This window comes from Bacillus sp. AFS012607 (assembly GCF_002558005.1).
GTDB lineage: Bacteria > Bacillota > Bacilli > Bacillales > Bacillaceae_G > Bacillus_A > Bacillus_A thuringiensis_S.
In genome coordinates, this window is sequence record NZ_NTVM01000006.1 from 461371 (window position 1) to 519041 (window position 57671).

Genomic DNA, 57671 nt, shown 5'->3' on the forward strand with positions numbered 1-57671 from the left:
ATAAGTGGAGAAGAAATTAATACGAAGGAAAGACTTGAAGGGATAAAAGACTAAAAATATTTTATTATAAATAGTGTATTTCTATTAGTAAAAGCTAATTAGAAAGCGCTATTTTTATATAATAAACTAATTAATATCCAAAAATCTTAATATTGTTTTATTCGACTTATTTTCAAATAGTCAAAACATAAAATTAATTAGACTTTTTTTTTATGTTTTATGATAGTATATTGATTGGTAAGACCTCTATTTTTAAGAGTAGGTCATATAAGTATATCTAATTTAATGGAATTTAACATTTGGAGGTACAACATGGGGAATGTTGAAAAAATGGCAAGTCTTCTAATAGAAGAACCGAAAAGAGAGCAGTTATTTCCTTTATTTGAAGAAGTGTTTGAAATTACAACTCAAACATTGAATGATTTTTCGGATAAAGGGTATTGGGATGATACATATAAAGCTTTATCATTTTTACAAGAAGATAAAGTGATTGCAAATGTTGCGGCATTTTCACTCCCATTATTAATTAATGGAGAAAAAATAAATGCGGCGGGTATTCAATCAGTAATGACACATCCTAATTTCCGTAGACAAGGGCTAATGAAACAATTAATGGGTAAAATGATAGAAGAAATCGATAAGAAATGTGAATGTACATTATTGTTTACGGAAAAACCTGAACTATATACAGCGTTTGGATTTAAAGTTGTGCAGGAATATTTGATGACTATACCATACGATAAAAACAATAATAACGATTCACTACTTAAAAAATTAGATTACTATAATGTAGAGAATAGACAGTTAATACATGAAACTATTGATAGTGGCCAAAGACTTTCAAATAATTTTTCAACTTTAAATTTCCGTCCTTCATTTTATTTGAATATGTATGACTCGGAATGGAATGAGAAATTGTATTATTCAGAGAAACTAGATGCTTTAATCGTTTATGAAGTAGACAATGAAAAGTTGAAATTATTTGGAGTATTTGCGCCAGTACTTCCGGTTTTAGATGAAATATGTGGAGAAATCAATGAAAGGTTTACGGAAATCGAATTTTATTTTTCTCCAGATCAATTAGGGATTGAGGATGTACAGTTTACAGAATTACAGTCTAGTAAGTATTTAATGGTTCGAAGTGATAAAGAGTTAGATTTTAAAGGTTATAAATTCCCAGTATTAGCGGAGTTTTAAATGTCTATATAAATGCTTTATATATCGTATATACCAGAACGTATTGAGCAACTCACTATAATGAATGTACCTGAATACTATAAGATTAATGACAATCATGCGTTTATTGTCCGTTCGAAAGCAGAAACTGATTTTTGGCTTAAAACACATTATGGTTTTGAAGTAATGAATGGTCATGTATTTTATAATGAGATGATGACAGACTTTCAAGCTGAAGTTCAGTTACGTATGAATCCAAATTCAAAATTCGATCAAGCAGGTCTTTTTGTTATGATTTCGGAGAACTGTTGGCTAAAAACATCTTTAGAATATATCCCTGAAGGGCCATCTCACTTAGGTGCTGTCGTAACGAATAATGGATATTCTGACTGGTCAACGCAAGATTATCCAACTGAAGAAGCTAAGCAACAAATTCGTTTTCGAATTATTCGAAAACGTGGTGATTATACAATATATGTGAAAAAGAGCCATCAATGGGAACAAATAAGAATCACTCATTTAATGGAGGATATAGGGAATGAGCCTATTAAAATAGGTTTTTACACGTGTAGTCCTTCTAAAAATAAGGGATTTGAGACTGAGTTTTTAAATTTTACAATTGAAGAAATATAGATGAAAAACCGTATTCTTTTCAGTAAGAATGCGGTTTTTGTATTTACATAATATAAAGCACATTTATTGACCAGAAAGTCATTAATGCTTATCATTTAATAATGTTAAATATTAATTTACATAATATAATAGAAGTAATGAAGAAATTACAAAATATATCGCTTAAATAAGGAGGGATATGAATTATTCAGTGGTAATTTCATGGGAAAAGGAGATTATGTATGAAATCATTTCGTAAGTTATTACAGTATTTAAAACCATACATGTTCTTCGCTATTATTGGACCGCTATTTATGGTACTTGAGGTTGCGATGGACTTAATTCAACCGACTATTATGCAACATATCATTGATGTTGGGATTGCAAATCGGGATTTAAATTATGTAATAAAAATGGGGCTTCTTATGATAGGGGCAGCAGCACTCGGTTTAGTTGGAGGGCTTGGGTGTATGATGTATTCTACAAAAGCAGCTGTTAATTTCGCTACAGACATAAGAAAAGATGTGTTTGCAAAAATAGAAACATTTTCTAGTAATAATCGTGATTCATTTGGAACAGGTAAATTATTAACGATTGTGACGAATGATATCACTTCTATTCAATCGGCAATGACGATGACATTACGTGTTCTCGTTCGTGGCCCACTGTTATTTATCGGAAGTATAATTATTGTTTTTGTAACAGCGCGAGAGTTATTTCCAATATTACTTGTAGTTGTTCCAATTTTATTACTTGCAATTATTTTAATTGCAAGTAAAGCAAGTGGTACATTTAAAAAGGTGCAAGAGGCATTAGATAAAGTGAATACAAAGTTACAAGAAAATTTATCTGGTGTGCGTGTTATAAAAGCGTATGTAAGACAAAAATATGAAATCGCTCAATTTGGAAATGTAAATACAAATTTAACGAAGATAAATATTCGAGCTGTGCAACTTATTTCTTTAATGATGCCAATCATTATGCTAGTTGTAAGTGGCGGGATTGTTGCAACATTATGGATTGGTGGAGAAAAAGTATTCAGTGGAACACTTCAAGTAGGAGCGATTTTGGCATTTATTAATTACTTGAATATCATTTTAATGTCACTTATGTCGATTAGCATGGTATTTATTCAAATTGCGCGAGCTTTTCCATCTGCGGATCGTGTAAAGCAAGTGTTAAATACTGAAGTTGATATTATAAGCGAAGCGAATGCGATTGAACCTGAGAAAATCGAGGGGAATATAGAATTTAAAAATGTTAGTTATAGCTATACGAAAAATAATGAATATGTTTTAAAAGATATTTCGTTTAGCATACAAAAAGGTGAAAAAGTAGGGATTATTGGATCGACTGGAAGTGGTAAATCAACCTTAGCGAAACTGTTACCACGTCTATATGATGTGGATCAAGGTGAAATATGTATAGATGGAATAGATGTTAAAACATATGATTTGCAAAAAATCCGTGCTTCAATAGGCTTTGTACCTCAGAAGGCGTTGTTGTTCTCAGGTAGTATAGAAGAGAATTTACGTTATGGTAAAGAAGATGCAACACACGATGAGCTGGAAGTAGCAACTGCATCAGCTTGTGCGACTGAGTTTATCAATAAGCTGGAAGAATCTTATCAATATAATTTAACACAAGGTGCAACAAATCTATCAGGTGGACAAAAACAACGTGTATCAATTGCAAGAGCACTTGTGAGAAAACCACCGATTCTAATATTAGATGATTCTACATCAGCAGTTGATGCGAAATCAGAGGCTACTATTCAAACAGCTTTAAAAACAAAATATAAAGGCACAACGACTTTATTAATTGCGTCCAAAATTTCTTCCATAATGGATGCGGATAAAATACTTGTATTAGATAATGGTGAATTAGTTGGTAATGGTACACATGAACAATTGTTAGAACAAAGTGAGGTTTATCAGGAAATTTATCTTTCCCAAGGTGGTAATTTGTATAAAGAAGGTGGGGAAGAACATGCGTAATTTTCAAGGACAATTTGCTAATAAAGGTAGAAGAAACACGCCAAAGATGGGAAAAGCTAAAAATGCTCAAGGAACTGTAATGCGGATATGGAATTATATGGGCTATCAAAAAGCTGCTCTTATGTTTGTTATATTTCTAGTAGTTGTTACTACATTACTTGGATTATTAGGTCCATATTTTATGGGAGTCATTATAGATCAATATATTGTACCGAAAGATTTAAGTGGTACAGCAAGAATGTGTATGTTACTTATCGCGATTTATGGTGTAACGGTACTTTTAACATGGTTACAAACGTTTGTCATGATTAACGTTGCATTAAAAACAATTCAAAAAATACGACAAGATATTTTTGAGAAAATCCAAACGCTTTCTTTACGGTTCTTTGATGTACGTTCTCAAGGTGATTTAATGAGCCGTGTGACAAATGATATAGATAATTTGAACCAAGCTTTGACACAAAGTGTTGTACAAATTATTTCATCAGCGTTAACTTTTATAGGTGTAACGATTGCGATGTTCGCCTTAAATTGGATTTTAGCAATTGTAACTTTAATTACAGTACCTATTATGTTTTACGTTACAAAAAAACTAGTTGCATATAGTGGTAAAAACTTTGCGAAGCGTCAAAAAGATTTAGGTGAATTAAATGGATTTATTGAGGAAGCAATTACAGGTGCGGATGTTACAACGTTGTACGGAAAAGAAAAAGAAACTGTACAAAATTTCAATAAAATTAATGAACAGCTAAGAGTTTCAGCTACGAAGGCTGATACATTTTCAGCTTTTATTTTTCCAAGTATGAACTTTATTAATAACTTAGGTATGGGGCTTGTCATTGGGACTGGATCAGTTATGGTCTTAAACGGAATGACAACAGTAGGTGTTATTGCGGCTTTTATTAATTATTCTCGTCAATTCTCAAGACCGTTAAGTCAATTTGCGACTTTAATGAATACAATTCAAGCAGCAGTTGCTGGTGGAGAACGTGTTTTTGAGATTATGGATGAGGTACCAGAAATTCAAAATAAAAAAGACGCATTTGTTGTACAAAATTTACAAGGGCATGTTGTACTTGAGAATGTTTCATTTGGCTACGCAGAAAATAAAACGATTTTAAAAGAAGTAAGTCTTAAAGCGCAGCCAGGAGAGACAATTGCTTTAGTTGGTCCGACTGGATCAGGGAAAACAACAATCATTAATTTGTTAACTCGTTTTTACGATATACAGCAAGGACAAATTCATATTGATGGAAAAGGTATAAAAGATTATGATATTAATTCTTTACGAAGTAAAATAGGAGTAGTTTTACAGGATACGTATTTATTTGCAGGCTCGATTATGGATAATATCCGTTATGGACGCTTAGATGCTAGTGATGAAGAAGTCATCACTGCAGCTAAGGCAGCATCTGCACATTCTTTTATTAAGCATTTGCCAAATCAATATGAAACAGAAATTGCTTCAGAAGGATCGAATTTAAGTCAAGGACAAAAACAACTTCTTGCGATTGCACGAGCAATTTTAGCAGATGCAGATATATTAATTCTCGACGAAGCGACATCTAATATTGACACAAGAACAGAATTACAAATACAAGCAGGACTAAATAATTTAATGAGAGGTCGCACAAGTTTTGTGATCGCTCATCGACTTAAAACAATTGAAAAGGCAGATCAAATCCTTGTTATAAAAGATGGAAATATTTTAGAAAGAGGGAATCATGAATCTCTCATGGAAGATAAAGGATTCTATTTTGATTTGTATACGAGTCAGTTTAAAATATAGTAAAAGCATTGATATGTTGCGGTTTCTCTTGAGAGGAGAAACCGCATTTTTTTATATTTGAAAATATTATTATTCTAATGGTCTTTCACTACATATTTTAACAGCATCCTCCTGCATTCCAGGCAAAACATGTGAATAGCGATTTAATGTTATGAACATATCTTTATGACTGAAGTGTTCTAGATGTATACCTTGTTTCAAAAGTAGCGGACCATGTGTATAACGTAAATCATAAAATCGAACTTTAAAAATTGGGATTTAAATAAAAAGAGCGCAGTATAGCGCTCTGAGACAAACTATATATTTAGAGAGAAATCAAGATAATATATGGATATTGTTTGAGAATGTTGTAGGTTTTAATTAAAAATAAAGCACACATATAAGTGTGCTTTTATGAACGCTTTAGATTTGTATGACTATATAGTCAACATACAATAAAATATGCTTGTTTAATATAAATGTGTGTCAAATCTATAAAAATATATTTTAGTGTGTATAAGGAACATTAAATGTTAGTTAGCCAAGTCTTTTGTTTTTATCCCGCTATTTGCCGGGCAGTAAGGCCCCCACCTCAAAATTCAGTGGAAGCAAAGAAGTTAGGTGAGGGCTGATTAAAGTTTCACTTTATTAACGAATTTGCGCAACTGTTAACGCTGCAGAACGAATATCTACTGTACCTATTACTTCAACGGGGACAATTTGAATTACATCACCAGGGTTTAAGTTAATTAGAATGACACCACTTGATACATCGACTTCACCAGTTCCGATAATATTAGAACGGACTGCGGTTCCGGATCCTGCAATAACATTAGTCGATGAATTTAATGTCAAGAAAAAGCGCGCTGCTTCCGGGGCTACCGGAACGTTATCAAGGCTAATTGTTAATGTATAGCTAATTTGATAAATACCAGCTATCTGAATTTTAATACCAGTTCCAGTACTAATTGTATCATTGATTACAGGGACAGTAATGTTAGGATTTGGGCCTGTACTAGGTAATAGTAGTGGTGTAAATAATGTTGCAAATTGAGGTGAAGTAGCATTGAAGGCAAAACCTAGGGCAGGTAGTGTACTAGGTGCTTGTGCTTCACAATTAAAATTAGCGAATTTACGAATTGATGAGCGCATATTTTCACTCCTTTCTTGTATTTAGATTGCGTGAGTATTAACTTCACGTTTTGGACAATCATAATACAATATATGAAAATTTATAGTAGATAGTGCACAAGCGTTACTATTACGGATAAAGCTATAAATAATATATGGAAAAAGCAGTTAGCTAAATTAGCTAACTGCTTAGTAGGTTCTCTAAGAGCAAATAGGAGAAGAATTATTGTGCCATATAAAAGGTCACTATAGATAAGTGCTCTTTTTGTGAGTGAGTATAAGTTCCTATCATTCTATCTAGTATATGCACTGTACTATATGTAGTTGCTACTAAAATTGATGTGAATTTTTAAAATTAGAGGTTTCTTTTAATGAAACCTCTAAAAAGATAAATCAAGTTACGTTATAGTAAATTCAATTGCAATAGGAGTGCCTCCATCTAGGACTGCTCCTCCTACAATAGTAGCAGCTGTAGTAGTCACACCAGTAATAGTATCACCTGTTTGAATAACACCATTAATATAAAGTGTTAAAAAGGCATAAGAAGCAGGGAATGTTGTTACAGCGCCAGTGTCATCAGTGAAGTCTGTGTTAGCAAAAGTTAAATCTGCTCCAGCAGCAGTTCCTGTTGCTGCTGTACTTACAAATCGTCTTCCAGCTATAAAAGGTTTAACGATAGGCATTTATATTCACCCCTTTTTGAGAATTAACTCAGACAAGTTTTTTGAAGGTTTTGTCCTGTATCGTATTCTATGCTGTGCTTCTACTAAGAGATACGGCTTGTATACTAGTAAATGAGTATAATTATTATGCGTTTTATAAGTTAGGTTCTTATCAGTAATTAAGTGATTAAGGTTGGATTTTGTATATGGTATGTTTAGGTTAAAAAAGAGCTCGTAATCAAATTATTATCTTAGTGTTGTAGGGAAACTGGCGGCCTCAGTGACAGATGGCAAAAATAATTTACGTGGTATTGTAATAAATTCAAGCGCAATTTGCTTTGGATAAATAAGTATTTGAGTTAAATCTAGAGCATGTATTAATAGTATCATGAAGCTTGTAAGAATTAAAAAACTACCCCAAAAGAAACTTTTTGAAGTGTTGCGGAAATCTTTTATTAAAGAAAAGAATGAAAAAAATGCGGTAACAATGAGAATTAAAAATTTATACTTATCAGCCATTGTGATCCTCCTAAAGAGCAGTAATTTATATTATACGGTATTTTTTCTTTATAATTATAAAAAGATTTTAAAATACCTATGTTGTAGACTTATTGTTTTCATTTTGCCTACAATCGTATAATACTAAAGCGAATAATGTTGAAGAACTTTATTAAGCTAGCGGCACACAACAAAATTAATATTATCTAGTGAGAAACATTCTAGTTTACTTCGTAGTCCCAATCCATAAATTGTGAAACTACGAAATAGATTATTAATAAAAACATTTTAAGATTATTATAATATTGATGTGATGTATACAGAAAAGAGGATAAAAAGCATCCAGAATGAGTTAATAGCTAGTGAATAACAATTGAAATAGCACTGAAAATCAATAAAACAGCCATAATGATGTTAAATAATTGATTATGTTTTAATAAAATTTTTTGGAACATGGAACCAAAAAGGCTCCAACTAAATGTACTCAGTAAACCAACTATACCTAGGAATAATGAGAAAAGTAGAAAAATTGAATATGAGTTGTAGTAAGGGAGTATAAAAGTAGAGACTACGGTGAGTCCAAATAATATTCCTTTTGGATTAACAAATTGAAGAAAAATACCCACTGTAAATAAGTTTTTATTATTTTTTTCATCGGGTTCTGCACTGCCTTTACTAGTGATTATTTTAAAGGCTAAATATAGCATATACGCGACACCTAAAATCTTTAAAGGCAATTCAATTATAGGTACAATATTAATTAATACAATATTAAAGAAACTACATAAAGAAGTGAGGATGAAAAAACCGAATGCTACTCCAAAGCAAAAGTTTATACTTCTCTTTAATCCGTGTTGATTTGCGTATGTCATAGCTAAGAAATTGTTAGGGCCAGGTGTGAAGCTGCTTATAAAAACAAATAACAAAAAAGAAAATATTGGCATTTTAAAACCCCCTAATTATTTTGTATGTTATAATGATCAAAAAGAACAATATAACGTGTACTTTTTATTATACATAACGGACGTTATATTGTATACAATGTAGGAGTGTTTTTTATGGAAGAAATTCAACTTATTCTGGCAAAAAATTTAAAATCAATACGTGAAAAAGAAAAATTAAGTTTAGAAAAGGTCTCTCAATTAACAGGTGTAAGTAAAACGATGATTGGACAAATTGAAAGAGGAGATTCAAGCCCGACACTAACAACAATATGGAAAATTGCTAATGGTTTGAAAGTATCCTTTACCTCTTTAATTAATAATCCACAGCCTGATACGAAAGTGATTTTACGAAATGATGTTCAAGCATTGTCTGAAGACAATGGGAGATATAAAGTGTATCCCTCATTTCCTTTCCAAGATGATAGAAACTTCGAAATCTATACGGTTGAAATTGAAACAGAAGGGAATTTAAGTTCAGAAGCACATAAAGAGGGTACTGAGGAATTTATAACGGTATTTGAAGGGGAATTGAAAATTGATATAAATGATTGTCAATATACGTTAAATAATGGAGACTCAATTCGCTTTAAGGCGGATAGACCGCATACTTATACTAATTCAGGAAGAACATTAACTCGGTTAAGTATGACTATTTATTATCCAGCTTTATAAGCTGGCAATAATATAAAGAGTAAAAGTAAATGTGTATTGTTAAAACCATCTATAAGAGATGGTTTTATTTTTTTGAATAAAAAAAGACACTCAATTGAGTGTCAATATAGTATTGCTCTCGCGTATAGGATTGGAGATGTTTCTCAAATACATATTGAGATGGTCTGTAAAGGAGAAACAATCTTCATCTTTAATGTAACATCGACTTGGGGGAAGTGTAAATTGATAATATATATACGGAAAATTTAGTATAGATGTTTTCTACTATGGATATAGTATAATTTGTTTTTATTACTTAATCACTATAGTAACATTTACTAAGTGAGTATTTAGATTTTTTATTATAAAAAAGAATGAATCATTTTTTAATCAATTCGTATAATTGTAAGAGAGGCACCTGTTGATCCGCCTCCAACTAAATTCACGACGGATAATATACCAAATAATTGTAGTGAAATTGTATTACCAGCATTTAAATTAGTAATTAAATTATTACTATAATTTGAAGTTGATAACGCGGGAGAAAAAATAGAGCCAGGAATTGGCGTAGAAGCGTTTAATAGTAGTCTTGTTCCAGCAAGTAGAGAGGTTGTCGTATTAACTTGATAGGTTAAATGATATCTTCCAGTTACAGGAATTGTAAATATATCGTTTGAGGCGTTAACTGTAAAATTACCGAGGCTTTGGTTATTAGAAAGAGGAATATTAGTGCCACCTAATATCACAGAGATGGGACCACCTAATGTATTATTAGCGAACATAGAGTTTGTTGTAACGATTAAACCAGTACTTCCGGTAGGCCCAGTACTTCCGGTAGGTCCAGTACTTCCGGTAGGCCCAGTAAGCCTGTAAGGGAAAATAATGTCAAGGGCCATTGACATTATTTCTTTTTTTCTAATTTCATTATTATCTTGAATATAAATCACCTCATCTTTTTAAATAAGAATGTTATAGATTTAGTACTTTTTAAATAGAATGATTTATTTATTATATTAATTAAAGCGGTTATAGCAACGGTAAAATGTTTAATATATGTAATAATTCTTTGGGAAGAAAAAGAGAATAGTTATAAAGTCATTCTTTAATAATAGGATCATAATGATGTGTATGAATTAAAAAACATGTGGAATGAGGTATTAAATTGAAACGCAATGACAATTTATCATTGAATAAGGGGATGATAGGGCCAGAAAATATTGGACCTACATTTCCGATTCTTCCACCAATTTATATTCCAACAGGAGAAACAGGTCCGACCGGAATAACGGGAGCAACCGGAGAAACGGGACCGACCGGAATAACGGGACCGACCGGAATAACGGGAGCAACCGGAGAAACGGGATCGACCGGAATAACGGGACCGATCGGAATAACGGGAGCAACCGGAGAAACGGGACCGATCGGAATAACGGGAGCAACCGGAGAAACGGGACCGACCGGAATAACAGGTTCAACGGGAATAACGGGACTGACCGGAGTAACCGGGCTAACCGGAGAAACGGGACCAATCGGAATAACGGGACCAACTGGAATAACAGGACCAACGGGAGTAACTGGAGCAACAGGTCCTACTGGGGGTATTGGCCCTATAACAACAACCAATTTGTTATATTACACTTTTGCAGATGGAGAGAAACTTATATATACAGATACTGACGGGATACCTCAATATGGTACAACAAATATTTTGTCTCCTAGTGAAGTTTCTTATATTAATTTGTTTGTTAACGGAATACTGCAGCCACAACCATTATATGAAGTGAGTACTGGTAAATTAACTTTATTGGATACGCAACCACCATCGCAAGGATCTTCAATTATATTACAATTTATCATTATTAATTAAAAGGACAGATCCTTAATGAAAAGGAATCTGTCCTTTTTGTTTCATATTTAAATAGTTAAAATTAAGTGAAGGTACATTCAATTTCTAGATGTTATAAATGGTTGAATGATAGGAAATTTACTTTCAATCCTTTTCATTGTGTATTGGAATAAAATATAGAATGAATTTTTCAATATATTATATGAGAGTTCTCTATGATACAAACGGCTTCATGTTTAAAAAGAGACCACAATTTTAGTAAAGAAATAATGTGAATTTATATGTAAAAAATGGCACCGTTAATTGTTGAGTATATTCAAATTAATATGTGTATTTGAACCTAAGAGATAAACGTGGAAAAATAAAATAAACTCTTAAGTTTAGGTATTTAATCTAAGCAGTCAATTATTAAAAACATATAATTAATATGTGAGTCATGAACATAATTAAATAGCGTTTGCAAGTTTAATTATATTTCATGTTTCCTATTTTAAGTCAATGTATAACACATACTCTTTTACAACTTTATGATCCTTATAATAGGAAAAACTCAAATATAAAACAAGTAAGGAGGACATAAATGACAAGTAATAATTGTTTTGGTCATAACAACTGCAATAATCCGATTGTTTTCACTCCAGATTGTTGTAAAAATCCACAGTCAGTTCCTATTACTAGGGAACAATTAAGTCAATTAATTACTTTACTAAACTCATTAGTATCAGCTATTTCAGCATTTTTTGCAAATCCAAGTGATGCAAACAGAGTAGCGTTATTCAATTTGTTTAATCAATTTTTAATTTTCTTAAATTCCTTATTACCTTCCCCAGAAGTTAATTTTTTGAAACAATTAACTCAAAGTATTTTAGTTTTATTACAATCTCCAGCTCCTAATTTAGGTCAATTGTCAACATTATTGCAACAATTTTATAGCGCACTTGCACAATTCTTCTTCGCTTTAGATCTTATCCCTGTATCCTGCGACTCAAATGTCGATCCTGCAACTTTACAAGTTCTTTTTAATTTATTAATTCAATTAATCAATGCTACTCCAGGTGCAACAGGTCCAACAGGCCCAACAGGTGCAACAGGTCCTGGAGGTGGAGTAACAGGTCCAACAGGCCCAACAGGTCCTGGAGGTGGAGCAACAGGTCCAACGGGAGCAACAGGAGCAACAGGAGCAACAGGCTTAACAGGAGCAACTGGTGCAACAGGTCCAACAGGCCCAACAGGTCCAACAGGAGCAACAGGCTTAACAGGAGCAACAGGCTTAACAGGAGCAACAGGTCCAACAGGCTTAACAGGAGCAACAGGTCCAACAGGTCCAACAGGAGCAACAGGAGCAACAGGCCCAACAGGAGCAACAGGTTTAACAGGAGCAACAGGTGCAACTGGTGGCGGAGCTATTATTCCATTTGCTTCAGGTACAACTCCATCTGCGTTAGTTAACGCGTTAATAGCTAATACAGGAACTCTTCTTGGATTTGGATTTAGTCAGCCTGGTGTAGCTTTAACTGGTGGAACAAGTATCACATTAGCATTAGGTGTAGGTGATTATGCATTTGTAGCACCGCGCGCAGGAACTATTACGTCATTAGCAGGTTTCTTTAGTGCAACAGCTGCATTAGCTCCACTATCACCAGTTCAAGTGCAGATACAAATATTAACTGCACCTGCAGCAAGCAATACGTTTACAGTACAAGGCGCACCTCTATTATTAACACCAGCATTTGCCGCAATAGCGATTGGTTCTACAGCATCAGGAATCATAGCTGAAGCTATTCCAGTAGCGGCTGGGGATAAAATACTGTTATATGTTTCATTAACAGCAGCAAGTCCAATAGCTGCAGTTGCTGGATTTGTAAGTGCAGGTATTAATATCGTTTAATTTGTTACAACGTTTAGTAGGAAATTAAACAGAGGTTTGTATATAGTCCTTCCTAAATTTAGGAAGGACTATATTTTTTGGGGGAATAGGTAATAAATCAATTGAATAATCACTCTTTGTTAAGTTCGTATAAAAAGTATAATTTATCCTTTCCTATTTAAGGAATAAGTTATGTAACATAAAAAAATTCCGGTCAGCAAAAAAAGATGAATTCTTTTACAAAAGAATTCATCCATAAAATAAACTATTTATTTTTATTACAGTTACATCCTTTTTTCTTTACATAGCCTTGCTGAGTTAAGTCTCTTTGCGATTGGGAATTGGAAGATTGGGAATTGGAAGATTGAGAGGATGCTGAAGAGCTACTATTTTTATTATAAGAGTAGTTTTTTCGATAGTTATAATTACTCATAGTACTATCACCTCCAATTTAATATATAAATATTATATGTATGTATACTATCAATTGTTACTATTATTAATAGGAAGAGAAGATACAATAAAAAATCTCCTCGGTATTTTCCTAGGAGATAAATGATGATTATTTTGAAAATTTACAAATTAATAACCCCAGTACAGAGGAAAGTAATAAGAATCTTGGCGATAGGGATTAGGCTGTTGAGTAAGGGGGTGGATTGGATAATTTTTCATTTCACGGTTTTGATTGCAGTTTGCCGGAGGACCAATTACAGTAGTTGATTGAATAGGAGAAATCGCTTGTTTCCATTGTTGTTCATTGAGGCAGTAAGTATGGGCCATCATATGAGCCGGAGTTAATCTTAAAATGTCAGAACCGAAAATAACTTCTGGCGCTGGGGCATTGAAAATAGCTAATAAATGAGTATTATCTGCTGTAGCAATTTCATAATGCCACCACGCTTGTGGAATGTTGGCAACTTGCCCCGGTTTTATCGGTAAGTTTAATATTTGATTCGTAAATGGATTAAGTAAAGAAACAACAGCAGACCCTGAAATACAATAAACAAGTTCAGCTGCATTTTGATGAATATGTGGTTCTACAACATTTCCTGTACTTAAATAAATATCTAATAAAGAAGTATTTTCTAAAGTATTTAATTGTTTAATGCCAAGTACATTTATATAATTTTGGGCATCTTTCTGAAAAAAATTACTTTTATTTACATCATAAGTAAAATTAGTTGAGGGGGAGGTATAGTCGATGTTGGCAGTCAATTGTATTACCCGCCTTTCTATAGGTAAGTTAGGTTACAAAATTAGGATATGTGTCTAGTCTTTGTTTTGTGCTGTTGTCGATAACTTAATAAATTCACTTATTCCATAAAGAATAAGGTATTAAGATTAAACTATATTCGTATTCCCATTCATACTTTGGATTGATGGAAAAAAGTAATGAAAATGTTAACTTAAAATTACATCAATCATTTATAAGGAGTGAATGTTCATGTCATTTAGTGAAATGATTAGAAATGAAGTACTCAGCTGGGCGGGTGTTTCTGAAAAAACGCATCGATTTGGTGGTATTGAAATAAATTATGGCAAGAAAGAACTTGGCCATCTTCATGGTGATAAATTAGCTGATTTACCATTTCCGAAGTTAAAGCGAGATGAATTAGTGAAGCAGGGATTGGTAAAACCACATCACGTATTACCTGAATCAGGATGGATCAGTTATTATATAAAGAGTGAAGAGGATATTCCATTTGCAATTGAGTTATTTCGTATGCAATATGACCGAATTAAAAAGTAATGAAATAAAGTAGGATAATAAAAATTTATTTTTATGTCACATCCCTCCTTAATCGTTCGTCTTGTATGTAGAACGATAAGGAGGGATTTTATTATGAATACATTTGATATAGCAATTGTTGGCGGTGGGCTTGCTGGATTAACAGCATCTATATATTTAGCGAAAGCTGGAAGGAAAGTGATTGTATTAGAAAAGTCGAGTCAATTCGGTGGCCGAGGGATGACTATAAATAAAAATGGAATCTGCATGAATCTTGGTGCACATGCTTTATATAGAGGCGGGGCAGCGTTTATAACTTTTAATGAGCTCGGTATGAATCTTCCAGGTGGAATACCATCTACAAAAGCACATGGAATATGGAAAGGGGATATATTCACCATCCCAACAGATTTTCGCTCAATTTTATCAACACCACTACTTTCGTGGTCTGCAAAAGTACAATTCTCACGTCTTATGATTCGTTTAGGAAATTTAGATGTAGGAGAAATTCCAAAAATGAGTCTAACTACATGGGCAGAAAATGAAATAAAAGATCCAATGGTTCGCAATATCTTTTATGCGCTATGCCGGACGACAACATATACGTTTGCTCCTACAATACAATTAGCATCATCTGTACTAAAGCAAATACAGCTTTCTATAAAAGAAGGAGTGCTTTATGTAGATGGTGGTTGGGAAACGATAATAACAAAATTAAGAGCTATAGCGAACGATGCTGGCGTGCAATTTTTGGCTAAAAAGCATGTTTTGGAAATAGAGCATTACGAAGATAAACAAAGAATACATTGTGTTGATGATGAGGTTTTTGAAGTAGGTACAGTCATCGTGACGACTCCGCCGAAAGAAGCTTGTAAAATAATAAAAGGTGCAGAAGGAACAAGTTTGCATAGGTGGAGTGAACAATCGGTACCGGTTACTGTTGCTGCATTAGATATTGGCTTGAGACAATTACCCAATCCTACACATCAATTTGTATTAGGATTAGATCAACCTATATTTTTCACAAATCAATCGAGAGCAGCTAAATTAAGTGAAGATGGATCAATTGCAGTGAGTCTAATTAAGTACCATAATCCTGTGCTAGCGATGAATCATATTCATGAAGATAAAGAACAGTTGGAAAGTACGATGGAGTTGTTACATCCAAATTGGAAAAGAGAAGTTGTTGCACAGCAATATTTACCGAAAATAACAGTAGTACATGATTTTCCTCATATTGACCGTGTTGAAAAACCGGGCCCAAATATACCTGAAATGCCAGGTATTTATGTTGCAGGAGATTGGGCAGGGCATGATGAAATATTAGCTGATGCTGCGGTAGCAAGCGGGAAACGTGCAGCGTTACACATTTTAAAGCAATATGAAAGTGAGGTAGTTCATCATGGAAACGGAGCAGTTATATGAAGCGTATCAACCATTATTATTTTCGTTAGCATACAGAATTCTTGGGAGCGTTATGGATGCTGAGGATATCGTTCAGGATGTATTTATCTCGCTAAATAATATAGAAGATCCTCAATCTATAGAAAATATGAAAGCATATTTATGTAAGATGGCGACAAATCGTTCAATTGATAAATTACGATCGGTAGCGCATAAACGTAACGTGTATGTAGGGATGTGGTTACCAGAGCCACTTGTAGAAGAGAGTGATGAGCCATCAAAGTCATTTATAATGAAAGAATCCCTTTCCACCGCATATTTATTACTTTTACAACAACTATCTGAGGTAGAAAGGATTGTTTTCATATTAAGAGAGGTTTTCAGTTATGAATACGAAGAAATAGCTTCAATTGTTGATAAGAGTAGTGTGAACTGCAGGAAGATCTTTCAACGTGCACGAAAAAGCATTTTGGAGAAACCGAAGCAATCAAAATTAAGCACGGAGAAAATGGCTTCTTATGTTGAAAAGTTTGTATCATCATTACAGTGTGGGGATGAGGAAGGTATGTTAGAAGTATTAAAAACAGATGCTATACTCAAAGCTGATGGTGGTGGTAAAGTTACGACTGCGATTAATCCGATTTATTCTGCGGATCGAATTATGCGCTTGTTCTTTGGGATTGCACAACGATTGACAGAAGAGTACACTGTTGATTTCAAAATGGTAAATGGTATGCCAGGAGTTATAGTTACAATAAATAATAAAGTAACGTATGTTCTTTCGTTTGCATTTGAGGATGAGAAAATTTCAAATATTTATATGATGGTTAATCCTGAAAAACTTATGCATTTAAATGTAAAAATATAAAAAAGCGCATTTCTTCAGAAATGCGTTTTTTATTATTTTTCTAACATTTCAAGAGGTACATCTTTTTCGCCAGCTACCTCAAATTTAATTTCCCCGTCTTCTTCATAAATACGTGTAATAATCGGTATAGTAATCATTAATTTTTTATGCTGCTTTCGTTTTCGAGCAGCATCTAAGCTAATCACGTTCATTTGTAAGCATCCTTTCTTCTGGAAATATATAAACAAAGAAAATGCGTCCGAAAAGGGCGCTTAATTGAATTTGAAATACCGATTCATTTAAATGGGGTTTATATAATTTAATAACTGCAATTTTAATATGAAATAATATGAATGGAATAATTGCACGTAGAAATTAACTTTACCAAAAAACGAAACAATATGCTATAAAAAATTATAAATCTTTGTCATATAACAGGAAAAAGGTTTTTGTTTCGCATATAATAAAAAGTAGACGGGCAGCAAGAGCTTTTTCATCATATTGCTTGGAAAGGCGATGAAAAGAATGGATACAGTAGATTCATTATTATTGCAACTTGAACAATATGGAGAAGAGCATGATCGAAATAAAAAAACAAGGGAAGAAAAATTACGGAATGTTTCTCGTGAGATGGGGCAATTTTTATCAATTTTAGTAAAAGGGTGTAATGCAAAAAACATCTTAGAAATTGGAACTTCTAATGGTTATTCTACATTGTGGTTAGCTAATGCGGTAGAAGAAACGAATGGAAATGTAACGACTGTAGAGCTTTCTTCAGAACGAGTTGGAGAGGCACTTGTCAATTTTGAAAAGGCAAACCTGTTACAAAGAATCGATATTCATAATCAAGAAGCCGGGGCATTTTTAGATTCGCAATTAAATCATTCATTTGATTTTATTTTCCTAGATTCAGAGCGTACGCAATACATGTGGTGGTTTGAGCATATAAAACGTATGTTACAACCAAAAGGTTTTCTTGTTGTTGATAATGCAACTTCTCATGCGAGTGAATTAGGTGAGTTTATAAAAATGATTGAAGAAGATGATACGTTTGAAACGGTGTTATTAGCGTTTCAAAAGGGAGCATTTGTAGCTCGCAAAAATAAATAAAAGTGAGCGTAATAGAATTATCACATTGAAAAAGGGTGAATGTCAAAAGATTGAGTGTAGCACGATTGAAAGAACGTAAATTATTTAGGAAATATATGAAGAATCCGCCTTCAGCATGTAGTTCTCTAGGTCTTAAGTCTGAGGAAAATTATGTTGATTACAGGTATACTTATAGTAAGAAACAGGGAATGACTGCATAAACAGACATTTCTAAAAAATCGATTTCAAGCAGGCAGAATGTATATGAAATACGATATAATTGATGAAATATAGTGCATATGAATTCGCACATATAAATAAAGGAGCGATTTTGTTGACTGAACTCGAGAAAAAAGAACCTGTATCCATTGTGAAAGATAATAATGTAGAAGTAGTAGTTGATACAGTTATAAAAGATGCAGAATTAGAGGAACTAAATAAAGAAGCTGATCTTTATGTACAAAAGTTAAATAGCGAGCAAAATACAGATTTATCAAAAGTATTGTCTCAGCTAGGAGATTTAGGGGATAAAGAGCAACAAGCAGCAGGACAAACGTTATCAGCTTTAAAACGCCCTGTAACAGCGATGATGAATGGGAAAAATGAAGAAATTCCAAATACATTGTTAGAATTACGAAAAGTGGTATCAGAGCTTGATCCCAATTCACTTAAAGCAAGTGGTATGAAGAAAATAATGTTTAAAGTATTCAAGAAAAATCCACTTGAAACATACGTGCATAAATACCAATCTATAGATAAACAAATCGAGGAAATTATTAGATCCCTCCTAATTGGTCGTGATAACCTACAAGAGGATACAGTTGGTCTTGAAATGTTAAAAGAACAATCGCACGATAAAATTCATGCTCTTGATAAACAAGTATACTTAGGGAAAAAGCTTGCTGGCATGCTTGAAGCTGAAAAACAAAACCCAGAGCGTCAAAGGGATATTCCGTTAATTAACGATGCATTAGAAAAGATACTTGTACGTACACGTAATATGCAGCAAGCGAAAAGTGTATTATTACAATCTATAGCTTCTGTAGACATCATTAAGAAAAACAATGAAAAATTAACAGAGGCAATACGTAATGCGATTACGATGACGCAAAACGTTGTAACAGTTTCAGCTGCTATTCAGCTAGCATTAACGAATCAACGTAAAACAATTGATGCGGTAAATGCGACGAATGAAGCAATTGAATCGATGGTGTTAAGTAATTCTCAAGCGTTAAAACAAAATACAGAAGAAACGACGAAATTGCTTGAGAATCCTGCTATTAGCATGGATAAATTACGCGAATCATTCCAAAATGTGTTCGCTGCAATTGAGGCATCTGAAAAATCGTCAGAACGTATTATTGAGTCAAGTAAGAAGTTTGTTATTGAACTAGACACATTTAATGATGAGATGAAGCAGAAACTCATTCAGCGTCCAAGGAAATAACGGATTATTAGAGGAGGTGAACAAATGAGTTTCATTCAAACAGTACTATTACTACTCGGTACATTGCTTTTAATAGCATTTACTGTCGTTGTTTTAGTCGTATATTTCGGACGGAAACTGTATTTTTCATGGACGAAGCCATATAAAAAAGCGCAAGATTCTTTAGATAAGTTATCAAACAAATCAATACCGTTTCTACAAGAATTTACACAACACCCACTGTTTTATCGCTGGATTCGCACCGAAGGAAAGAAAGAACAAAATATACTAAATACTCTATTCTGTGCATCAGGTCAACGTACGAGAGAACAAGTCTTCTCGATGTTACCGAAAGAAAAGCAGAAAAAAGTGCATGTAATGGCAAAAACTACGAAAAAGCTTACAAGTGAAGATATCGATGTGGCTGCGATGAAAGTGAAAGATTTCTTAAGACAAGAAACGCAGCAAACTGTAAAACCGACAGACTTATCATTTTATAAATTGTATTTTTATGACCGTTATCCAGACGCATTAAATACAATTCAAGCGTATAAACGCTCAATAAATCCTTCATTACAAAGAACGGTTGATGATATTACAATTTCAGTATTAAATGCACTTCCGTACTATCAAGAGCAACGCATGTTTGAACAACAACATAAACTTGAAACGTTCTTAATGAAAGATTTAACGGCCATGTTATCGTTGGTAGTACAATTACCACCTTCACAAAGACCAGAGAAGGAAGAAGAATTGAAAATCTACTTGGAAAATTTCAAAAAAGAAATGGAAGTAGTAGAGCGAGATATTCGCGACTCAATTGATCATGATTTAAATGTGAAGATGAGAGCAGCGACTGAGAAGTTTAAGAATAAATAACAAAAAGCGCCTTAAAAGCTAAGTATCACAGCTTTAAGGCGCTTTTTGTTATGAGATTTTATTTTGCTCTAACGGTAGTATGACTAGAAGCCACACTTTCATTATGCAATCGATCAACTGCAGTTACGACATACGTATACATTTCTCCAGAAATAACGGTTTTATCTACATAAATTTCTCCAAGTTTTGTTTTTCTTACAGTAGTAAGTAAATTTTTAGGATTTTGTATATCCACTTCATTTTGCCCATTCGCGCGGTAAATAGCGTAATAAGCAGAATCATTATCTCTATTATCAATGATACCGATTGCAATACCTTCATTTCTTGGAATGGCACCTTTTAATGTCGGTTGTTTTGGTGGATCATGATCAATCCAAGGCATAGGCGGGATTAATGCAGGATGTATATATATGTCTTTTGAGAGTCTATCTTTAACTCCAAGTGGATTGTTATTAATATCTTTTAAGCTAAAATGCATACTACCTTTTATTTCAGGATATAGCCGGTTTAATGTAATTTGTCTTGGATATTCTTCTGGATCAGACCAAGCAGAGACGGAGTTATTATTAATTTTATAGGCCGCTTGACCGATGTATAGGTGAATCGGTTTGTTATTTGTTTCTTTAACCCACCAATCTACTAATATGTCATATGCAGCTGGGGTGAAACCTATATTCCAATATATTTGCGGTGTAATGTAGTCAATATATCCTTTTTGTATCCACTCACGTGTGTCAGCATAAAGGTCATCATAGTTTCTTTGGCCTGCGGTTGTGTTAGAGCCAGTCGGATCGTCAGCTATATTTCGCCATACACCGAACGGACTAATGCCAAACTTTACGTATGATTTTTCTTGTTTTATAGCAGTATTTAAATCTTTTACAAGTTCATTTACATTGTTACGTCGCCAATCTTCTATATTTGTAAATTTACCGTTATTATATGTTTCGTATGTTTTCTGATCTGGAAATTCTTCACCGGCTACTTTATATGGGTAAAAATAATCATCCATATGCAGCGCATCAATATCGTAATTTTGTACGATTTCTAAAGCACCTTCTGTTATAAATTTTTTCACTTCTGGAATACCGGGATTGTAATATAACTTTCCGCCATAAGGTACAACCCAATTGGGGTGTTGCCTTGCAGGGTGATTATTTGATAATCGATTTATATCAGTGTGATTCATCGTTATTCGGTATGGATTAATCCATGCGTGGAATTCTATATTTCTTTTGTGTGCTTCTTCAATCATAAATGCAAGTGGATCGTATCCGGGGTCTTTTCCTTGTGTACCCGTAATGTATTCAGACCAAGGGCCGTAATTTGAGGGATAGAAAGCATCAGCTGTTGGTTTAATTTGTACAACAACTGCATTCATACCAGTGCTTTTTACATCGTCTAATAATCTTATAAATTCTTGTTTCTGCTTTTCAATAGGTAAGCCAGTTTTTGTGGGCCAATCAATATTCAGAACTGATGCGATCCATACAGCACGTAATTCATGTTTTTTGTACGTAGTATTTACTTCAGCATAAGTAGAGTGAGGGGAAATGAAAGAGAAAGGGATGAACAAGATGACGATACAACATATCATTAATAAACGTTTAACGATCATTTATACGCCTCCCTATCATATGATTATTTAAAATAATATCTGAGGTGAGGTTGGCCTTGCAATAGAGAAAATTACACATTGAAACATTAATTTAATAGGAAAAATATTTTTAATGAAATTTACTTTCATTATAACTAAATTCATTTACTACTTCATATGCTTGTTAGTAAAGTGAAACTTCCTTTCATTTGAAGGGTAATAAATTATAAGTATAGGAGGATTAATAAATGAAGGTTTTGTTTGTCTGTTCTGGAGGAATGTCCAGTGCAATTGTTGTAAACGCTTTAAAAAAAGAAGCGGAGAAAAATGGTTTGAACATGGAAGTGCATGCAATTGGAACGAATGAGGTAGAGGAAGAAGTAAAGAATGGCTGGGATGTCGTAATGGTGGCACCTCAAATAAGACACCGATTTGACTCTGTAAAAAAATTTGCAGAGGAGGAATCTATTCCGTGTGGCATCATTCCACCGCAAGCATACACGCCGCTTGGAGGCCCGACTTTATTAAAAACTGTAAATGAATTAATCAGTTAGGGGGAAGCGTTATGAATAAGTTTGTCACGTTTCTTGATAAAAACTTATCTGGCCCGATGGCAAGGCTTTCTGAGCAGAGGCATCTACAAGCAATCCGTGATGGAGTTATTTCGGCGTTACCATTTATTATAGTAGGAAGCTTCTTTTTAATAGTAGCATTTCCACCACTGCCGAAAGATAGTTTCATATCGGTTTGGGCATTAAAGAATCAAACAAGTATATTAATACCATATCGTTTAACTATGTTTATTATGTCCTTATATATAGCATTTGGAATAGGATATAATTTAGCGAAAAGTTATAAATTAGATGCTTTATCAGGAGCACAGCTTGCGGTATGTTCACTACTTTTAACATTAACGCCTGAGTTAATTGATAAAAAAGGATTTATGCTTCCAATGACAAACCTCGGAGGTCATGGATTATTTGTGACGATGATTGTCTCTATTTTATCAGTTGAGATTTTAAGATTTTGTAAGAAGAATAACGTAACGATAAAAATGCCAGAACAAGTACCACCGTCAGTATCACGTTCATTTGAAGCACTTATACCTGCAGCATTCGTTATTATTATTATGAGTCTTATTACAGTCGTTTTTAAAGTTGATTTACATTACGTTGTAGATAAACTAGCCGCACCGTTAGTAAAAGCTGGTGATAGTTACTTTGGCGTTATTATACCTGTATTTTTAATTACGTTTTTCTGGTCTTTCGGGATACACGGAGTATCAGTTGTAGGTACTGTGGCAAGGCCGCTTTGGGATGTGTATTTAGGAAAGAACGGTGAAGCTGTAGCAAGTGGAGCGAGTCATTTTCCGTTTATTGCACCAGAACCGTTTTATCAATGGTTTATTTGGATTGGTGGTTCGGGCGCAACGTTAGGGCTTGTGTTAGCTATGATCGTATTTGGTCGATCAAAATATTCGAAAGCATTATCGAGAACGTGTATTGTTCCGGGGATTTTTAATATAAATGAACCGGTTATATTCGGTTTGCCGATTGTATTAAATCCAATTTTAATTATTCCTTTCGTCATTACACCGTTAGTAACAGCTACTATAGCTTATGCTGCAACAGCGATGGGATTTGTAACACCAACGCATATTATGCCGCCATGGACATTACCTGCTCCAATTGGTGCTTATTTAGCAACAGGTGGAGATTGGCGTGCGATTGTATTAGTTTTTATAAATATAGCAATATCGTTCCTTATTTATTTACCATTCTTTAAAATGTACGACAAAAATATGCTTGAAATTGAAAAGAATGGTGACGGGGAATCTGTTAATCCTTAATCTGCATGCTATTATTTTGAGTGATAGACTTTTTGTCTATCACTTCTTTCACATTAAAACTAGAAAGGGGGAAATAGAATGAATATAAAATTTAGTTATAAAGGCGTATTTTTATTATTATGTGGAGTGATTTGTGCAAATTTACTTTTTGTCCCTTTATTAGGCATGCTAAATCTATCACAAATGCATAGTATCTGGCTCGTTACAAGTATTGCGGCAAGCGTTTTGCTTACGGTAGTTGTTTCTTTCATTGATGGATCGTTTGCATCGAAAGCTCAGTTGTTTTTTAGATTTATATTGTTTTCGATTGGTTGTACGTTCGTTACTTACATGATTGTTTTTTAGTAAATAGGAGGTCATGCACGTTATGTATATTGCAGGGGTAATGTCTGGTACTTCATTAGATGGAATAGATGTAGCGCTCGTTCATATAGAAGGAAGTGGTGTAGATTCTAAAATCGAACTCATCCATTTTACTACTGTTCCATTTTGTAATGATATGAAAAATGAGATCCAACAAGCGTTATCAATTGAAACTTCGAATGTCCAACTTATATGTAGTTTAAATTTTAAACTTGGTTTATGCTTCGCCAATGCTGTAAAGGAAGTTTGTAAAGAGGCCAATTTTCCTTTGAGACAATTAGATTTAATAGGCTCTCACGGACAAACGATTTATCATCAGCCAAAGCAAGAAGGAAATATTATTTCTTCAACATTGCAAATTGGGGAACCAGCAGTAATAGCATATGAAACGAACACGACAGTTATCTCGAATTTCCGAACGATGGACATGGCGGCAGGGGGACAAGGTGCACCACTTGTACCATATTCAGAGATTATTTTATATCGGCATCAAACTAAAAATAGACTACTACAAAATATTGGCGGGATTGGTAATGTTACAGTGGTTCCAAGTAAACGAAGTAATGAGAGTGTTATTGCTTTTGATACTGGACCAGGGAATATGATAATTGATGAAGTATGTCAAAGGTTATTTCAGTTGTCATATGATCAAAATGGTAAGATTGCAAAACAGGGAGTAGTTGTAGATGAAATTTTGACTTATTGTATGAACCATCCATTTTTGAACGTGAAACCACCAAAATCAACAGGTAGAGAACAGTTTGGAGAAGCGTTTGTGACTGAATTATTGAATCGATTTGAAAAGCATAGTAGAGAAAATATATTGGCAACTGTCACAATGTTTACAGCAAGTTCAATTGTTCATCATTATCAGGAATTTATTTTTCCGTATTATGAAATCGATGAAGTAATTTTAGGCGGGGGCGGAAGTTATAATCGTACACTTGTTGAAATGATACGATTTGGATTAAAGGAAGAAAAATGCAAAATATTTACTCAAGAAGATTTAGGCTATTCCTCAGCGGCGAAAGAAGCAATCGCCTTTGCGATTTTAGCAAACGAAACGTATCATCGTAATCCGAGTAATGTGCCGAGCGCAACAGGTGCAAAGCAATCTGTAGTTTTAGGGAATATAACATTCCCTCCAATTTGAAGAGAATGAGGCGAATATATGAAGTATATGATTGGAGTAGATGGCGGGGGAACGAAGACAGAAGCAATTGCATTTGATAAAGACGGTAACGAATTTGCAAGAGCTACAAGTGGATTTGGAAATATATTAATAGATTTTGAAGAAGCTCTTGTGCATATTATGGAAGTGATTGATCAATGCCAGAAAGGGTTATTAAAGGGGGATTGCGTTTGTATTTGTTTAGGATTAGCGGGTGTAAGTGGAGCAAATACAAATGAATTAACATTACGTCTAAAAAAGAAGTATGGAACACCAATTGAAGTATTCAATGACGCAATGATCGCACATGCAGCTACTTTAAAAGGGAATGACGGAATTTTAACAATTGGTGGTACAGGTGCGATTTGTCTTGGAAAGAAAGAAGAAGCGTATGAGTATAGCGGTGGATGGGGACATATTTTAGGTGATGAAGGAAGTGGATATTGGATTGCATTACAATCTTTAAAGAAAATGGCAATTCAATTTGATCAAGGAATCAGTCTTTGTCCATTGAGTTTGAATATTCAAAGGCAGTTTCAACTTTTGACACCGTCTCATATAAAAAGCTTAGTATATACTTCTTCTAAAGATAAAATTGCAGCAATCGCGCCATTAGTTATTCAGGAAGCGAGAAATGGAAATGATGATGCACATGAAATTATAATGCAAGCTGGAAAGGAATTAGCAAGGATTACAGTAAATGTTTATAACAAGTTAAACTTTAAGCACTCAACGCCAATTGCAGTAAGTGGCAGTATATTGCGTTTAGTTCCTGAAATATTTGCTGTATTTAAGAAATGCTGTGAAGAAAGTATGAAAGAAATTATATTTGTATCACAAGCAGAAATGGCAGTGAAAGGAACATATTATTTAATGAGGGATATATATTTTTAAAAATAGCGTATGAGAATTTTTGTATGATTTGTAAAAATATGATGTTAAAATGTATAAAGGAATGTATATTAAAACGTACAATATACGTAGTAATTGAATATTGTATATGTAATCCCATGTAGAAAGTGAATGATTACATGATTAATAGTATGCAGTTTTTATATTTGGTGGCTTCTTATTTAATTGGAAACATCTTGACCGCTTATATAGTAACAAAATTGAGACATAACGTTGATATTAGGGGTGAAGGAAGCGGAAATCCTGGTGCAAGAAATATGGGGCGCGTATATGGAAAAGGGTATTTCATCGCTACATTTTTAGGTGATGCAATTAAAGGAGCAATCGTTGTTACTGTTGCAAAATATCTTTTTGAAGATCCTACATTCGTAATGTTAACATTATTGGCCGTTATTATTGGACATATTTACCCAGTTTTATTTAAAGGTAAGGGCGGTAAAGGTATTTCAACATTTATTGGAGGATTAATCGCATTTGATTATTTGATAGCGCTTACCCTCATAGGCATTTTTATTGTATTTTATTTAATATTTAAAGGATTTACGAAGCCAGGACTAATTACGATTGCTTGTTTACCAATTTGTATGATTCTTTATTCTTATTCTATTGTTACGACTATTTTAAGTGGAATGATTATTGTACTTATTCTATATGTAAATCGAGAATAAAATGAATGTTTAATAAGTGGGGATAGTCTCCACTTATCATTTTTTATTAAATAGATAAAGGAGATAAGGCATGGGGTTAATTTATAAAGTTGCTGATCAAGATTGGGAATTTGAAAGTATACATAAATTAAATTATAAAACTTTTGTGGAAGAGATTCCACAACATGAAGAAACGAAAGACCAGTTTCGTATAGATAGGTTTCATGAAGAAAATACATATTTAATTTGTTTAGATGAGGATAGATTAGTAGGTATGGTCGCGGTGCGGGGAAAACGACCATTCTCGTTAGATTATAAAATTTCAAATTTAGATGTTTATTTGCAAGAGCATGGAGAAAAAGTGTATGAAATTCGTTTACTTTCAGTAGAACGTGAATATAGGAATGGAAGAGCGTTGTTAGGATTAATCCGTTTTCTACATCGTTATTTGCTTCTAAACGGATATGAATTAGCACTCATTTCTGCAACAACACGTGAACTAGCTTTATATGAGCAGATGGGATTCAAAGATTTCCATACGTTAGTTGGTACAGAAGCAGCAACCTACCAGCCAATGTATGTTACCCCTGCTATGTTTGAAGAATCGAGTGTTGGAAGTATTATGACGAAAGAATACACGTTTTTACCTGGTCCAGTAGACATTGAAGAGAACGTTCGAAAGGCATTTTGTACTAAGCCTATTTCGCATCGCTCTAAGTCATTTCAAGTGACAATGAACAATGTGAAAAAACGGTTACTTCACATGACAAAAGCAAAACATGTACAACTTATGTTAGGAACAGGGACGTTAGCCAATGATGCGATTGCTTTACAGTTACGTTCTTTAAAAGGGAAAGGACTAGTATTAACAAATGGAGAATTTGGAAATAGATTAGTTGGGCATGCAAAACGAGCACAGTTACATTTTGATACGTATAAAAAGGAAATGAGAGAGCCGTTTATTTATACAGAATTAGAAGAAATAATGACAACTGGAAATTATGAATGGCTTTGGTTTGTTCATCATGAAACATCTACTGGAATGTTAAACGATTTAAACGAGCTAAATACTCTTTGTAACGAGAATCAAATGAAACTATGTGTAGATTGCATAAGCTCAATTGGAGCAATACCAATAGACTTGAAGGATGTGTATTTTGCAAGTGGTGTTAGCGGTAAAGCGATTAAATCATATACAGGAATTTCTTTCGTTTTTCATAACCACATTGTAAAAATAAACGAGGCTGTGCCGGCCTATATGGACATTGGCATGTATGAAGAAAATGAAAGCATTCCATACTCACAATCATGGAATTTAATTTATGCATTGCAAGAAGCGTTGAAGAGATTTGAAGATGAAAAGGCATTTGTAAAAATTAAAGAGACATACGATTATGTTGAAGAAGTTATTACTGATATGGGTTTAAAGCTTGTTTCACCTAAAGAACATGCCGCGCCAATTATACTTACTATTGTATTGAGCGAAGATCATTCTTCTAAAGTAGTAGGCGATGCATTAGCATTACAAGGATACATCGTTCATTATGAGTCATCTTATTTACAAAAGAATAATTGGATCCAAATTGCATGTTTAAATCATTATAAAGAACGTGATATGAAGAGGATGTTGAATTGTTTGCAAATGTGTTTATTTCAGAGTGGGGTACAAATATAAAGACTTTTTCTTTTCGTATAAAGGAGCTACGACTTACGAAAACTTAGGAATAGAACATTGGAAGAGGTGTAAGTATGATAACTAGAAAACTACCATTACATATAGATAATATTAAAAAAGCTCACAAGATTCTAGATAGAAATGCTCGTAAAACGCCATTAGTAAAATCTTTTTACTTGACTAGTAAAACGGGCGGAGAAATTCATTTGAAATTAGAAAATATGCAATTAACGGGTTCTTTTAAATTTCGTGGCGCATTTAATAAAATGTCGCGGCTCACGGATCAAGAAAAAGAAAGAGGTGTAATTGCATGTTCAGCAGGTAATCATGCACAAGGAGTTGCATTATCTGCTCATTTACTCGGTATTAAGAGTAAAATTGTTATGCCAATTTCTGCACCGCAGGCTAAAGTCGAAGCAACTAGAGGATATGGATCTGAAGTAATTTTACATGGTGAAACATTTGATGATGCAAAGGCAAAATGTGAAGAAATTATAAGGGAAACAGGTGAGACATACTTACATCCATATGATGATGTAGAGGTAATGGCTGGTCAAGGTACAATTGGATTAGATATTCTTGATGATATGTGGGATGTAGATACTGTCATTGTACCAATAGGTGGAGGCGGAATTATTTCTGGTATTTCTGTAGCATTAAAATCTTTTAATCCATCGATTAATATAATTGGTGTCCAAGCAGATAATGTTCATGGAATGAAGGCATCTTACGATAAAGGAGCAATCGTAGAACATTATGAGGCGCCTACTATTGCAGATGGTTGCGCTGTTAAAATACCAGGGGAATTAACATTTGAAATTGTAAAAGAATTAGTAGATGATATTGTAACTGTATCAGAAAAAGAACTGGAAGTAGCGATGAAAGATTTATTACAACGTGGGAAAGCTGTTGTAGAAGGTGCAGGTGCATTAGCAACTGCTGCACTTCTTGCAGGAAAAGTTGATAGCTATATAAAAGGAAAAAAAGTAGTAGCGGTTATATCTGGTGGGAACGTGGACTTACAGCGCATATCAAGTGTATGTGAGCACTTTTTTGTCGCTAATGAAGTGAAATAGTTTTATGAAAGAAGAGCTAAGAGAAATAATTTTAGCTCTTACTTTTTGTCTACTGTTTATTGTAAGTAGCAATAAATTTGCTGTTTAATGAATTGTTTTATTTAAGCGCCAATTTTTACACATATCTTGAATGTTACAATAATTATTTCAATATTGTCGAAACGTAAGCAGAAATTTAATATAATAGTTTTAATGTACTAATGAGCGGTGAGGAGGGCAGGTCATGAATAAAGAAGAACAGGTCATGAACGGTTTCAGGGAATTATATAATAAGCTGGTTTGGCTTAATAAAGATAAGATGGAAGAAGGTCTTAAAGGTTTTAAGTCTTCTGAAGTCCACTGCATTGAATATATTGAAAATAATGTGGATTCTAATGTGACACAACTTGCAGAGGCTTTTTATGTGACTCGCGGTGCTATAAGTAGAATGACTAAGAAGCTCATACAAAAAGGCCTTATTGAAAGCTACCAAAAGTCGGAAAATAAGAAAGAAATTTATTTTAGGCTTACCGAAGAAGGGAAAGAAATTTATAAAATCCATGAAGATCTGCACAAAGAGTTTCAAGAGCGGGATAAAGCTGTATTTGAGCAAGTAACTGAAGAAGAATTCGACAGTATAATTAGTTTCGTGGAAAAGTATAGTAGACATTTGGATGCAGAAATAAAGAAACAAGGTATACATATTAAATCCTAATACATTTTAATAATGAAATGGCAGCCTTACTCTAATGAGAATAGGCTGCTTTTTTATTATGTTATTTTTGTTGACTAATCAACAAAACGGAGTTATCATTTTGTTGACACGACAACAAAATGTTTTAAGGAGAGAAGTTAAATGTCTATATTTAGATCACAAAATGAAAGGAAAACTGAAAAAAGCATAGATAAACATGCTTTACTATTCGGACTTATTTCTGTATTTCTTTGTGGTATAGGTTTCAGTATTATCATGCCTGTAGTCCCATTCTTAGTACAGCCATATACAAGTAATCCGGAAGAACAAGCATTAGTTGTTACACTACTAACTTCCGTATATGCGGCTTGCGTGTTTTTAGCTGCCCCAGTACTCGGAGCTTTAAGCGATAAGTATGGCCGTCGTCCATTACTTTTAATATGCTTATTTGGTTCTACAATTGGGTACTTAGTTTTTGGTATAGGAGGAGCTTTATGGGTACTATTTGCTGGACGCATAATAGAAGGAATAACAGGCGGGAGCATAAGTACTATCTTCGCATATTTTGCAGACATCATTCCAAAAGAGCAGAGAACGAAATACTTTGGATGGGTGAGTGCAGTTGTAGGTGCGGGAACTATCATTGGCCCCACTATTGGGGGATTACTTGCCAAGTTTGGTGATACTGTACCTATGTATTTTGGAGCAATCATAACGTTAATAAATGTTGTATATGGGATCAAATATATGCCTGAGAGTCTTGACAAAAATAATAGGTTAAAAGAGATTACTTTTGTAAGGTTGAATCCTTTTGCACAGCTAGCAAACATACTTTCCATGAAAAATTTAAAATGGTTACTTGTCTCAGCGTTTTTACTTTGGATACCTAACGGATCTTTACAAGCAATTTTCACGCAATTTACAATGGATACTTTCAGTTGGAAACCTGCACTAATCGGACTTATGTTTTCAATTTTGGGCTTTCAAGACATTGTTTCACAAAGTTTTATAATGCCAAAGCTTTTGATCCAGCTTAGTGATAAACAAATAGCAATTCTTGGGATGGTTTCGGAGATTATAGGATACAGTTTTATTGCGGCATCAGCTTTGTTTTCACTCTATCCACTACTTATCGTTGGAATGCTGATGTATGGTTTTGGGGATTCAATTTTCGGGCCTTCATTCAACGGGATGCTTTCAAAGTCTGGCGGTTCTAGTGAACAAGGAAGGATTCAAGGGGGAAGTCAATCTATTCAAGCTTTAGCAAGAATGATTGGTCCTATTATTGGAGGGCAAATCTATGTATCGCTTGGTCATGCTGCACCTGCTTTTATGGGTATGATCCTTATAGTCGCGGCAATAGCAGTTTTGTATAAGGGGACACATGCAACTGTATAACAGATAGATATAAGAACAAATAAAAGGGTGTCAGAACTTAGGAACACGTGCTGACACCCTTTTTGTTTACGGTTTGAGAGCTAAGAGAAATGCTTTTGTTTAGGGATTTATTCTGCAATGCTCTCATAGTGAAGAGTAATATTCAGTGAGGTTGAACTATCATTAATTACAGTTAGCTTTTTTTGAAAGTAAAAAGGTATGTAAATGACTAGTTAGTTTAATTATGCTTGTGCTGAAGTAAATAATGACTCCATTTTTACCTTGCTCTTCTCTCGAATTTCAGCATCTGCATGGCGCATAACATATTTATGCGCTACAGCGATTGCTAAAACATCATCTAATAAGCCAATCCCAATAATAGCAGCTATATCTGGAATGAAATCAATTGTTAATACGTAATAAGATAAAGCGGCTAATATTATGAATTTCGCTTTAGTAGGTAATTCTTTCTTTTTCATTGTGTAGAATAAGATAATACTTTCATATACGCTGGATTTACCGAGGTTTACAGAGCTTTTTTTGAACTTTTTCCAAAGTGTCTGTTTCTCCATATAAATACTCCTTTTACAAAAACATAGATTTTTTAAAAGGATAGACAAAGAAGTGAGAGATTAATCAATGTTATTGTTTTTCTTATTATATATTTCCATAAAAATAGGGGATTACCTGTTCAAAATAATATAATGTGGATTATGCCACGATTCACAGTGTTCCGTTACATAGTATATATATTGTAAAATGTATGTGTATGATTTAGTTATTATCATGCATTTTATAAGCGGTATGGGGGAAGAAAAATGAAAATAATAGAACTACCAATTGAATTCGAATTTAACGGGCAAAAACAATGTGTTTATCCAAGTTTAATTATAGTACATAATGAATTAACATTAGTCGATACAGGATATACAAGTTTTTTACCTTTAATTGAAAATGCAATATTAAAACATGGATATGAGATGAAAAACTTAAAAAATATAATTATTACTCATTATGATGATGATCATCTAGGGGCTTTATATGATTTCAAAGTGAAATATCCTCACATTAATATTATTGCTAGTGAAATTGAATCTAACTATATTAGTGGTGATATAAGATCAGAGAGGTTGGCTCAAGCTGAAAAAATGTTAGAACGTATGCCAAATGAAGAAAAAGAATTTGGTAAATGGTTTATTCAACAGTTAAAAAATATAAAACATATTTCCGTCGATGAAAAAGTACATGATGGTCAAATGATTTTGAATAATGAATGTCAAATAGTAGCGACGCCAGGACATACTTCGGGGCATATTTCATTATATTTTCCGAATTTAGACTGTGTAATTACAGGAGATGCAGCGGTTCAAGAGAATCGTGAGTTAGTAATAGCTAATCCGGATTTTTGCTTAGATATAGAAAGGGCGGAAAAGTCTTTAAATAGGATTAAAAGTCTTAAAGCAGCACAGTATTATTGCTACCATGGAGGAAAGCTGACTTTATAAAATAATGAAAACCGGTCTTTCCTAAATCAAAAAGATCGGTTTTTTAGTTCATATATTTTGCGATTTCAACCAAATCAGTAACAGTATATTTCGGTAAAATTGAAATGTATATGTACAAAAGAATATATATAATTTGAGCAAGGGTATAGGAGGGAGAAGATGGGTTCGTTATTTGATGTAATAGCAAATGTTATTTTGTTTTATCCTCGAAATGACATGAAATTGAAACACCATATTGCAAAATTAAGTGAATTAGAGTGGTTTCGAAATCTACATGAAGATCCGAAGTATACAAGTTTAATTTGGAGTAATAGAAAAATTAAAAAGTATATTTTGACTTCTGCAAATATGGAACCATTAATAAAATCCGAGAAAAAGCAAAAAGAATTTGTCCATCTAGTACAGGATGAATATAAAAAAAGAAGATAAGAATTTTTTTATTTTTCATATTTAGCGAAACAAATGGTACAATGAAAGCTAATGTGAAAAATAAGGAAAAGAAGTGGTCTATTTGAAAAACTTTTTAGAATTAGGAATTAGTGAAACTTTTAATCATACATTACGTGAAAATGGAATTACAGAAGCAACACCAATTCAAGAAAAGGCAATTCCAGTTATTCTGTCAGGTAAAGATATTATTGGGCAGGCGAAAACTGGAACGGGTAAAACGTTAGCATTTGTGTTACCCATTTTAGAAAAAATCAATCCAGAGTCTAGTGATGTTCAGGCTTTAATTGTTGCACCAACAAGGGAACTAGCTCTGCAAATTACAACTGAAATTAAAAAAATGCTTGTTCAAAGAGAAGATATTAATGTACTAGCGATTTATGGTGGGCAAGATGTAGCACAACAATTGAGAAAATTAAAAGGTAATACACATATTGTTGTTGCAACACCAGGACGATTATTAGATCATATACGACGCGAAACAATTGATTTAAGTAATCTTTCAACGATTGTACTAGATGAAGCGGATCAAATGCTTTATTTCGGTTTCTTATATGATATTGAAGATATTTTAGATGAGACACCTGGTAGTAAACAAACGATGTTATTCTCAGCAACGATGCCAAAAGATATTAAAAAATTGGCGAAGCGTTATATGGATGAGCCGCAAATGATTCAAGTACAAAGTGAAGAAGTAACGGTAGATACAATTGAGCAGCGTGTCATTGAGACGACAGATCGTGCAAAGCCAGATGCACTTCGTTTTGTTATGGATCGTGACCAGCCATTTTTAGCAGTTATTTTCTGTCGTACAAAGGTTAGAGCAAGTAAGCTTTATGATAATTTAAAAGGACTAGGTTATAATTGTGCTGAACTTCATGGTGATATACCTCAAGCGAAACGTGAAAGAGTTATGAAGAGTTTCCGCGAAGCTAAAATTCAGTACTTAATCGCAACGGATGTAGCAGCTCGTGGACTTGATGTAGATGGTGTAACGCACGTATTTAACTTTGATATCCCTGAAGATGTAGAAAGTTATATTCACCGCATTGGCCGAACAGGACGTGCAGGTGGATCAGGTCTTGCAATTACGTTCGTTGCAGCGAAAGATGAAAAACATTTAGAAGAAATTGAAAAAACGCTTGGTGCACCAATACAAAGAGAAATAATCGAACAACCGAAGATAAAACGTGTAGATGAAAATGGAAAACCGGTACCAAAGCCGGCTCCAAAGAAATCAGGTCAAAATCGTCAAAGAGATAGCCGCGAAGGTTCAAGAAGTGAATCAAGACGTGATTCGAGAAATAGCTCGAGAAGTGATTCAAGAAATGAAAATAACCGATCATTTAATAAGTCAAGTAATAAAAAAGGTAGTACAAAGCAAGGTCAGCAAAGACGTGGCCGTTAAAGTATGAAATGGTAATCTGGATGAAGAGATATATCGTTTGTTAATAGAGAAATCGCTATATAATAAAAAATCCTGATATAATTATTAATGCAGAAGGAGTCACAAAAATTTGTGGCTCTTTTTGTATTTAATAATAGGTTGGCGTGCATTTGCACCATAAGAGTAAAGTTTATAATTTCATTTACCGTATTTAAAATAATTTAAAGAATAAAGAAAAAATTAAAATGTGGAGCCTTTATTCGTCTGAAAGTTCAAAAAGATATATAATAATTTTCTGACCATTAATTCATGGAGGGGTATTAATGAAAACTGAAACGTTACACACACAAGAAGACATCTTAAAAATGCTTGATTCATTATTAAGACCTGCAGAACCATTTTGGAATGAGTTTTATGAGAATAGAGAAAAGGATGTTCCGTTTTTTGAAAATGTTCCAGATGAGAATCTAGTTTCGAATATACAAAAAGAGAGAGTTTCAAAAGGGAAGGTATTAGAACTTGGATGTGGTCCAGGTAGAAATGCCATTTATTTAGCGACTCAAGGATTTGATGTAACAGCAGTGGATTTATCTGTAGAAGGCATTAACTGGGCAAAAGAGAGGGCATTGGCAAAAGGGGTAGAAATTCATTTTATTTGTAATTCAATTTTTAATTTAGAGGTTCAAAACGAATTTGATTTTGTATATGATTCGGGCTGTTTGCATCACATTCCACCGCATAGAAGAATAAATTATGTGGATTTAATTAAAAACTCATTAAAATCGGGTGGTTATTTCGGATTAACATGTTTTGCAGCAGGCAATTTAGATGAGCGAAATGGATCAGAAATAACAGATTGGGACGTATATAGAGAATGGAGTCTACAAGGTGGTCTTGCATACTCGGAAGAAAAGTTAAGAGAGATATTTAAAGAATTTGAGGTAATTGAGATTAGAAGGATGAAACAAATGAAACAACCGAAAGAAATATTTGGAGAATCATTTCTTTGGACAGCATTATTTAAGAAGAAATAAGAAAGTAGATAATTGACAAACTCATCGTTTTTATAGACAATACACTTATAGGAATATACGTTCGGTTTTTTGGCCGACTTATGTTTTACATAAATATATAACAAGGGGCTGTCTCCATATGAGTAACACAAATCAAAAAATTACTACGTTTTTAATGTTTGAAGGCAAAGCTGAGGAAGCAATGAATTTTTATACGTCGCTATTTGATCAATCGGAAATTGTAAGTATTTCTCGCTACGATGAAAATGGACCTGGTAAAGAGGGAACTGTAATTCATGCAACTTTTACGCTAAATGGCCAAGAGTTTATGTGTATTGATAGTTATGTAAATCATAATTTTACATTCACTCCAGCTATGTCTCTTTATGTAACTTGTGAGACAGAAGAAGAAATTGAAACGGTCTTTCATAAACTAGCGCAGGATGGAGCAATTCTCATGCCTTTAGGTTCTTATCCGTTTAGTAAAAAGTTTGGCTGGTTAAATGATAAGTATGGTGTATCTTGGCAGTTAACTCTTGCTGAATAAAAAAGAAAAAGCGTAGCTTATTTGTTTAATGGATTTAGTTAAAAGCTTGAAAAATGAAATAACATAAAAAAGCGTTCCAACTGTCAACAGTTTTGGAATGCTTTTTTTGTGGAAATGAGTTGTTTAAAACTTACCAATTCTACGATTATTTTAAATGAATGATGGAATAGATGTATATTTTTGTTTCTTTTTAGAATTTTTAGTAATTATTAGTATTTATCTGTTAATATAAATGTAAACAACTATGTATGAACTATCAGGCAGGTTAATAGGAAAAGGAAAGTATAAATAGTTAATAAGCTTACACATTGAATGCCACTAGATCGTTTGGAGGACTAATCGCAATGGATACTACACAACAAAACAGTAATGCATGGGATAAGAAGGTTGAAGAAGGTTCTAGATACACGCAGCCTGTAAGTAGCGAGATTATTGAGAAAAGCAAATCAGGTGAATGGGAGATTACAGTCACTACGGAAAAGTCAGTTCCTAGAGAGTGGTTTCCAAAGTCATTAGATGGATTAAAGATACTTTGCTTAGCGTCAGGTGGTGGACAACAAGCACCTGTTCTAGCTGCTGCTGGAGCAGATGTAACAGTTACTGATATATCTAAGAAGCAATTGGAACAAGATGAAAAGGTAGCAAAACGGGATGGTTTGACTTTAAAAACCGTACAAGGAGATATGTCAGACCTTGGTGACTTTGAGGATGAATATTTTGATATTGTTGTAAATCCTGTCTCTAATTTGTTTGTAAAAGATGTTCATCTTGTATGGAATGAAGTTTCTAGGGTTTTAAAGAATAAAGGTATTCTTATTGCTGGATTTACAAATCCATTACTATGGATCTTTGATGATAACCAAGAACAAAAAGGTATTCTTGATGTTAAACATTCAATTCCTTCATCAACATTGGATTATTTACCAGAGGATGAAGTTCAAGATTACATCGATTCAAATCAAACAATAGAATATGCGCATACTTTAGAAGACCAAATCCAAGGCCAAATTGAAGCTGGTTTTGCTATGACAGGTTTTTATGAGGATGATTTTGGTGGGACAAGGATATTAGATAAGCATATTAAAACATTTATTGCGACAAAAGCTATAAAGTTAAAGATGGATTAAGAATTTTTGCTTGTCACACGGGGCGTTAGTCGAAGAACGCTCTTAAAATAGAAAAAGATGGTGCTTTCCATCCTTTTCCTTATGTATTTTGAGTGTCGAAATTATTCTCAAAACAAATTTTACACTACCAATTGTATAATTAGTTTTTTTATATTAAGAATTTTGCTGACCGAATCTTTTCCCGAGTTTAGCTAACAATTCAGGTTGATCGCTTTGGCTCATTATTACCTCAATAAAGATAAGTTGATTCTTATTAAAAGTTATATTTGTTAAGACTTCTGTTAACTCTGTTTCATTCTCCACTTTAAATGTTAGGCTTTTTTCTTCTGATCCGAATAGGTTCGGCAAGCTAGTATAATCCCACATCTGTATGTCATTATATGGTTGGTTTTGGCCGTGAATGGCACGTTCAACAGTGTATCCGTTGTTATTGATTAAAAATATAATCGGTTTTAAATTTTGACGTAGTATAGTTGATAACTCTTGGGCAGTTACTTGGTAAGAACCGTCACCAATAATTAAAATGTTGCGCCGTGATAAATTGGCGACCTGTGTACCAATTAGAGCGGGCAGTGTATATCCGATAGATCCCCATAACGGTTGTCCTACATATGCAGTGTTATTAGGTAGAGGGATAGCAGCACTACCAAAGAAAGGTGTTCCTTGCTCTACAATTAAGATGTCGTTTTCTTGTAAGAAATGGTACATTTGCTGCCAAAAACGTTTTTGTGTGACCATTTGTGATTTGGGATTGAACTCTTCAGTAAAAAGAGATGATTTTAAAATAAATGGCTTAACGTCAAGAGTATCTTTATTACGATGCTCAATTGAATCACTTAAATGTTGTAAAATATCCTGCATTACAACTGGACCGTATTTTTTATCTATAATTTTCACAGTGTAGGGATGGATTTCTATAACTTGTTCTTTTGTAAAACCTTGTGTGAAGCCGCCTGTAATAGTATCAGTTAACTTCACACCAATACTAATAATACAATCGACTTTAAATTTCATGTGGTACTACATCATCTAAAAAGGCAAGATTATAATCACCAGGAACCCCGAATGTATGTTCAATTCCTAATTCGTGTAGTCTATCCAATAAATATGTACTTACAGTATATTTTTTTCAAATGAATCATCTCCTAATTATGCAGTGAATGTTTCAATAGACTAAACAGGTTCTAATAAGTTGATTAAAATATTCATTACTAGATTGTGGTATAATTTACATACAGGGGGAAAGTAGATGACACAACATAAAGAAGAACAGATGAATGAGGCATTAGCATTATTTTATTTTGCATATAAAACATTTACTGAAAAGCCAGATGAAATTATAAAAGAATATGGCATTCAACGAGTACATCATCGAATTTTATTTTTTATCGCACGTTTTCCAGGGATAAGTGTAAATGAGTTATTATCATTATTAGAAATAAGTAAACAAGCTCTCCACGGGCCACTACGTCAACTTGTGGAAAAGGGCTTAATTGAGAGTAATGAAGCTACGCATGACCGCCGTGTGAAACAGTTGTCTTTAACAGAACAAGGTGCAGATTTAGAGAAAAAATTGAGCGATGTACAAAGACAACAAATGGGCGCTATTTTTTCAAAATTTGGTGAATCATGTGAAGACAATTGGCATCAAGTTATGAATGAAATGGCAAATAGTCGATCAGGTTTTGATGCTTGGATATCAAAACGGGAAATACCAGTCGATCAAAAATAATGAAAAACTTCTGTTTTTATAGTTTGAAAAAGAACAAATTTTATTCATACATTTGGCAACTATCGTTTGGTTATAGAGTGAATGGATAAAAAGATACATTACTAGATACTTTATACGTGTACGCAATGGAACAATAAAATTCACATTTCCGAAAGGGGAATTATAATGATAAAACTTGTACTTATTCGTCACGGACAAAGTTTATGGAATCTTGAAAATCGCTTTACTGGATGGACAGATGTTGATCTATCAGAGAATGGATTAAGTGAAGCGAGAGAAGCAGGAGCAATATTAAAGAAAAACAGATATACTTTTGATGTGGCTTATACATCTGTATTAAAACGCGCAATTCGGACGTTATGGATTGTACTTCATGAGATGGATCTTACTTGGGTCCCAATACATAAATCTTGGAAGCTAAATGAAAGACATTATGGTGCATTGCAGGGGTTGAATAAAGATGAAACTGCTCAAAAATATGGTGAGGAGCAAGTTCATATTTGGAGAAGAAGTGTTGATGTAAGACCACCGGCTCTTACTGAAGACAATCCTCGATATGAAGCGACCGATCCAAGATATAAAACACTCAAAAAAGGTGAATTTCCATTAACTGAATGTTTAGAGGATACGGAGAAGAGAGTACTTGCTTATTGGCACTCAGAAATTGCGCCGATATTAAAAAATGGTAATAAAGTAATTATTTCATCACACGGTAACACAATTCGCTCGCTAGTAAAATACTTAGACAACCTTTCGAGTGATGGTGTAGTTTCATTAAATATTCCAACTAGTATTCCGCTTGTTTATGAATTAGACGAAAACTTACGTCCGATTCGTCATTATTATTTAAGTATGGATGGAGAAGTACCTGAAGGGGAAATTCCGAAACATATTTCTTTTTAATACGAAAATTTGAAATGAATGCTTGTCTACATATACAATATAGACTCATGGTAAAGTAAAATTTTAATCAGTGGGGGTCTTACTGCCCACAAATAGCAGGATAAAAGACGTGGTACCTTCTAATATATATGCGATGTAGCTAAATTTAGAAGCTTGTCCATGTCTTTTGTCATAAAGAGAGCAGCTTGCGCATGTAATGATATCGTGAGTAGTTTTTGAATGGAGGGTGATGTGATTAATGATCTCTAACATTCGAATTGGCTTATTTGTTTTAGCGATTGTCTTTGTAGTCCTTGTTTTCTTTTATTGGAAAAATGAGGAGTTGTACGAGGAGAAAAAGCAACGTATTAGAAAGACTTGGTATGGTTTGTTTATCATATCTGTCACCGTGTATTTCATGATAAAAGGAATTGATTTAACCCTCTGGAAAAATCTTTTAATGTTTACTGCAATGGTTATTTTTGTTGATATTGCGTTCATTTTAACGCCTAATATTTCAGAAATATGGGGTGCGAAATTTAGCGATATTGGCAAGACAGTTCAATCAATAAAACGATCATTAATTGCATCTAAAGCGAGAGGAGAAATATACACCACAATTATTCAAAATGTTAATCCAGCAGTTTTCGGTACGATGGAATGGCATACGGAAGAAGAATATACAAAGAGCTTAAATGTATTTTTAGATTCATATGGGGAAAAAATTGGCGCGAAAATTGTTGTTTTTGAAGCGGCAAAGGAATTAAATACAAACTTTCGTGGTATTCGCTCGCAATTTAGTATTATCGTTCCGTTAGAACATATCGAGCAATTGAATGAGCAGAAAGCAGTGCAAGTAGAAAATGTCGGGATTATACCAGCAAAAATAGTAAGTGATGTTTTCATTGTTATTGATGGAAAGAAAAATAACCTGCAAGATCGGGATTTTGAAAATGTATATAATTTAACAATACATCATAGTTATTTTAGTAAATAAGGACAGAATCTTTTTCTGTCCTTTTCTTCTATACATAAATTAAAAACAAAATCCGACAAAGTTGAATAAAATTGGACAATCATTCCTACACTAGCATGTAGAGGTGATTGTAGTGGTAAAAGATTATGACAATGATTTTTTTAAAGAAGATAACGAAGATACAACAGATTTCTCTTTAATAAAAGGGGATGCGTTGCAGCAAGTAGAAGAATTAGAAGAAGAATTAAAAAGAAAATCATAAGTGTACACTCTTTCTACATTTGCTATATAATATAAATAAAAGGTTGTATCTTTTTGAAAAGGGGGAGAAGAGATGGCTGAAGTCAATGTACAAAAGTCTTCGTTTTTTAAAGAAAAAAAAGAAGAATCCAATACAGATTTCTCTCTTGTGAAAGGTGCATTAACGGAGAATATAAATCGGTTAGAGAAACTGATGAATAATAGTAGTTCAAAATATATACAAGTGAAAAGAACAAAAGAAAATGCATAGAGCATTTTCTTTTGTTCTTTATTTAATAGTAAACTTATCTTTTACTTTTTTAGGTAAATCTGTTTTCTGAATCTCTTCATAGGACTTTACTTCAATTGATGATATTTCATTTTTGCTATTATCATCTTGATCTACATAAAGGCGTAAAAACGCGTCTTCATTTAATTTATGGTCGTTTTCTTTTTTTGTACTTCTAAATGTAATTTGTTTTTTGACACCATCTTCATGATATGCGGGCAGCGTATAGTTTCGTAAGTTTCTACCATCTACTTTTTCGATAGCTCCTTCGCCTTTTATCTGCATGTAATATACATCTTTACCAATTTTATTTAGTGACGCTCTCTCACAGCCAATAGTAAAACTAAAAAATAATAAACATAGTGTAATAATTGCTGCAAACTTTTTCATTTTCTTTATCTCCTTTAATGTGTTTCTTTAAAAAGTATACGACTATTATTAAATGAGAAAAATCGATATAGCTTACAACGCCCTTATAATGTTGTATGAGTGTTGTAAATAAAATGAACAATAAAGTTAAAAGAAAGGTAAAATAATGAATCATGGTATAATGATAAAAGACTTACATACTATTTTTTCATTTTGAGAGGAGCTTGAAAAATGTATTCTACTTTAGAACAATTAACAAAGCACCCTGTATTTTATCATTTTGCAGAAATTTCAAAGATTCCTAGAGGATCAGGTAATGAAAAGGAAATTAGTGATTATTTAGTGGGCTTTGCAAAAGAGCGTAACTTAGAAGTCATTCAAGATGAAGCATTAAATGTCATTATTAAAAAAGAAGCAACAGCTGGTTATGAAAATGTACCAGCTATTATTATTCAAGGTCATATGGATATGGTTTGCGAAAAAAATCAAGCAACAGTACATGATTTTGAAAAAGATCCAATTGAATTACGAATCATTGGGGACATGTTATATGCAAATCAAACAACTTTAGGTGCGGATAATGGTATTGCAGTTGCGTATGCATTAGCTTTATTAGATTCAAAAGAAATTCCGCATCCAGCACTTGAAGTCGTTATCACTACTGAAGAAGAAACGACAATGGGCGGGGCTTTTGCTATTGATCCAAATCATTTTGAAGGAAAGATATTTATAAATATTGATTCTGAAGAAGATCATAAATTACTTGTAAGTAGTGCAGGTGGTGCGAAAGCTGTTGAAACAATTCCCGTAATTTGGGATGAAACACCAGCGAATATGGATGCATACCGTCTATATGTTGGCGGTCTAAAAGGCGGACATTCTGGTATGGAAATTGATAAACAACGCGGTAATGCGAACAAAGTATTAGGACGAGTGTTACGTGATTTATCAGCACATACGGAGTTTAACATAAGTGAAGTTCACGGCGGATTAAAAACGAATGCAATTCCGCGTGAAAGTGTAGCTACAATTTTAATTCGTACAGAAGATGTAGGGCAAGTAGAAGAAAAACTAGAATCATGGACACGTGTATTACAAGAAGAAATGCGTGCTGTTGATTCAGATGTTCATGTTACACTGACAAAATTGGATGAAACAGTTGAAAAAGTATTTGCTAAAGAGACACAAAAGCAGCTTATTTCATCATTATTCTTAATTCCGAATGGTATTCAAAGTATGAGCATGGATATTAAAGGTCTTGTAGAAAGCTCAACAAATTTAGGCGTTATTGAAACGTTGCAAGATGAAATTAAATTACGTAACGAAGTGCGAAGTTCTGTAAGTAGTTTAAAACAACATGTTGCAGAAGAAATCAAATATATTGCTGAATTAGTTGGTGCTACATTTGAAATAGAGTCAGAGTATCCAGAATGGCCATACAATCCAAACTCACAAATTCGTAATTTATTTGAAAAAGTACATCAAGAAAAATACAATAAAGAAATTGAAATCTTCGCTGTACATGCGGGGATTGAGTGTAGCGCATTCGTTCAAAAGATGCCTGAATTAGATGCAATTTCATTCGGACCAGACATCTTTAACGTCCACACTCCAGATGAACATATCAGTATCTCTTCTGTAGTGAATAACTGGGGATTCTTCGTTGATGTAATGAAGGTTACGAAAGAATTAGCTAAGTAATAACGACGAAATAAAAAGGAGCCTATAAAAATTTATAGGCTCCTTTTTTGTATTGGAATTTATCTCGCTATTTGCCGGGCAGTAAGACTCCCACCTCAAAATCCAGCGAGAGCAAAGAAGTTAGGTGGGGATCGGGCAGCCCGTAAAAGCCCGATTAGTTTAACTAATAATCAGTGAGGGATGAATAAAACCCCCACTGATTAAAGTTTTACTTTATGAGAAGTCATTTTTCGTTAGTATGTAATATTAAGCTTGAACAATTAATAAGGATGAATTGTTGATGTTTTTTAGTACTGATGAAGGGGTGGAGAAATGAAGGGAAGAAAGCATTTTATTGTTTGTATGGTTTTATTGTTCTTCACATTTAGTTTTATTGGTGTTCAGAAAATAATAGCAGAAGAAGTTGAATTTTCAGGGACAACAGCTCCATTGAATGTAAATGTTAGAGAGGCGAAAAGTTTGAATGCAAATATTGTAGATGTGATTCCCGGAAATACAAAAGTATCTTTTAAAGGATGGGAGTATGGTGAAGCGGTTAAAGATTACTGGACAGGAAATTTAGATAATCGTTGGTTTTACTATTTTAAAGATGGAAAAAAAGTATATGTAACGTCAGCGTATATTAATGGAAATCCTCCAAGTACACCAATAGACCGTAAATTATCTGTACCTAACATATTACAAGAAAGATCAAATTGGTGTTGGGCAGGCACTTCGGTTTCAGTTTTAAATTATTTTGGGAAAACTCCTTCACAAGATCAGTACGTTAGGTATGTTAAGGGTGGATCATATAATAATCCTGCAACTTCACGTGAAATACAATATGGATTATCGGGATATGGTGTTAGTTCAGCTATAAGTTCTGGAGCAAAATCGTATGATTGGTTCAAAAGTCAAATTAATAGTAATCAGCCGATGATTGTACTCATTATGTGGCAAAATGGAGCTAACATCGGACACTTTCTAGTACTTGATGGATTTTATAAAGGGACAAATGGAACAGATTATATAACGTACATGGACCCTTGGTATGGTGATCATTATAATCATAATTTCAGTACGTTCCATAACAATAATAATTTTTGGTGGAGTGAAACTGTTTATAATATCCATGCAAACTAATAATATTAAAAGCGGGGGTTCATAAATGGGAAATCTACTTAAGCTTGTGATACCGTGCATGTGTTTAATGACCGTTATTATTTTCGCTAGTAAAATTAGTTATGCATCAAAAAATAAAAGTGAATCAGTACAATCGATCGCATTAAAAGATTATCAATATAGTAAGGGAAGTTCTTCTGAAAATTTAAATTTTGAAAAAATAACAACATCTCCATTTTCGTTACCAATCTATGCAACAATTCCAGCACAGCAAATTTTAAATAGCTCTGAATTTAAGCAATTGCTATTACCAACAAATGAAAAGCTGTGGTTTATTATGAAGGGTGAGCAGCCAGAAGGACTAATTGTTGCGAATGATACTGAACCGATTCGAACGGGCGGAGAAAATAGAAGTAAAGATTTATATGGATTATATAAAGCAATAAAAAATAATACAAATGAAACAAAAGATATTAGTTATTTCGAATTTGAAGGGCAAGGAATATTGGTAGTAAATCAAAATAATGATCAAGAAATATACCTTAGCAAAGGTGCCGCTGCCATATTAAAACTTCCTGCTGGTCAAAAAGTATTGAGCAGTGAAGTAATACAGAAAATGAAAGAGAGAATTGTAACTAGTTTTGAAAAGTAGGAAGGGCTAATTCTTTTTTGTGTTTATACAAGGTTGAACAGATAACAGGATTAATGGTAGCATTAGGGCTGTTTAAAAGCTAATATTGAATATAAAAAGGTTAGAGAAGTTAATTCTCTAACCTTTTTATATTCTGCTATCTACTGTACAACCTTTTTGCATAGCTGAATTTCCTTATTAGAAAATAAGGGTGCATCTATAAAACCATAATGATAAACTAAAATACCTAATTCCACTCTAGAATTAATATGCCATTTTTCTTTAATATGATTAATTATCGTTGAAATTCTTCTAGGGGTAACATATATTTTTCTGGAAATTTCTGCATCTGTATATCCTTTTGCTACATAAATAGCCACTTCTAATTCTCTTTCGGTTAATATTCTTTTCATAAAATAAGCCCCTTCGAAATTGTTTATATAAAATCAAAAGAAACTATTAAAAGAAATAAAGGTCAAAAATCATATTTATTTCTTTTAATTTCGCTATTTGCGGGCAATAAGATTCTCACCTCAAAATTTAGCTGTGACAAAGAAATCGAACTACCTGTAAACGCCTGCTTGGAGTGGACTAATAATCAGTGGTGATGAATAAAACTCCCATTGGTTATTAGTGAACTTTATTGTAATAATTTCTCATATTGTGATACAAGTTTGTGAAAAACTATAAATCCATATAAATAGTAATTGTAACTATACTAATTTTACATTACATTAAAAGTTGGAAAATATTCTTATACTCATAAAGTGTTACATTTGAGGGAGGAAAGATGGAATTCTACAATCTTGGTATTATTATTAAAGAACTTAGAAAGAAAAAAAATATGTCACAATCTGAATTATGTCATGGAATATGTTCACAAAGCCAAATTAGTAAGATAGAAAAAGGGATTATTTATCCATCTAGCATATTGTTGTATCAACTATCTGAAAGACTTGGTATTGATCCAAATTATATATTTGCACTGACCAAAAATAAAAAAATAAAATATATTGAAAATGTAAAATGTGTAATGAGAGATTGTGTGAAACAAAAAAAATATAATGAGCTTTACGAAATAGTGAAAAAAGAGAAAAACGAAAATAATTTCCAATCAAAAGAAGATAAACAATTTCTATTATGGCATGAAGCGATTGCTATATATTATGTAAATGGAGCAACAATTAATGCTTTTGACATTTTAAATAGAGCACTAAAACAAACTTTAAGTAGTAGTAACTTTTTATCAGAAAAAGAAATAAGCATAATGAATTCAATTGCTATAATACATGCAGAAAATGAAGAGTATGAGAAAAGCATAAATATATTAAAACAAAGTTTAATTAATTTTAATAAGATAGAATTTCCTAGAGAAAAAGAAATCAAATTAAGACTCATTCATACGTTAACAAAATGTCTACACCTTGCAAATCAATATGAAGAAGCGATTAAGTATAGTGAAATAGGTATAAAATTAGCCATAAATATGAATACTTTATACTTATTAGGTGAATTGTTTTTTGAAAAAGGTGCAATTTTATTGAAAGTTCAGCACTCTAATGAAGTTGGTTTAACATACATAAAAAAGGCATTATTTATATTTGAACTAACAGAAAGAAAACAATATATAAAAATGATCAAGGATAAATATATTAAAAATGAAGAATAAACAAGAAACAATCCTAACATAAGCTATTTTTAATTGGTATTTATTCCTAAAAAAAGTACTGTAATACGAACTATTCCTTATTGTTGTTTATTGCTAAAATAAGTACCGTAATATTAGATAAAAATAAAGGGTGGCATTTTATGAAATCAAGAGGGATTACTCGTAAAGCAGATAGCATGGGGCGTATTGTTATTCCAATGGAAATAAGACGGAGTTTAGGAATTGTAGAAAAAGATTCTCTTGAAATGTTTATAGAAGAGGATCAGATTATTTTACGAAAATATCAATCTCCAAGAGCTTGTGCACTTACAGGTGATATTTCAGACAGCAATATTTCGTTAGCGAATGGGAAGATTATTGTAAGTCCAGAGGGGACGGAACTATTAATAAAGAAGTTACAGCAATATCTTTTAAAATAAAAGGTAAGTAAGGATTTTAAAATAGAATATTCTTGTAAAGAAAGTCCTCTATCATTTAGGGGGCTTTTTTATCCGCTATTTGCCGGGTAATAAGACCCCCACCTCAAAATTCAGCGGAAGCAAAGAAGTTAGGCGGGGGCCCTGTTGCCCGTAAAATCCCGATTGGTGAGGGCTGATTAAAGTTCCACTTTATTACAGTTAGTTCAATGAAATACAAATTACCTTAAAATAGTCTGACTATTTTTTATAAAAAAACTATTCGTTTACATTTTTTGGTTTCGTGTTATATTTTTATTGTTAATATTAGTGTATTGAAAATTCTGATTTCAATCTTAGGAAAATTCTAGGGAAAGGAATATTTGTGCTTGAATTGAAAATCCTATAAACATAGTTTGAAAGTAAAGTATGAAAAGAAATCTCCATTAAATATACTAATTTAATGGAGATTTACGGGGTTAATGTAACTAAAAAGAAATTTTGTTTACTCCACGTTTATGCTCTGTAATTTGGTAACTGTAATAGCTCTGACGAAAAGCAAAGGAGCAAAAAAGAAGTAGGTAGTTTATTTAATAGAAGATATGGTGAAAAAATAAAACAACGGAGGTTTTATAATGAATAAAGGAATACTGCAGATTACAGAAATCGAAGAAATTAGCATTCCTAATGTATTGAAGGATAAAATCAAGAATCTAATAGACCATGAATTAAAAACTCATAATCCTTATACTTGTGATCAAGAAATAGCTGCAAGCTTTTCAAGAGAGTGGTTTAATTGTTTGATTGATTATTCAAAGAAAACTTCGAATTCAGATATGAAAAAACTACTACATATGATAAAAGTAGCGAATTGTGGTGGAAACGTACCACCTACTCTTATTAAAAATATTCCATGTGATCCTATGGAAACCCTATTACCTGGGGAAAATCGCAAAGGTTTTAATTATGGTGAAGACGAAGACGATAGAATGAAAAAATATTTTTATGCAGAATGGGTCACATGGCTTTTTGCCACACTTTTTAATTATGATGCTTTAATTCACCCATCCGAACATGCAGGGAAAAATAGATTTCACCTCATTTCCCCTTTGAACAACGATGAAGTTTTGCGAAATGTCGGTGCAAGCACCGGTGGCGGGAACTTTTATCAACATAACGATGCCACAGTGTATACAGACATGAAAGACCAATCAGATATTGAAGCAAGATTGAAAATATTCAATACGAATTTAGAAATTGTATCAAATAGACTTAATAAATCCGTGGAACGAATAGTGTCTGAAATTACTTGTGGAAAATTTACTAGAGTTGATGCTCTTTTATTAAAAGGAGTGTTAAATTTAAAAACTCAAACTCATATTGGAACGCCAAAATTACTTCAAAAGCATCTTGAAGAAAATCACTTCAGTAAAGATGATATATTGGCGATAAGTAAAATGCCTATTGCTCATATCGCAGGAATGGCGGATGGTGAAATATCGGGATTTGTAGGGGAAATAAACCAAATCATATTTTTGGATGATAATGGTGATATTATTGCAACTTGTTTGAATGGAGCAGAAAATAGATTGATTTATGTGGGAAAAAGTGAAGAAGAAAAATTGAAATTTGACATGTTTTTAGAACTCTTACGAACAACGCCCACTTATAAGGTTCCACTTACATCTGAAGATTTATTAATTATTCCAAATTCATACTATGGTAAACAAACAAATGTAACTCATGGTAGGGAAAGGTTATCTGAGGAAGAATATAAAATTCCGATTGGAGATAATAAGTACGGAAGAAGAATTGTTTGCAGGCAGTACGTTTCCAGCCGATTACGTGATCAGAAAGAAAGTTTCTTTACAGATATTATTAACTAGTTTAAAGAGAGGAGGGACGATGGGGAGGTTTGGGGTATAATAGCTCAAGCCTTCCCATATTCTTTGTATGGATTTTACTATTGAATTACTCATATTACTATTTTTAGTAGCTGTATTAGCAGGGTGGATAGATACAATTGCTGGAGGCGGTGGTATGATAACTATCCCGATAATGTTATTAGTAGGTATGTCTCCTTCTGTAGCGATAGCAACTAATAAACTGCAAGGGAGTAGCGGAACTCTCATGGCGACAGTGTTTTTTATTAAGAAGAAAGAAATTAATCTTAAAGAAATGCGTTTGTCCATCTTAATGACCTTTTTTGGATCAGTTTTGGGTGGATGGCTTGTTTTACAGATACGGGCAGAATATCTAATCATGATATTACCTTTTTTACTTATTATTATTGGTCTTTATTTTCTATTATCTCCAAATATAGCAAACGAAGATCGACCGAGAAAAATAAGTATGTTGTTGTTTGCGTTAACAGTGGCTCCATTCCTTGGATTTTATGATGGTTTCTTCGGCCCAGGAACAGGTAGCTTGATTGCTTTAGCGTTCATTCTTTTATGTGGATATTGTGCTACACGGGCAACTGCAAATGCTAAGATTTTGAATTTTACTAGTAATTTCGCTGCTTTGTTGTATTTTATTATTTTTGGCCAAATCGATTGGACAATTGGATTGATTATGATGCTTGGTCAAATTATAGGGTCATATATTGGGGCGAAGATGGTGCTTACAAAAGGGACGTCATTAATACGACCAATAGTGGTTATTGTTTGCTTTGTCATGGCAATTAAGATTTTTTTACAAAATATGAACTAAATGTAATAAATATAGTATTTGTATCGAAGTTAGAGTGTTTTCATGTTGTTATTGCAGTATTACACTGTTTAAGATGTGTTCAAAATTACACAATTTGACTAGTGTAATGTATTGCGTTATGCTTTTTCTATTATAAAAGAAAGGCTTGAAGATAATGATTCGTCGTTTGAGAAAGCTAAAAAATGTAGCAGTCGTAGTAAGCTTCTAAGTAAATAGCAAAATATATAATACTTAGAAGCGAGGAATAAAGTTATGAAGCATCCATTATTTAATCATTGGTCAGAAACAAAATATATAAAAGATATAGTAACAAATCCACTCATTGAAGTAGGAGAGTACTCCTATTATTCAGGGTATTATGGTCATCAAAATTTTGAAGATGGTTGTGTAAGGTATTTGTGGGGGGATGCTAAGTCACAAGCACTGTTTAATCCAATTGAACAGATGGGATGGCATCTTGATAAACTCATTATTGGGAATTATGTTTGCATTGCAAGTGGAGTAGTCATTTTAATGGGTGGTAACCATAATCATCACTCAGAATGGATTACAGTATATCCATTCGCTGAGCAAATTGAACAATCATATGAAACTAAGGGCGATACAGTCATTAAAAGTGATGCTTGGATTGGAATGAATGCTATAATAATGCCTGGCGTTACTATTGGTGAAGGTGCAATTGTTGCTGCAGGATCTGTCGTAAGTAAAGATGTTCCGCCGTATACAATAGTTGGTGGAAATCCTGCTAAGGAAATAAAGAAACGATTCACTGATACAGAAATAAACATGTTAATGGAAATGCGTTGGTTTGATTGGGATAGGAAATTGATCGAGAAGGCAATTCCGCTGTTATCTAGTCCATCCATCGAACCATTATTTGCTTTTTATAAAAATGAAGTAAAAAATAAATAAATTAGTTAGTTAGAAAAACTACATTCAGTATTGGGTGTAGTTTTTTTATTACAAAAAACTAATGGTTTAGACTAAAGAAAATTTATCTCTAATATAAGTCTAGCAAATAGCTCAATTGAATAATTAAAATCACGATTGGTGAGGGTTAATAATTAGTGGGGATGAACAAAACCCCCACTGATTAAAGTTTCACTTTATTTTTTGTAAATGTGGAACAAATGTATTATGTAGATTGTCTATTAATTGTAATCCTAAAAAATATGAAAGTGCGAATCATTTTAAAAAATATAAGGGGATTAAAAATAAGGATATGCGTGGGAATACAAAGTATCAGGGCACCTAAAAGTGTCAGATGAGATGGTCTATATGAAAGCAATCCTAACGTTTAATATGTATATACAATTTGAGAACACTGTCTATTTTTTTTGAGATTATGTTAGAATAACGCTTTTTTGAGTACAAAGATATTGGAGGTAACAGAATTGAAAGGTATGTTTTGCAAGAGATTTATTGCAATAGTAACAGTGCTTACACTATTTTTTAGTATGTTCGTTACATTTGGAAGAGCAGCAGCGGAAACAGTTTCTGCTATAGACGTTGAAGCAGGATCAGCAATTTTAATAGAAGCAAATTCCGGAAAAATTTTATATCAAAAAAATGCAGATGAATCATTGGCAATTGCTAGTATGACAAAAATGATGAGCGAATACTTAGTTCATGAAGCGGTAGATAAAGGAAAACTTAAATGGGATCAAAAAGTTAAAATTTCTGAATATGCACATAAGATTTCGCAAGATCGTTCATTATCAAATGTTCCATTAGAAAATGGTGGCTCTTATACGGTAAAAGAGTTATATGAGGCAATGGCAATTTATTCTGCAAATGGTGCAACAATTGCTTTAGTTGAAGAGATTGCTGGTAAAGAGGGCAATTTTGTAAAAATGATGAACGATAAGTCGAAAGAGTTTGGAATGAAAGATTATAAATTTGTAAACTCTACAGGCTTAACAAATCAAGATTTAAAAGGATATCACCTAGAAGGGACAACTCTAGATGAGAAAAATAAAATGTCTGCAAGGGATTGTGCAATTTTAGCACAACGTCTTATTCAAGATTTTCCCCAAATATTGAATACAGCAAAAATTCCTAAAAAAACATTCCAAGAGGGTGGTAAATATCCAATTGATATGGCGAACTTTAACTGGATGTTAAAAGGTTTAATTAAGCAATATGAAGGTGTAGATGGTTTGAAAACAGGAACGACTCCAGAAGCGGGAGATTGTTTCACTGGTACAGTAGAAAGAAATGGTATGCGCCTAATTTCTGTAGTGATAAAAACAAAATCTCATACGGCACGCTTTGATGAAACAAAGAAATTATACGATTATGGATTTGCGAATTTTGAAGTGAAGAATGTCTACGGAAAAGATTCAGTAGTAAAAGGACATGAAACGGTACGAGTAGCAAATGCAAAAGAGAAAGATGTAGTAGTTCAAACGAAGCAAGCTGTTTCACTTCCAATGCGGAAGGGAAACAAAGACGGTTATAAAAAAGAATTTAAAGTATCAAATAAAGAACCTGAAGCGCCTATTAAAAAAGGTGTAACAATTAGTAAAATAATTATCTCGCCTAAAGATAATACCGATCCTGGGTTCTTATCAGGTAATTCATTACAAATAGACCTTGTAACAAAATCTGATGTGGAACAAGCAAATTGGTTTACACGTTTTATACGTAAAACTGGATCTTTTTTTAGTGGTATGTGGGATAGTGCGATTGATATAGTAAAAAGCTAATTTTATAGGATACAACTAAATATTAGTTTGAAACAAAAGGTTTCAAAGTATTATAGATTCTTATGTGGATAGTTTGGAATGAAAGATTGTATTACTTTTCAAATTTGGTCCTTCGGAACTTTTTGTATTTCTATTAAGCTAAAATAAATTTGTATCCATATACTCCAAAAACGCTATTCTTTTTGTAGAAATATACAGAAGGGATGGCGTTTATTATGAATCTTTCGATTTAAAGGATTCTGGTGCAAGGTTAGTTTAATAAAGTTACATGATGAAAAACCACCCATTAAAGTTTCACTTTATAAAAATTTAATAAAATCTTTTCTTTGTATTAAATATTTTGTTTTAAATTATGTATATAAAGAAATGGAGGTCAAATTAACTTTTTACTGCTTATATTAGGAATTTAAAGAAACGATGTGTACAGTTCTCTCACTATATTCGCATAGTGGCCTTTATGAAAAGCAAAATCTACAATTTACAAGGAGAACATTTTATGAGTAAGAGAATAAAAGAATTAGATTCCATACGAGGGTTAGCGGCACTTACTGTGGTATTTGGACATTTTTGTTTAATGCTACCATTGTTGCCTAATTCTATTAAATTTTCCCCGCTTAGGTTTTTATGGGCGGGTGGGGAAGCTGTTATCGTTTTTTATGTACTAAGTGGTTTTGTGTTATCGATGGCACTTTATCATTCAAAAACAAATTATTGGGGATATTTAATTAAGAGATTTGTAAGAATCTATATTCCTTATTATTTTTGGATAATTGTTTCCTTTGTTTTATTTATTTTATTTTCGTCGTATGAAGTGGTAGGACTACGGGATTGGTTCTATGATAGGTGGCAAGGGTCTATAACAAAATTAGATATTCTAAACCACTTTGTGCTTCTTAATAACTTTTTTACGGAAAATTATAATCCAGTTATTTGGTCATTGGCTCAAGAAATGCGTATATCTATTGTGTTTCCTTTGTTATTCCTTCTTTTTTATAAATTGAATTGGAAGAAAACGATACTATTTGCTTTGAGCTTTTCTTTAATTAGTGTTTTTCTTAATGTGTTGTATATTGGGAAAGCTGAAGGATTTTATAATGGTTATGCTGATACACTGCATTTTACATCTATGTTTATGGTTGGAATGTTACTTTTTAAGTATCAGGAAAAACTTATCTACTCATATAGGAATATGAAAAAATTTAAAAAAGGATTTCTTATTGCATTAGGGATTATTCTGTATTTATATTCCATTTTAATTTATGGTTTTTCCCGTAATGATACTACTTTCTTATTAAAAGATTGGGGTGTCGTAATGGGGGTTGGTATATTTATTATAATGGCTATGAGTAACCTAAAAGTAAAAGCATTTTTAAATAAGAGTGTATTTGTATATTTAGGAGAAATTTCATACAGTATCTATTTGTGTCATTTTCCAATCATGATGGTACTATTTAAACTTTTGTATACAAAGATACCTATCTTTTTCCTTCTTACTTTATGCATTGCAATGACACTACTTTTTTCTATAGTTTCATATCATTTAATCGAAAAGAAATGTATCAACTGGGCAAAACAAAGAACAACCAATTTTTTGAAAAAAGTATAATTCCTAGAGAAATTTTATTTCTTTAGTAAATATACGAATATGACCGATTCCTAAGTATACTTAGGAATCGGTCAATTTTGGATTCTAAATGTAAATATAATAAAGTGGAATATAATTGAAATCGAAAACCACTTAGAAATAACAATTACGGTGTGAGCTATTGTATAGTATAGATATGGTTAATAATAAAGGGGGAATACATATGTGGAAGCGATTTGTAGCAATTGGTGATAGTTTTACAGAGGGGATAGGGGATGAAGTTGAGGGAATTGCATTAAAAAGCTGGATAGATCATTTTGTTCAACTGTGTGAAAACGATATAAAATATGCTAATTTGGCAAAGCGTGGCTTAGTAACTAAAGAAATTCGCTCGCAGCAATTGGAAAAGGCGTTAACTTTTAATCCAGATTTGGTTAGTCTCATTGCAGGGGCAAACGATGTTTTAAAAGGACGTTGGAATCATGATGCATATAAGAACGATATGGAATTTATGATAGATTCATTAAGTAAAGCAGGGGCTGATATTATTATAGCAAACCTTCCTGATTTTACAGTTAGGCTTCCTTTTGCTTCTGAAAAAAAACAAGTAATAAAAGAACAATTATTAGAGGCAAATGAAGTTATACGTTCACTGAGCAGAGAATATAAGTTTCATCATGTTGATTTTTGGAATCATCATTTAGTTAATGACAATACGCTTTGGTCTAAGGATTTAATTCATCCAAACTCAAAAGGATATGTAAAAGTTGCTGATTTGATTTTTAGTAGTTTGTCTGTACAGAAGACAAAATAATAGTTTGCAATTTAACGAATATGATATTAATTGTGCTAAGCTATGTTTTTTAGTAAATGGAGAGAACTAGAAATTTAGCATACAAAGCGTATCTACGATATATTTCTACAGTAGTGCATAAATGTAGAATTACAAAGAAAGATCACTTATGAAAATAGGTGGTCTTTAAACGTTTTTATAACTAAATTTAAATATATACTGTAGTACTAACAATTTCGTACTACATAAAAATTAAGTTCTCTTATAGAAAAACTGATTTTATATTATCTTAAAATATAATAACATATTCAAATCATATTTTGGGTGTGTATCCTAATTGTGAATAATTTGTAATTTTTTTGAAGTGTAAATATCTAATAAATAAAATAGGTAGTAGGTGCAGAAGTATTAATACTATATTATTCAATTCTGTTATGAGTACATTAGTAATTGGTAGTATTATATTTTTATTATCAATTTTAGTTATTGGAATTAATTTGCATAGAAAATATGTAGGATAAGAAAAGATAAATATACTTTATTGTATATTTATCTTTTTGTTTAGTAGGATTTATAGTCTCTTTAAACTATTATGTTAATAAAATTAAGAAACTTAATTTTTGATATCCTTATGGCTAAAGCCATCTATAAACTGACAATATAACTAAATAATTGTTTGGTATGATTTGTGGGTTGGTTTTTTTATCCGAATTTTCTGATTCAAATATTTCAACTTTATGAATATAGTAGGTGAAATATTTGTGTGATAGTATTTGAGATAGAAAAAAGCCAACTTTAAAAAGGATGTGAATTGAATGTGCAAACAACTATAAATGGTTATATTAAGGTAATGTTTAGCTGTTTTTTAGTGTAAGGTAAAGGTCTATGTTGTAACAGTTGATATAAATACGAAGAAATAGGTGCGCCTAAATTTATCTGACTATTTAAAATAAACTAAACCTTGAGATTAGTCTAGGTTTTGACGAAGTTACATTCTAGGTGAAATCTTTATAATGATTAATTAGGTTTAATAAAGGGGTACCTTATACGCAAAAGCGTTTATATTAGTAACCTAAGGAGCTTGCTTTTATGAAAACTACTGATTCAAAAGGCCTATTAGGAAATAGGGTTTATTTACAAGTTTTCTCTGCTTATTCATTGCTTATGCTTGGTGTTTTTATTGATATGTTAGCGATTATGACTATAGTTGGGTTTGAATGGGAAGTAGATCCTACTATGATTGGATTGATCCCTGTTGCATATGCACTTCCTGGAATTATTTTTGGCTCATGGGCAGGTGTTATTGCAGATCGTTTTAGAAAAATTCCAATTATGATGTTCTGTAATCTAATGGTTGGTCTAATAACAATTGCTCTTTTATTTGTACAAGATATCCACTGGCTCTTAGTGGCATTAATGATTCGTTCCATTTTTATTGTTTTCTATTATCCTGCACAGCAAACACTAACAAGACAGATTGTATCCCCGGACTTACTTACTAAAGCAGTAAGTATCAACGGAATAGTAGAGCAGGGTACCAAGATAGTAGGTCCACTTATAGGGGGCATGTTGCTGAGCTGGTTTCAACCAGAGTTCTGCCTCATTATAAGAGCTATAAGTTGTTTATTAGCTACCTTAGTTCTCATACCCACAATAAAATTTAAAGAAACTATATCGAAAGAATTTGTTGAAAAGAAAAAACAAAGTACTTGGACCGCTTGGGTACAAGGGTGGGGTTATGTGTTATCTAATCGGATAATATTATCAACCATGATTTTCGTTACAATAGCCATGGCAGTATTACAATTAGTCGACTCACAATTCCCAACTTTATTTAAGAGCTTATTCCCACAGGATAAAAGTAAAATGGGATATATCATTTCTATTATTGGTCTTGGCGGAATACTTGGTGCACTACTAACTCAGAAATTAAAACAATTTCAATATGGCTGGGTAGTATGTGGAGGTATGGTTTTAATGGGAATTGGTTTTGGGG

59 protein-coding genes and 1 pseudogene (2 of these 60 only partly in view) are annotated in these 57671 nt (G+C 32.9%); 47 read left to right on the forward strand and 13 right to left on the reverse strand.

Annotation, left to right across the window (positions count from 1 at the left end; all coding sequences use genetic code 11):
* From CN409_RS07050 to CN409_RS07070, 5 genes are all read left to right on the forward strand, one after another.
* Positions 1-54 carry the final stretch of an MOSC domain-containing protein gene (locus CN409_RS07050; protein WP_001263005.1) on the forward strand. Its footprint begins 636 nt before the window's first position, so only the last 54 of its 690 coding nucleotides appear in the window; its start codon lies off the left edge, out of view; its stop codon occupies positions 52-54.
* 258 nt (positions 55-312) lie between these two features.
* Positions 313-1197 carry a GNAT family N-acetyltransferase gene (locus CN409_RS07055; RefSeq protein ID WP_000528682.1) on the forward strand — a complete coding sequence of 295 codons (885 nt, stop codon included), beginning with the start codon at positions 313-315 and terminating at the stop codon, positions 1195-1197.
* 12 nt (positions 1198-1209) lie between these two features.
* On the forward strand, positions 1210-1809 hold the full coding sequence (locus CN409_RS07060) for a DUF1349 domain-containing protein (protein WP_000965798.1): 600 nt from the start codon (positions 1210-1212) through the stop codon (positions 1807-1809).
* Between the two features lie 221 nt (positions 1810-2030).
* Complete coding sequence (locus CN409_RS07065; RefSeq protein ID WP_097981671.1) at positions 2031-3785, forward strand: ABC transporter ATP-binding protein; 1755 nt, start codon at positions 2031-2033, stop codon at positions 3783-3785.
* A complete protein-coding gene (locus CN409_RS07070; RefSeq protein WP_097981669.1) occupies positions 3778-5574 on the forward strand; it encodes an ABC transporter ATP-binding protein in 1797 nt (598 codons plus the stop codon). The genes CN409_RS07065 and CN409_RS07070 overlap by 8 nt, the downstream gene beginning before the upstream one ends.
* 627 nt (positions 5575-6201) lie before the next feature.
* Here the strand turns inward: CN409_RS07070 and exsF are convergent.
* The 4 genes from exsF to CN409_RS07095 form a co-directional block, all read right to left on the reverse strand.
* Positions 6202-6705, reverse strand: a complete 504-nt coding sequence (gene exsF / locus CN409_RS07080; RefSeq protein WP_001257874.1) for an exosporium protein ExsF — start codon at positions 6703-6705, stop codon at positions 6202-6204.
* A 377-nt stretch (positions 6706-7082) separates the two neighbouring features.
* On the reverse strand, positions 7083-7367 hold the full coding sequence (locus CN409_RS07085; RefSeq protein ID WP_001123247.1) for a DUF4183 domain-containing protein: 285 nt from the start codon (positions 7365-7367) through the stop codon (positions 7083-7085).
* A gap of 225 nt (positions 7368-7592) precedes the next feature.
* Positions 7593-7865, reverse strand: a complete 273-nt coding sequence (locus CN409_RS07090) for a hypothetical protein (RefSeq protein ID WP_000774122.1) — start codon at positions 7863-7865, stop codon at positions 7593-7595.
* A 338-nt stretch (positions 7866-8203) separates the two neighbouring features.
* Positions 8204-8788: a LysE family translocator gene (locus CN409_RS07095; RefSeq protein WP_001121279.1), complete on the reverse strand. Its 585-nt coding sequence runs from the start codon at positions 8786-8788 to the stop codon at positions 8204-8206.
* A 114-nt stretch (positions 8789-8902) separates the two neighbouring features.
* Here CN409_RS07095 and CN409_RS07100 point away from each other — a divergent pair, with 114 nt between their 5' ends.
* Complete coding sequence (locus CN409_RS07100) at positions 8903-9460, forward strand: helix-turn-helix domain-containing protein (protein WP_000391292.1); 558 nt, start codon at positions 8903-8905, stop codon at positions 9458-9460.
* A 365-nt stretch (positions 9461-9825) separates the two neighbouring features.
* On the opposite strand, the gene CN409_RS07105 is transcribed toward CN409_RS07100, so the two are convergent.
* Positions 9826-10386, reverse strand: a complete 561-nt coding sequence (locus CN409_RS07105; RefSeq protein ID WP_044783926.1) for a BclA C-terminal domain-containing protein — start codon at positions 10384-10386, stop codon at positions 9826-9828.
* A 215-nt stretch (positions 10387-10601) separates the two neighbouring features.
* Here CN409_RS07105 and CN409_RS07110 point away from each other — a divergent pair, with 215 nt between their 5' ends.
* A complete protein-coding gene (locus CN409_RS07110) occupies positions 10602-11306 on the forward strand; it encodes a DUF4183 domain-containing protein (RefSeq protein WP_097981668.1) in 705 nt (234 codons plus the stop codon).
* Between the two features lie 559 nt (positions 11307-11865).
* Positions 11866-13173 carry an exosporium glycoprotein BclB-related protein gene (locus CN409_RS07115; protein WP_097981666.1) on the forward strand — a complete coding sequence of 436 codons (1308 nt, stop codon included), beginning with the start codon at positions 11866-11868 and terminating at the stop codon, positions 13171-13173.
* 561 nt (positions 13174-13734) lie between these two features.
* Here the strand turns inward: CN409_RS07115 and CN409_RS07120 are convergent.
* Positions 13735-14367 carry a cupin domain-containing protein gene (locus CN409_RS07120; RefSeq protein ID WP_000126310.1) on the reverse strand — a complete coding sequence of 211 codons (633 nt, stop codon included), beginning with the start codon at positions 14365-14367 and terminating at the stop codon, positions 13735-13737.
* A gap of 229 nt (positions 14368-14596) precedes the next feature.
* Between CN409_RS07120 and CN409_RS07125 the strand changes: the two genes are divergently transcribed.
* From CN409_RS07125 to CN409_RS07135, 3 genes are all read left to right on the forward strand, one after another.
* Positions 14597-14902 carry a luciferase domain-containing protein gene (locus CN409_RS07125; protein ID WP_000010327.1) on the forward strand — a complete coding sequence of 102 codons (306 nt, stop codon included), beginning with the start codon at positions 14597-14599 and terminating at the stop codon, positions 14900-14902.
* 93 nt (positions 14903-14995) lie between these two features.
* Positions 14996-16306 (forward strand): phytoene desaturase family protein, encoded by a 1311-nt coding sequence (locus tag CN409_RS07130; RefSeq protein ID WP_001091191.1) that lies wholly within the window; start codon positions 14996-14998, stop codon positions 16304-16306.
* Positions 16284-17153 carry a sigma-70 family RNA polymerase sigma factor gene (locus tag CN409_RS07135; protein WP_000447150.1) on the forward strand — a complete coding sequence of 290 codons (870 nt, stop codon included), beginning with the start codon at positions 16284-16286 and terminating at the stop codon, positions 17151-17153. Before CN409_RS07130 ends, CN409_RS07135 begins: the two co-directional genes overlap by 23 nt.
* A 32-nt stretch (positions 17154-17185) precedes the next feature.
* On the opposite strand, the gene CN409_RS31700 is transcribed toward CN409_RS07135, so the two are convergent.
* Complete coding sequence (locus CN409_RS31700; protein ID WP_001100984.1) at positions 17186-17344, reverse strand: hypothetical protein; 159 nt, start codon at positions 17342-17344, stop codon at positions 17186-17188.
* 304 nt (positions 17345-17648) lie between these two features.
* Here CN409_RS31700 and CN409_RS07145 point away from each other — a divergent pair, with 304 nt between their 5' ends.
* From CN409_RS07145 to CN409_RS07155, 3 genes are all read left to right on the forward strand, one after another.
* The gene (locus CN409_RS07145) at positions 17649-18242 is read left to right on the forward strand and encodes an O-methyltransferase (protein ID WP_002082794.1); all 594 of its coding nucleotides are present in this window, start codon (positions 17649-17651) and stop codon (positions 18240-18242) included.
* A 313-nt stretch (positions 18243-18555) separates the two neighbouring features.
* On the forward strand, positions 18556-19668 hold the full coding sequence (locus CN409_RS07150) for a toxic anion resistance protein (RefSeq protein ID WP_000137396.1): 1113 nt from the start codon (positions 18556-18558) through the stop codon (positions 19666-19668).
* 24 nt (positions 19669-19692) lie between these two features.
* A complete protein-coding gene (locus CN409_RS07155; protein ID WP_000008362.1) occupies positions 19693-20526 on the forward strand; it encodes a DUF3974 domain-containing protein in 834 nt (277 codons plus the stop codon).
* A gap of 58 nt (positions 20527-20584) precedes the next feature.
* Here the strand turns inward: CN409_RS07155 and CN409_RS07160 are convergent, their stop codons facing one another.
* Positions 20585-22144 (reverse strand): glycoside hydrolase family 10-like protein, encoded by a 1560-nt coding sequence (locus CN409_RS07160; RefSeq protein ID WP_000636025.1) that lies wholly within the window; start codon positions 22142-22144, stop codon positions 20585-20587.
* A gap of 227 nt (positions 22145-22371) precedes the next feature.
* Here CN409_RS07160 and CN409_RS07165 point away from each other — a divergent pair, with 227 nt between their 5' ends.
* From CN409_RS07165 to CN409_RS07210, 10 genes are all read left to right on the forward strand, one after another.
* Complete coding sequence (locus CN409_RS07165) at positions 22372-22677, forward strand: PTS sugar transporter subunit IIB (protein WP_000865903.1); 306 nt, start codon at positions 22372-22374, stop codon at positions 22675-22677.
* An 11-nt stretch (positions 22678-22688) separates the two neighbouring features.
* Positions 22689-23972 (forward strand): PTS sugar transporter subunit IIC, encoded by a 1284-nt coding sequence (locus tag CN409_RS07170; protein WP_001032289.1) that lies wholly within the window; start codon positions 22689-22691, stop codon positions 23970-23972.
* A 78-nt stretch (positions 23973-24050) separates the two neighbouring features.
* Positions 24051-24317 (forward strand): hypothetical protein, encoded by a 267-nt coding sequence (locus tag CN409_RS07175; RefSeq protein WP_097981665.1) that lies wholly within the window; start codon positions 24051-24053, stop codon positions 24315-24317.
* Between the two features lie 22 nt (positions 24318-24339).
* On the forward strand, positions 24340-25488 hold the full coding sequence (anmK, locus tag CN409_RS07180; RefSeq protein WP_000274969.1) for an anhydro-N-acetylmuramic acid kinase AnmK: 1149 nt from the start codon (positions 24340-24342) through the stop codon (positions 25486-25488).
* Between the two features lie 18 nt (positions 25489-25506).
* Positions 25507-26400 carry a BadF/BadG/BcrA/BcrD ATPase family protein gene (locus CN409_RS07185; protein WP_000876579.1) on the forward strand — a complete coding sequence of 298 codons (894 nt, stop codon included), beginning with the start codon at positions 25507-25509 and terminating at the stop codon, positions 26398-26400.
* Between the two features lie 137 nt (positions 26401-26537).
* The gene (gene plsY / locus CN409_RS07190; RefSeq protein WP_000610879.1) at positions 26538-27086 is read left to right on the forward strand and encodes a glycerol-3-phosphate 1-O-acyltransferase PlsY; all 549 of its coding nucleotides are present in this window, start codon (positions 26538-26540) and stop codon (positions 27084-27086) included.
* 70 nt (positions 27087-27156) lie between these two features.
* The gene (locus CN409_RS07195; RefSeq protein ID WP_097981663.1) at positions 27157-28740 is read left to right on the forward strand and encodes an aminotransferase class V-fold PLP-dependent enzyme; all 1584 of its coding nucleotides are present in this window, start codon (positions 27157-27159) and stop codon (positions 28738-28740) included.
* A 74-nt stretch (positions 28741-28814) separates the two neighbouring features.
* Positions 28815-29816 (forward strand): bifunctional threonine ammonia-lyase/L-serine ammonia-lyase TdcB, encoded by a 1002-nt coding sequence (gene tdcB, locus CN409_RS07200; protein ID WP_000632966.1) that lies wholly within the window; start codon positions 28815-28817, stop codon positions 29814-29816.
* A gap of 223 nt (positions 29817-30039) precedes the next feature.
* On the forward strand, positions 30040-30510 hold the full coding sequence (locus CN409_RS07205; RefSeq protein WP_001030909.1) for a MarR family transcriptional regulator: 471 nt from the start codon (positions 30040-30042) through the stop codon (positions 30508-30510).
* A 141-nt stretch (positions 30511-30651) separates the two neighbouring features.
* Entirely contained in the window at positions 30652-31887 is a 1236-nt protein-coding gene (locus CN409_RS07210; protein WP_097981661.1) for an MFS transporter, read from the forward strand.
* A gap of 221 nt (positions 31888-32108) precedes the next feature.
* On the opposite strand, the gene CN409_RS07215 is transcribed toward CN409_RS07210, so the two are convergent.
* Positions 32109-32438, reverse strand: coding sequence for a YkvA family protein (locus CN409_RS07215; RefSeq protein ID WP_000415089.1), 330 nt, complete (start codon positions 32436-32438; stop codon positions 32109-32111).
* A 246-nt stretch (positions 32439-32684) separates the two neighbouring features.
* On the opposite strand from CN409_RS07215, the gene CN409_RS07220 reads away from it, so the two are divergent.
* The 6 genes from CN409_RS07220 to CN409_RS07245 all read left to right on the forward strand — a co-directional run bounded on the left by CN409_RS07220 (position 32685) and on the right by CN409_RS07245 (position 37892).
* Complete coding sequence (locus tag CN409_RS07220) at positions 32685-33371, forward strand: MBL fold metallo-hydrolase (protein WP_086391136.1); 687 nt, start codon at positions 32685-32687, stop codon at positions 33369-33371.
* Between the two features lie 159 nt (positions 33372-33530).
* Positions 33531-33800 carry a hypothetical protein gene (locus tag CN409_RS07225; RefSeq protein ID WP_000535041.1) on the forward strand — a complete coding sequence of 90 codons (270 nt, stop codon included), beginning with the start codon at positions 33531-33533 and terminating at the stop codon, positions 33798-33800.
* A gap of 73 nt (positions 33801-33873) precedes the next feature.
* Positions 33874-35226: a DEAD/DEAH box helicase gene (locus tag CN409_RS07230; protein ID WP_002082792.1), complete on the forward strand. Its 1353-nt coding sequence runs from the start codon at positions 33874-33876 to the stop codon at positions 35224-35226.
* Positions 35227-35528: 302 nt separating this feature from the next.
* Positions 35529-36239 carry a class I SAM-dependent methyltransferase gene (locus CN409_RS07235; protein WP_000846297.1) on the forward strand — a complete coding sequence of 237 codons (711 nt, stop codon included), beginning with the start codon at positions 35529-35531 and terminating at the stop codon, positions 36237-36239.
* Positions 36240-36357: 118 nt separating this feature from the next.
* Entirely contained in the window at positions 36358-36765 is a 408-nt protein-coding gene (locus tag CN409_RS07240; RefSeq protein ID WP_000072495.1) for a VOC family protein, read from the forward strand.
* A gap of 344 nt (positions 36766-37109) precedes the next feature.
* Positions 37110-37892: a class I SAM-dependent methyltransferase gene (locus tag CN409_RS07245; RefSeq protein ID WP_000381782.1), complete on the forward strand. Its 783-nt coding sequence runs from the start codon at positions 37110-37112 to the stop codon at positions 37890-37892.
* 153 nt (positions 37893-38045) lie between these two features.
* On the opposite strand, the pseudogene CN409_RS07250 reads toward CN409_RS07245, so the two are convergent.
* Positions 38046-38891: pseudogene (locus CN409_RS07250) on the reverse strand (thiamine pyrophosphate-dependent enzyme); the annotation flags it as partial.
* Positions 38892-38895: 4 nt separating this feature from the next.
* Positions 38896-38994 (reverse strand): hypothetical protein, encoded by a 99-nt coding sequence (locus CN409_RS32755; protein ID WP_097981660.1) that lies wholly within the window; start codon positions 38992-38994, stop codon positions 38896-38898.
* Positions 38995-39141: 147 nt separating this feature from the next.
* On the opposite strand from CN409_RS32755, the gene CN409_RS07260 reads away from it, so the two are divergent.
* The 5 genes from CN409_RS07260 (at position 39142) to spoIISB (ending at position 41993) form a co-directional block, all read left to right on the forward strand.
* Positions 39142-39624: a MarR family winged helix-turn-helix transcriptional regulator gene (locus CN409_RS07260; RefSeq protein ID WP_000191905.1), complete on the forward strand. Its 483-nt coding sequence runs from the start codon at positions 39142-39144 to the stop codon at positions 39622-39624.
* Positions 39625-39789: 165 nt separating this feature from the next.
* Entirely contained in the window at positions 39790-40527 is a 738-nt protein-coding gene (gene gpmA / locus CN409_RS07265; RefSeq protein ID WP_086391139.1) for a 2,3-diphosphoglycerate-dependent phosphoglycerate mutase, read from the forward strand.
* 238 nt (positions 40528-40765) lie between these two features.
* Positions 40766-41503 carry a type II toxin-antitoxin system SpoIISA family toxin gene (locus tag CN409_RS07275; protein ID WP_000624981.1) on the forward strand — a complete coding sequence of 246 codons (738 nt, stop codon included), beginning with the start codon at positions 40766-40768 and terminating at the stop codon, positions 41501-41503.
* A gap of 112 nt (positions 41504-41615) precedes the next feature.
* Positions 41616-41744, forward strand: coding sequence for a hypothetical protein (locus tag CN409_RS07280; protein WP_000237817.1), 129 nt, complete (start codon positions 41616-41618; stop codon positions 41742-41744).
* Positions 41745-41816: 72 nt separating this feature from the next.
* On the forward strand, positions 41817-41993 hold the full coding sequence (spoIISB, locus tag CN409_RS07285) for a stage II sporulation protein SB (protein WP_000852629.1): 177 nt from the start codon (positions 41817-41819) through the stop codon (positions 41991-41993).
* An 18-nt stretch (positions 41994-42011) separates the two neighbouring features.
* On the opposite strand, the gene CN409_RS07290 is transcribed toward spoIISB, so the two are convergent.
* Complete coding sequence (locus CN409_RS07290; protein ID WP_000712655.1) at positions 42012-42401, reverse strand: YxeA family protein; 390 nt, start codon at positions 42399-42401, stop codon at positions 42012-42014.
* Between the two features lie 210 nt (positions 42402-42611).
* Between CN409_RS07290 and pepD the strand changes: the two genes are divergently transcribed.
* From pepD to CN409_RS07305, 3 genes are all read left to right on the forward strand, one after another.
* On the forward strand, positions 42612-44081 hold the full coding sequence (gene pepD, locus CN409_RS07295; protein WP_000287541.1) for a beta-Ala-His dipeptidase: 1470 nt from the start codon (positions 42612-42614) through the stop codon (positions 44079-44081).
* 312 nt (positions 44082-44393) lie between these two features.
* A complete protein-coding gene (locus CN409_RS07300; protein WP_000678376.1) occupies positions 44394-45203 on the forward strand; it encodes a papain-like cysteine protease family protein in 810 nt (269 codons plus the stop codon).
* A 25-nt stretch (positions 45204-45228) separates the two neighbouring features.
* Entirely contained in the window at positions 45229-45834 is a 606-nt protein-coding gene (locus CN409_RS07305) for a hypothetical protein (protein WP_000527414.1), read from the forward strand.
* A gap of 140 nt (positions 45835-45974) precedes the next feature.
* On the opposite strand, the gene CN409_RS07310 is transcribed toward CN409_RS07305, so the two are convergent.
* Positions 45975-46226 carry a response regulator transcription factor gene (locus CN409_RS07310; protein WP_000821942.1) on the reverse strand — a complete coding sequence of 84 codons (252 nt, stop codon included), beginning with the start codon at positions 46224-46226 and terminating at the stop codon, positions 45975-45977.
* Between the two features lie 377 nt (positions 46227-46603).
* On the opposite strand from CN409_RS07310, the gene CN409_RS07315 reads away from it, so the two are divergent.
* The 9 genes from CN409_RS07315 to CN409_RS07355 form a co-directional block, all read left to right on the forward strand.
* Complete coding sequence (locus CN409_RS07315; protein ID WP_000397978.1) at positions 46604-47482, forward strand: helix-turn-helix domain-containing protein; 879 nt, start codon at positions 46604-46606, stop codon at positions 47480-47482.
* Between the two features lie 140 nt (positions 47483-47622).
* Positions 47623-47901: an AbrB/MazE/SpoVT family DNA-binding domain-containing protein gene (locus tag CN409_RS07320; RefSeq protein WP_000842214.1), complete on the forward strand. Its 279-nt coding sequence runs from the start codon at positions 47623-47625 to the stop codon at positions 47899-47901.
* A gap of 611 nt (positions 47902-48512) precedes the next feature.
* Positions 48513-49763: a hypothetical protein gene (locus CN409_RS07325; protein ID WP_097981658.1), complete on the forward strand. Its 1251-nt coding sequence runs from the start codon at positions 48513-48515 to the stop codon at positions 49761-49763.
* A 67-nt stretch (positions 49764-49830) separates the two neighbouring features.
* Positions 49831-50589, forward strand: a complete 759-nt coding sequence (locus CN409_RS07330) for a TSUP family transporter (protein WP_097981657.1) — start codon at positions 49831-49833, stop codon at positions 50587-50589.
* Positions 50590-50841: 252 nt separating this feature from the next.
* Positions 50842-51501 (forward strand): CatB-related O-acetyltransferase, encoded by a 660-nt coding sequence (locus tag CN409_RS07335; protein ID WP_000682536.1) that lies wholly within the window; start codon positions 50842-50844, stop codon positions 51499-51501.
* A gap of 482 nt (positions 51502-51983) precedes the next feature.
* Complete coding sequence (locus CN409_RS07340) at positions 51984-53297, forward strand: D-alanyl-D-alanine carboxypeptidase family protein (protein ID WP_000677658.1); 1314 nt, start codon at positions 51984-51986, stop codon at positions 53295-53297.
* Positions 53298-53754: 457 nt separating this feature from the next.
* A complete protein-coding gene (locus CN409_RS07345) occupies positions 53755-54903 on the forward strand; it encodes an acyltransferase family protein (protein ID WP_086391141.1) in 1149 nt (382 codons plus the stop codon).
* Positions 54904-55105: 202 nt separating this feature from the next.
* On the forward strand, positions 55106-55696 hold the full coding sequence (locus CN409_RS07350; RefSeq protein ID WP_000265867.1) for an SGNH/GDSL hydrolase family protein: 591 nt from the start codon (positions 55106-55108) through the stop codon (positions 55694-55696).
* 1068 nt (positions 55697-56764) lie between these two features.
* Positions 56765-57671 carry the 5' portion of an MFS transporter gene (locus CN409_RS07355; RefSeq protein WP_097981655.1) on the forward strand. Its footprint extends 347 nt past the window's final position, so the window shows 907 of its 1254 coding nt (coding positions 1-907); it begins with the start codon at positions 56765-56767; its stop codon lies beyond the right edge, outside the window.

Bases quoted from the DNA above. Each gene is read 5' to 3' on its own strand.
- CN409_RS07320 (WP_000842214.1), top strand. From the start codon at position 47,623: ATGAAATCAAGAGGGATTACTCGTAAAGCAGATAGCATGGGGCGTATT.
- gpmA (WP_086391139.1), top strand. From the start codon at position 39,790: ATGATAAAACTTGTACTTATTCGTCACGGACAAAGTTTATGGAATCTT.
- CN409_RS07350 (WP_000265867.1), top strand. From the start codon at position 55,106: ATGTGGAAGCGATTTGTAGCAATTGGTGATAGTTTTACAGAGGGGATA.
- CN409_RS07170 (WP_001032289.1), top strand. From the start codon at position 22,689: ATGAATAAGTTTGTCACGTTTCTTGATAAAAACTTATCTGGCCCGATG.
- CN409_RS07070 (WP_097981669.1), top strand. From the start codon at position 3,778: ATGCGTAATTTTCAAGGACAATTTGCTAATAAAGGTAGAAGAAACACG.
- CN409_RS07135 (WP_000447150.1), top strand. From the start codon at position 16,284: ATGGAAACGGAGCAGTTATATGAAGCGTATCAACCATTATTATTTTCG.
- CN409_RS31700 (WP_001100984.1), bottom strand. From the start codon at position 17,344: ATGAACGTGATTAGCTTAGATGCTGCTCGAAAACGAAAGCAGCATAAA.
- CN409_RS07055 (WP_000528682.1), top strand. From the start codon at position 313: ATGGGGAATGTTGAAAAAATGGCAAGTCTTCTAATAGAAGAACCGAAA.
- CN409_RS07290 (WP_000712655.1), bottom strand. From the start codon at position 42,401: ATGAAAAAGTTTGCAGCAATTATTACACTATGTTTATTATTTTTTAGT.
- CN409_RS07060 (WP_000965798.1), top strand. From the start codon at position 1,210: ATGCTTTATATATCGTATATACCAGAACGTATTGAGCAACTCACTATA.
- pepD (WP_000287541.1), top strand. From the start codon at position 42,612: ATGTATTCTACTTTAGAACAATTAACAAAGCACCCTGTATTTTATCAT.
- exsF (WP_001257874.1), bottom strand. From the start codon at position 6,705: ATGCGCTCATCAATTCGTAAATTCGCTAATTTTAATTGTGAAGCACAA.
- CN409_RS07215 (WP_000415089.1), bottom strand. From the start codon at position 32,438: ATGGAGAAACAGACACTTTGGAAAAAGTTCAAAAAAAGCTCTGTAAAC.
- CN409_RS07175 (WP_097981665.1), top strand. From the start codon at position 24,051: ATGAATATAAAATTTAGTTATAAAGGCGTATTTTTATTATTATGTGGA.
- CN409_RS07335 (WP_000682536.1), top strand. From the start codon at position 50,842: ATGAAGCATCCATTATTTAATCATTGGTCAGAAACAAAATATATAAAA.
- CN409_RS07205 (WP_001030909.1), top strand. From the start codon at position 30,040: ATGAATAAAGAAGAACAGGTCATGAACGGTTTCAGGGAATTATATAAT.
- CN409_RS07310 (WP_000821942.1), bottom strand. From the start codon at position 46,226: ATGAAAAGAATATTAACCGAAAGAGAATTAGAAGTGGCTATTTATGTA.
- CN409_RS07115 (WP_097981666.1), top strand. From the start codon at position 11,866: ATGACAAGTAATAATTGTTTTGGTCATAACAACTGCAATAATCCGATT.
- CN409_RS07345 (WP_086391141.1), top strand. From the start codon at position 53,755: ATGAAAAGCAAAATCTACAATTTACAAGGAGAACATTTTATGAGTAAG.
- CN409_RS07210 (WP_097981661.1), top strand. From the start codon at position 30,652: ATGTCTATATTTAGATCACAAAATGAAAGGAAAACTGAAAAAAGCATA.
- CN409_RS07185 (WP_000876579.1), top strand. From the start codon at position 25,507: ATGAAGTATATGATTGGAGTAGATGGCGGGGGAACGAAGACAGAAGCA.
- CN409_RS07155 (WP_000008362.1), top strand. From the start codon at position 19,693: ATGAGTTTCATTCAAACAGTACTATTACTACTCGGTACATTGCTTTTA.
- CN409_RS07240 (WP_000072495.1), top strand. From the start codon at position 36,358: ATGAGTAACACAAATCAAAAAATTACTACGTTTTTAATGTTTGAAGGC.
- CN409_RS07315 (WP_000397978.1), top strand. From the start codon at position 46,604: ATGGAATTCTACAATCTTGGTATTATTATTAAAGAACTTAGAAAGAAA.
- plsY (WP_000610879.1), top strand. From the start codon at position 26,538: ATGATTAATAGTATGCAGTTTTTATATTTGGTGGCTTCTTATTTAATT.
- CN409_RS07195 (WP_097981663.1), top strand. From the start codon at position 27,157: ATGGGGTTAATTTATAAAGTTGCTGATCAAGATTGGGAATTTGAAAGT.
- CN409_RS07165 (WP_000865903.1), top strand. From the start codon at position 22,372: ATGAAGGTTTTGTTTGTCTGTTCTGGAGGAATGTCCAGTGCAATTGTT.
- CN409_RS07090 (WP_000774122.1), bottom strand. From the start codon at position 7,865: ATGGCTGATAAGTATAAATTTTTAATTCTCATTGTTACCGCATTTTTT.
- CN409_RS07085 (WP_001123247.1), bottom strand. From the start codon at position 7,367: ATGCCTATCGTTAAACCTTTTATAGCTGGAAGACGATTTGTAAGTACA.
- CN409_RS07300 (WP_000678376.1), top strand. From the start codon at position 44,394: ATGAAGGGAAGAAAGCATTTTATTGTTTGTATGGTTTTATTGTTCTTC.
- CN409_RS07225 (WP_000535041.1), top strand. From the start codon at position 33,531: ATGGGTTCGTTATTTGATGTAATAGCAAATGTTATTTTGTTTTATCCT.
- CN409_RS07100 (WP_000391292.1), top strand. From the start codon at position 8,903: ATGGAAGAAATTCAACTTATTCTGGCAAAAAATTTAAAATCAATACGT.
- spoIISB (WP_000852629.1), top strand. From the start codon at position 41,817: ATGGCTGAAGTCAATGTACAAAAGTCTTCGTTTTTTAAAGAAAAAAAA.
- CN409_RS07330 (WP_097981657.1), top strand. From the start codon at position 49,831: ATGGATTTTACTATTGAATTACTCATATTACTATTTTTAGTAGCTGTA.
- CN409_RS07220 (WP_086391136.1), top strand. From the start codon at position 32,685: ATGAAAATAATAGAACTACCAATTGAATTCGAATTTAACGGGCAAAAA.
- CN409_RS07245 (WP_000381782.1), top strand. From the start codon at position 37,110: ATGGATACTACACAACAAAACAGTAATGCATGGGATAAGAAGGTTGAA.
- CN409_RS07325 (WP_097981658.1), top strand. From the start codon at position 48,513: ATGAATAAAGGAATACTGCAGATTACAGAAATCGAAGAAATTAGCATT.
- CN409_RS07145 (WP_002082794.1), top strand. From the start codon at position 17,649: ATGAAAAGAATGGATACAGTAGATTCATTATTATTGCAACTTGAACAA.
- anmK (WP_000274969.1), top strand. From the start codon at position 24,340: ATGTATATTGCAGGGGTAATGTCTGGTACTTCATTAGATGGAATAGAT.
- CN409_RS07260 (WP_000191905.1), top strand. From the start codon at position 39,142: ATGACACAACATAAAGAAGAACAGATGAATGAGGCATTAGCATTATTT.
- tdcB (WP_000632966.1), top strand. From the start codon at position 28,815: ATGATAACTAGAAAACTACCATTACATATAGATAATATTAAAAAAGCT.
- CN409_RS07235 (WP_000846297.1), top strand. From the start codon at position 35,529: ATGAAAACTGAAACGTTACACACACAAGAAGACATCTTAAAAATGCTT.
- CN409_RS07305 (WP_000527414.1), top strand. From the start codon at position 45,229: ATGGGAAATCTACTTAAGCTTGTGATACCGTGCATGTGTTTAATGACC.
- CN409_RS07160 (WP_000636025.1), bottom strand. From the start codon at position 22,144: ATGATCGTTAAACGTTTATTAATGATATGTTGTATCGTCATCTTGTTC.
- CN409_RS07130 (WP_001091191.1), top strand. From the start codon at position 14,996: ATGAATACATTTGATATAGCAATTGTTGGCGGTGGGCTTGCTGGATTA.
- CN409_RS07275 (WP_000624981.1), top strand. From the start codon at position 40,766: ATGATCTCTAACATTCGAATTGGCTTATTTGTTTTAGCGATTGTCTTT.
- CN409_RS07125 (WP_000010327.1), top strand. From the start codon at position 14,597: ATGTCATTTAGTGAAATGATTAGAAATGAAGTACTCAGCTGGGCGGGT.
- CN409_RS07095 (WP_001121279.1), bottom strand. From the start codon at position 8,788: ATGCCAATATTTTCTTTTTTGTTATTTGTTTTTATAAGCAGCTTCACA.
- CN409_RS07065 (WP_097981671.1), top strand. From the start codon at position 2,031: ATGAAATCATTTCGTAAGTTATTACAGTATTTAAAACCATACATGTTC.